The sequence below is a fragment of the Nocardia sp. NPDC004278 genome (genome assembly GCF_053602975.1).
The window spans coordinates 210985-267987 of sequence record NZ_JBSGEQ010000004.1; the positions used below are offsets into that span (position 1 = coordinate 210985).

A 57003-nucleotide genomic window follows, 5' to 3' on the forward strand; every position below is an offset into this window, starting at 1 on the left:
GGGTCCGACGATCACCACGCAGCCGAGGCATCGGGTCCGACGATCACCACGCAGCCGAGGCATCGGGTCCGACGATCACCACGCAGTCGAGGCGGCGCGCGTAGTCGGTTCACCAGCCCCGATGCAAGGGCGCGACCGCCGCAGTGAAGAACTGCCGCACCGAGGCCCCGGGGCGTTACGGCTCGAGCAAAGGGCAGCACCAGCCGCGCCATCGGGGAATCGAAAGGCGGCCAGGTTCATGCTGCGTGGGAAGGGCCGAAGGCGGCGACCCGTTGACCTGGGTATGGAACTTTCCTCCGCGCTCGACTTCGCTCGCGCCCACCGCCGGTCGGTACTGACCACGATTCGGCGCAATGGCCGGCCGCAACTGTCCAACGTGCTGCACGTCATCGGCGATGACGGGATCATTCGCATCTCCATCACCGCCGATCGGGCGAAATATCACAACCTGGTGCGTGACCCGTGGGCCGCGATCCATGTGACCCAGGATGACTTCTGGGCGTACGCCGTCCTCGAAGGGAACGTCGAGGTGACTCCCGTCGCCGCCGCTCCCGACGATGCCACCGTCGACGAATTGGTCGACTACTACCGCGCGGCCTCCGGCGAACACCCCGATTGGACCGAATACCGCGAGGCGATGGTCAAGGATCGCCGCGCGCTGGTCCGCATCACTCCCACCCACGCGTACGGAATGCTCTGATCGGCGACGATACGGATCGGAATCGGCCGCGATGCCCCTGCGCGGAATCCGCAGAGATGGCGGAGCAGTTCGTCGTGGGCTACCTTCCTCCACTCGACATCCATGCCCCGATCGGGCGAAATATCACATTCTGATGCGTGACCCCGTGGGCCGCGATCCACGTGACCCGCGATGATTTCCGGCCGTATGCCGTCCTAGAGCTGAATCCACGGGATCCCGCAGAATTGCGACAGGCCGATCCCCGGCACTGATTCCCTGATCGCGCAATTGGCGTGGATCGCCGAGAAATTCCAGGTCTGGACCGATCCGGCGCGTGCAACCGGTGCAGGGGTGGACCGTGATCGGCTGCTGACCCCGCGCGCACCTAGTGGCCGATCAGATTCGAAACAGTGACGAAACTGTACCCCCTGGAACGCAATTCGCTGACGATCCGCGGTATCGCCGCCCGCGAAGCCGCCCCTTGATCGCTCCAGACATGCAGCAGCACAATGGAACCCGGCCGCACCTGGGCCACCGTTTCCGCGACGATCCCATCGGTGCTGGCCACCTTGCCGGAGTCGGGCTCCACATCCCAGGTCACCGTGGTCCGATCGTGATCCGACAGATACTTCGGCAATGCCCACAGCTTCTTGCCGAACGGCGGGCGGAAGGTGATCGGCCCCTGATAGCCGGTTGCGCGGATCTCGGCATCCGTGCGTTCCAGCTCGTCCCGAACGGTATCGGCCGAGACGAACACCATCCGCTGGTGGGTAAAGCTGTGGTTGCCGAGTTCGTGCCCGGCCTGCGCGATCGCACGCCCGGCCTCCGGCCGCGCGGCCAGATTCTCGCCGATCAGATAGAACGTCGCCGGAATCTGCGCGTCCGCAAGGACTTTCAACACTTCGGGGTATTGCGGGGACGGCCCGTCATCGATGGTCAGCGCAACCAGCTTGTCGTCCGTGTCGACGTGGTGCACGATGCGTCCCGCGAGTTGGTAGGTCCGCGAATTCATCAGGTAATAGGTGCCGGCCCCGAGCAGCACCACGACGGCAACGAACAGCGCACCGGCGATCAGCAACCTACGCAGCATCAATCCGTGTATACCAGACCGCCTTCGACGACCGCGCCCACGAAAAACGGTGGCGCCCGGCCCTTCCGGACCGGACGCCACCGTCTCGTCGAATGATCAGAAGTTGATCATGTGGCCCGCGAGGCCGTGGAACGCTTCCTGCAGCGCTTCGCTCAACGTCGGGTGGGTGTGGACGTTGCGGATCAGCTCGTTGACGGTCAGGTCCCACTTCTGGGCCAGGGTCATCTCCGGCAGCAGTTCGGAGACGTCGGGACCGATGAGGTGGCCGCCGAGCAGTTCGCCGTACTTGGCGTCGGCGACCAGCTTGACGAAACCGGTCGGATCGCCGAGGCCGTGCGCCTTGCCGTTGGCGGTGAACGGGAAGGTGGCGACCTTCACGTCGTAGCCTTCGTCGCGGGCCTGCTGCTCGGTGAGGCCGAAGCTGGCGACCTGCGGCTGGCAGAAGGTGGCGCGCGGCATCATCCGGTAGTCGCCGAGGGTCACCGTCGGCGCACCGGCGATGGTCTCCGCGGCCACCACGCCCTGAGCCTCCGCGACGTGGGCGAGCTGCAGCTTCGCGGTCACGTCGCCGATGGCGTAGATGTGCGGCACATTGGTGCGCATGTTGTCGTCGATGACGATGGCGCCGCGCTCGAGCGCGACACCGGTGTTCTCCAGGCCGTAGCCCTCGACCCGGGGCGCGAAGCCGACGGCCTGCAGCACCTTGTCGACGGTGACCGTCTCCAGGGTGCCGGTCTTGTTGTCCTTGATCGACACGGTGACCTTGGAACCGTCATCGTCGATCGTCTGCACGGCCGCACTGGTGGTGATGGTGATGCCGAGCTTCTTGTACTGCTTGGTGATCTCCTTGGAGACGTCGACGTCCTCGTTCGGCAGCGCGCGATCCAGGAACTCCACGATGCGCACGTCGACGCCGTAGTTCTTCAGGACGTAGCCGAACTCCATGCCGATTGCGCCAGCGCCGACGATGAGGATCGAGCCGGGCAGGTCGCGGGTGAGGATCTGCTCCTCGTAGGTCACCACATTCGCGCTGAGCGAGGTGCCCGGCAGCAGCTTGGTGACGGTGCCGGTGGCGATGATGACATTCGAGAAGGTGATCGTCTCGGTGCCGCCGCTGGACAGCGCGACCGAGAGGGTGTTCGCATCGGTGAACGTGCCCGTGCCGTCGAACTCGTCGATCTTGTTCTTCTTCATCAGGAAGTGGACGCCCTTGACCCGGCCGTCGGCGACCTTGCGGCTGCGGTCGAATGCGGCGCCGAAGTCGAAGCTCACATCGCCCGAGATGCCGAAGGTCTTGGCTTCCTTGGTGAAGATGTGCGCCAGTTCCGCATTGCGCAGCAGCGCCTTGGAAGGGATGCAGCCCACATTGAGGCAGACACCACCCCAATACTTCTGCTCGACGATCGCGGTACGGAGGCCAAGTTGTGCCGCGCGGATGGCGGCGACATAACCGCCAGGACCGGCACCGAGAACGACAACGTCGTAATGGGAAGTCACGTGGTCGAGCCTAACTCCGTCGCGCACACATCACCCACCTTCCCCCTGCAACTATGAGACGTGCGCCACATAGTGCAGCCGCTTTCCGGTGCGCAGGCCGACATGGAGGCGCAATGACACCCTGGCTGTCTGCTGCGCCACACTGCGGCGGTGAACTAAATCCACTCGCACCGCCAACAGGTTCGATAGCTGATAACTATTAGCTATCGAGTACGGCGATCGGTGTTGGCGGCGCATTACAAGCGGACTTTCGTGAACATTATTTACTCGACGCCGCGCACCGCCGGACATCCACGATCGGCCCTTTCGCCGGTGCCGAATCGACCGGGACGAACCGAGGTTGGAGATAGATCGGTTCCGCTCACCTTCGATCTCGTTCAACAACCCGCATCACCCCGCCTATCCGCCCAATGCTCGGCGCGGTGGACGGCCGGACGTCGGGCGCAGACCACACCCACACACCCCGACAACACGGCGAATACCCCTCAGCACGCTGGACAGACGAGCGTCGGCGCAGACCAGACCCACCACCCCACCCCGGGCAACACGGCACTGTCCAGCAAGCTCGATCGAATAAGCCGACTCCCGATCCGACCGTGGCGGACCGGTCGAGGGGCCGCTATCAGTCCCGCCAGACCTCCCGTGCGATCCGGGCGAAGTTGCCACCGAATACCGCCGCCCGGTCGGCCGCACTGAATCCACGCTCGGCGAGTGCCGCATCCAACCCGGGCAACCCGTTCAGCCCCAATAGATCCTCCGGCGGAACCCATTGCAGCGGACCCCATTTCGTATACGCGTCGGAAAACGCGCCCGGATCCTGCATCAGCATGTCATTGAAGTCCTCGGCATCGAAGGAGTAATCGGAGCCGACGCCGATATGTTCGATGCCGACGAGTTCGGCACCGTATTCGATATGCGCGGCCATGGCCCGCACCCGCGCCGCACGGCCATCGATCGCATTCTGCCCAAGGAAGATTCCCACCCCATTGATACCGATGACCCCACCGGTCGCCGCACAGGCCAGTGCCTGCGCATCGGTGATATTGCGCGGATGTTCCCACAATGCCGCGAAATTGGAATGGCTGTAGATCATCGGGACCACGGTGCACTCGGCCAGATCCAGTCCGGTCCGTGGCGAACAGTGCGAACCGTCGACGAATACGCCGACCTCGTTCTGCTCGCGCACCAGATCGCGGCCGTAGGCGGTCAGCCCGGTGTCGTCGGTGTCCAGGCAACCGCAACCGGCCGCATTGGCATGGTTATAGGTCGGCAGCATTGAGCGAACACCCAACTCGTAGAACATCTCGACGTTATCCAGATCACCACCGAGCGGCCCCGAATCCTCCAGATCGAAGGCCAGCGCAATCGAATCGGACGTACCGATATCGGCGAATCGCTCGACCAGCCGGAACCGACCGTCGCCCAGCGCATCCCGACGGAACTTGTGCAGCAAGGCCAGCGAATCCTCGGTCGACTGCCGCGAATATCCCACGTTCACCGATAAATACGATCCGAGCGGATACCGCGCAAGGTCCGCGATCCGCGCCGAATGCAGTAGCGGCAGGCAGCAGTGCTGCTCCCAGAGAAACTGTGGCAAACCGGCCACCTCCCGGTCGGATCGGTCTCGGAGCAGCGATCCTACTGAGCCGACCGGTAGGTACGACAGCCCTGGACCCGATGTCGAGCAATCCGTAACAGCGTGCCCGATATGCCCGATTTAGCGAGTGATATCTCACCTTCCGAGGACCCTCGGCAACAATCTGGACATGACGGGCGTTGAGCTGACTGTGACCGATCCCTACCTGTGGCTCGAAGAAGTAACCGATGAACGGGCCCTCGACTTCGCCCGCGCGCACAACGACGTGGTCGTCGAGCGTTTTGCCAGTTCCGATCGGTTCACCGAACTCGAGCACCGCATCCTCGACATGCTCGATACCGATACCAAGATCGCCTACCCGGGCCGCCGCGGCCGGTGGCTCTACAACTTCTGGCGCGATGCCGACCATCCGCGCGGATTGTGGCGGCGCACCACCTTCGCCGAATACGCCAAGGAGTCGCCGGACTGGGATGTGCTGATCGACCTGGACGCGCTCGGCACCGCGGAGCACGAGAACTGGGTATGGGGCGGCGCCGCGGTGCTGCGGCCGGAACAGTCACGCGCGCTGATCAGCCTGTCCCGCGGCGGCGCCGATGCCAAGGTCGTGCGCGAATTCGATATCGAAACAAGGGAATTCATCGATCCGGCCGACGGCGGTTACTTCCTGCCCGAGGCGAAGTCCGAGATCCGCTGGATCGATATCGACTCGGTCTATGTCGGCACCGATTTCGGTCCCGGCTCGCTCACCGATTCCGGATATCCGCGCATTGCCAAGCGCTGGCGGCGCGGCACCCCGCTCACCGAGGCGGAGACGGTGTTCGAGGGTGCGCCCGGCGATGTCGCGGTCTCCGCGGGCTACGACCGGACACCCGGCTACGAACGGCATTTCGTCGGCCGGGCCACCGACTTCTTCAATGAAGAGGTGTACCTGCTCGAAGGCGACGGCAGCCTACGGCATCTCGAGGTGCCGACCGATGCCAGCGAATCCTGGTACAAGGACTGGTTCCTGGTGCGCCTGAAGTCGCCGTGGACGATCGCCGACACCACCTACCCCGCCGGTGCGCTACTGGCCATCGACTTCGAGAAATTCCTCTCCGGTGCAAGGGAATTCGAGGTGGTCTTCACCCCGGACGCGCACACCTCGCTGCACGGCTACGGCTGGACCGAGAACCATCTGCTGCTCATCACCCTGGAGGATGTGCAGACCAAGCTCTACGTCCTCACCCCTGGCCCGGATGGCTGGCACCGGGAACCGCTGGCCGACACCCCGCCGATGGCGACCACCAGTGTGATGAATCTGGACCCGCTCGAGGGCGGCGACGAATTCATGCTGACCACAAGCGGATTCACCACTCCGGCCACCCTGCTCGCAAGCGCGGTCGGCGGCCGGACCGAACAACTCAAACAGGAACCGGGCTTCTTCGACGCCGACGGCGTCGAGACCGAGCAGTTCTTCGCCCGGTCCGATGACGGAACCATGGTGCCGTACTTCGTGATCCGGCATCGCGATCACAAGGGCACCGCCGGGCCGACGGTGATGTCGGGCTACGGCGGCTTCGAGGTTTCGCGCACCCCTGCCTACAGCGGCGCGTCCGGGATGGGCTGGCTGGAACGCGGCGGCACCTGGGTGATGACCAATATCCGCGGCGGTGGCGAATACGGCCCGCAGTGGCACACCTCGGTACAGAAGGCCAACCGGCACAAGGTCTATGAGGACTTCTCCTCGATCGCCAAGGATCTGGTGGCCCGCGGTATCACCACGGCGGATCAACTCGGTGCCGTGGGCGGCAGCAATGGCGGCCTGCTCATGGGCGTCATGCTGACCCGCTACCCGGAGCTGTTCGGGGCCATCGTCTGCCAGGTCCCGCTGCTCGATATGCAGCGCTACCACCTGCTGCTGGCCGGTGCGTCGTGGACGGCCGAATACGGCGATCCGGATAAGCCCGAGGAGTGGGAGTACATCAGCAAGTACTCGCCGTACCAGAATGTCCGCGCCGATGGGGCCTACCCGCCGATCCTGCTCACCACCTCCACCCGCGACGACCGAGTACACCCCGGTCACGCCCGCAAAATGGCCGCACTGCTCGAGGAACAGGGCCACACCGTCTGGTACCACGAGAATATCGAGGGCGGCCACGGCGGCGCGGCCGACAACAAACAGTCCGCATTCCAGGCCGGACTCATCTACGAATTCTTCACCCAGATGCTGATGGAACGGTCCGCCTGAGCCGATCCCCCGGCCCGGTGCAGCAACGTGCACCGGGCCGACTTTTGCGCCATTGTCTACAACGTAGACCTGGTCTACGTTGTAGACATGACGAACGAGAGCGCCGTACGAATCGTCGAGACCACCGGCGCGCAACTGCATACCGAATCGGCCGGAACCGGACCGGACCTGGTACTCATCCCCGGCGGCGGCGGTGACGCCGGAATGTACGAGGCGGTCGTGCCACTACTGGCCGACCGCTACCGCGTCATCACCTTCGACCGGCGCGGCAACTCGCGCAGCCCGTTCACCGACCCGCACGCCGCGATCGATATCGCGACGCAGGCGGCCGATGTCATCGCGATCCTCGACGCGTACGCCATCGACCGCGCCCATATCTTCGGCAGCAGTGGCGCGGCGATCATCACGCTGGAACTGCTCGCGGCGCACGCCGGCCGACTCAACGACGCGGTCGTGCACGAAGCACCGCTCGTCCAGTTGCTGCCCGAGGCGAGTCCGGCGCGTTCGGAGCTCGTCGAGATCGGCAGGCTCGCGATCGAGAAGAGCCCGCTGCGCGCCTTCGCCGCATTCGGCGTGCTGACGATGCCGAATGTGCCGCGGGTATTGCGGTCGAGGTTCGGACAGGACTTCATGGCGGGCGGAACTCGGGTTTCATTGACGATCGGCGCCGCGCTGCGGCGGATTACCCGAGCTCGGCCCTCGACCATGACCCGCCAGCTGAACAATGCCGACCTGCTGCTCGTCCGCGAACTGCCCGCCTTCTGCTTCGACTATCACCCGGATCTGGCCGCCCTCCGGAAGGTCGAGGTGCCATGGCGGCTCGGCACCGGACGCGAGAGTGTCGGCAAGCCGTACTACCTCGCCACCCACGCACTGGCTGGCGAACTCGGCCGGGACTGTGTGGAATTCCCGGGTGGGCATGTGCCCTACCAGTTGCGGCCGAAGGAATTCGTCGATCGGCTGCTCGAACTGTTCGACGAGATGGGCGAAGGGACCTTGCGATGAGCCGAACAGGTGGGCGCAGGCAGCCGAGCACCCGGACCGCATTGAACCGTGATCACATCGCCGCGGTGGCATTGACCGTCATCGATAGCGCGGGGCTCGACGGCTTCACCATGCGAAAATTGGGTGCGGCGCTCGGCGCGGACCCGATGGCGGCCTATCGGCACTTCACCGATCAGCAGGAGCTGTTCGACGGCATCGCCGAGGCAATGTTCGACGAGTTGGAGATGGAAACGCTACCGTGGCAGGCGGATTGGCCGGAGCTGATGAGCGCCTATGCACATCGACTGCGTTCCACCCTGCGGCGGCATCCGAATGCGGTGCCGATCTTCGCCACCCGACCGGTCCGCAGCGCCGCCGCGATCGAGACCGGAAATTGGATGCTGGAACGCCTGCAGGGCGTCGGCTTTACGCCCGCCGTGGCCCTGCAGTTCGCCCGCTGCCTACGCGAATACGTGGTCGGGCACATCCTGAGCCATACGGTGGCCGCCGTCGCGGCACAGCGCAGCCGCAAGCCCGCGCCGGACGCACCGAACTACAACACCCTCGCCGCGGCCGCCGATGCCGCCGCGGACAGCGATCACTTCGCGATCGGCCTCACCGCGATGCTCGACGGATTCGGCAGGCATCTGGGCGAAAAGCCGAGCCGCGCTTAGGAAGTGCCGTTCGGCCGGGTGAGCATCACGACCGGGATCTCCCAGGACACCTTGGCCTGAAAGTCGGCAAGGAACGGCGCGACCACCAACTGGCGTTCCCAAAGCTGTTGCCGCTCGGCTCCTTCGGCAACCGAAGCGATCACGGGCCACGACTCGTTCCCGAACTCGACGATGGCCTCGGGATGTGCGACCAGATTGTGATACCACCCCGGACGGTTCTCCCGACCGCCATTGGCGGCGAACACCACCACTCGGTCACCGTCGCGCTGATAGGCCAGCGGCCAGGTGAATGCCGCCCCGGTGCGCGCACCGGTCGTGGTCAGGAGCAGTAGGGGTATGTTCGCGAACTGCCCGCCGACCACCCCCGCATTGGCGCGGAACTCCGCGACGATCTCCTGATTCAATTGCCGCCGTTGCTCATTCGACACGACACCAGCCTATGACGACTTGCCCGATTGTGCCTCGTCGTAGCGCAGGCGCGCGCTCGCCACATATTCGCGATGCCCCTGCGCCCAATCGATGAGCGCGTTGACCTGCGTCGACAGCGTCGCGCCGACGGAGGTCAGCTGGTAATCCACCCGCGGCGGTGAGGTCGGCGTCACCGTGCGCGCGACCAGGCCGTCACGTTCGAGGCTGCGCAACGTGAGGGTGAGCATGCGCTGCGAGATCCCCTCGATCGAGCGCTGCAACTGCGAATACCGGTGCGGCCCATCGGTCAGCAAGGCCATGACCAGCACACTCCACTTGTCGCCGACCCGATCCAACACATCGCGGAGCTGACACAGCGCCGCCCCCTCGCCGATCGGTTCATCGCCGGTCACCGCACGCACATCGGTGTTCGGTACGCAGGTCAAAGTGCCTTCTTCCGTCACCAGCCCATTGTCGACAGGATTTCACTTGCACACAAGAAGTAACCAACGAACAGAAAGTGTGGTGAAACATGAATGTCGATCTAGCGGCCCCGTCGCGCCGGTCCGGCCCCCGGCCGACCACGACCGGCCGAGAGATACCGCACGACCAGCTCGACGGCTTCGCTCCGGCTGAGATTCGGGCCGCCCTGGTCGAATACGCCCAGGCGCTACCGGATGTATTCACCGGGCCGAGCCAGGTCTCGGAACCGAGTTCGCTCGCCCTCCGGTTGCGCGATCCACGCGGACCGTGGGAAGCCTTCCTGCACCCGAGCCGCGACGAATTCGGCCACATCCACCGGAGCGGATTTCTCCACCTCACCCTGCCCCGCGAGGTCATACCGCCACTGACCGAGGCGGGCTGGATCGAACCGCATCCGATCAGCAGGCGGCCGGAATGGCCGGACACGATCGTGATGCTCTACGCGCCCCGCGATGAATCCGAACTCGACCTGGCCATCGCCGCACTGCACGCCTCATGGCTACAGGCCGCCAACCGCACCCCCACGAAATAGGAAGCGAGACATAGCAATGCGCGCAATCGCGTTTACCGGCTTCGACCAGCCCGCGACCATCACCGAATTGCCCGTGCCCGTGCCCGAACCCGACGAAGTACTGATCCGGGTGCGGCACACCTCGATCAACGGCTTCGACCTCGGCGTGCTCGGCGGCTATATGCGCGGGGTATTCGAGCACGAGTTCCCGGTCGTGCTCGGCAAGGATTTCGCGGGCACCATCGCCGCCGTCGGCGCGCAGGTCACCGACCTGGCCGTGGACGAAAAGGTTTTCGGTGTCGTCATGCGGACAACGCTGGGGCAGGGCAGCCTCGCCGAATATGTGGCGGTGCCAGCGGGTTACGGCATTGCGCGGATCCCCTCCGGCCTCGACGACGCCGCAGCGGGCGCACTCGGCCTCGCCGGTACGGCCGCGCTGACCGCACTCGACGCGCTCGAACCGAAACCCGATGCACCCCTGTTGATTTCGGGTGCGACCGGCGGTGTCGGTGGCTATGCCATCCAACTGGCGACGGCGCGCGGCGCCGTCGTCATCGCCACGGCACGGCCCGGCGCGGAAACCGAGTTCGTCTCGGCACTCGGCGCCCACCATGCCGTCGACCCCGCGGACCTGGTGGACCGAGTTCGCGAGCTGGCCCCCGATGGCGTGCCAGCCGCACTACATCTGGCCGGTGACGGCGCGACCGTCGCCGGATTGGTCACGCGCGGTGGCCGATTCGCCTCCACGGTGCATTTCGTGCCGGTCGATGCCGCCGATCGCGATCTGGCCACCGTCGATGTCATGGCCGATCCGAGCCGAACGAATCTGGATCGCCTGGCCGCGGATGCCGCGGCGGGCAGACTGCGAATCCCGATCACCAGACGCTACGAACTGGCCGACGCCGCAACCGCGATCGCCGATTTCACCGGTGGCACCCTCGGCAAGCTGGCGGTCACCCTCTAGCTGTGTCAGCGGTCCCGCAGCCACTTCTCGATCCGGTCGACGGTACTGCTGTACTTGCGGATCCAGCCGTTGTGTCCCAGGGGTTCCGGCTGTACCCAGGTCGTCACGTCGGCCTTGGGCATCTTCGCCAGCAGATGCGCCGCCGAACTGCCGGGCACGAGATCGTCGTCGGTCATGGTGATGGACAGCACCGGCAGCTTCAGCCTGCCGAGCCGCTCCTCATAGTCGATATCCGCGCCGACCGGCTGGAAGCGACCGGTGCGGGCCAGCCGGGCCCAGTCGGAGATCAGCACTTTCGACTGGCGCCCGAACCCGCCCACCGAGATCCGGTCACCGGGCCAGAAGCCCGCCAGGTTGGCCGTCATCGAGATGGCCGCCGTGCCGACCAGCATGCCGGGGCCCGAAATCCCGCGGAAGCCACGGTGATACGGAGTACCGGAGGCGATCAGGATCAGTCCGCCGAGTCGGCCGCGGATGCGCGAGGCGTACAGCACGGCGAGCTGGCCGCCCATGCTGTGGCCGAGCAGGTACGGGGTGCTGTCCGGGAACCGGTCGCGCACCACCGAGAAGATCGCTGGGAAGTCGACCGAAACCAATTCGTGGTAACCGTAGGTGCTCGCGGCGCTCGGGCGCGGCCTGCTGTCACCGGCACCGCGCAGTTCTCCGATGGCCGCGTCGAAACCACGGGCGGCCAATGCGGTGGCGAACAGTTCGTAGTACCCGGCCGGAACGCCGAGACCGGGCACCAGCACCACCACCGGGCGGGGCGCGTCCGGCGTCACCGGGTGACGGTGCGTTCCGCTCGCCGGGAACAGCCGCACCGGCACGGTGCTGCCATCCGGCATCTGGATCGGAACCTTCTCCATGATGCGCACCGTACCGCGCGATGACCACCGGTCGTCCGGAGCGACCCGTGCTACGCGCCGACCGCACCCATGATCACTCGGCTCAGCACCCGGATCACATCGTCCAGTGGCGGCCGCGGATCCGAACCACTCCAGGAGTCGACCACATAGTTGACCGCGCCGATGATGGCGAGTACCCGCATCTCGTAGTCGCCCGTGGGGATTTCGCCGTGCATCGCCGCATCCTCGGCGGCGCTGGCTAGTAGCGAACCCCACACCCGGCGCAGTTCCAGCCGGAACTTCTCCACCTTCGGCCCGGCGCCGACGACCTCTACCAGCGCCACGCGCGCCTTGCGCGGATCGGCGCCGATGGATTCGACGTAAGCGCGCACGGACGCGTCGATGATCTCCAGGGCGGTCGCATCCGACTTCTTGTCGAGGGCGGCGGTTACCGCTTCGCGCGATTCCCTATCGATCTGCGCGTAGAGCTCGAGTAGGAGAGACTCGCGGCCGGTGAACTCCTCATAGAACTGCCGTGAGGAGAGTCCGGCGTCCTTACAGATCGCGCCGACCGAACTATTAGCGTAGCCATCGCGCGCAAAGACCGTAAGGCCCGATTCCAGAAAACGCGCACGCCGTTGTCGTTGCCGGTCCTCTACGGGTTGCCCGGCATACATTCGTCCCGTATTCGCATCCTGTGACATTGGGGCAGACAATACCTAAGCGCCCGATGCCGTCGTCATGGATCGGCATGTTCGTCTCAACCTTCGGCCGAGTTCGCGTTAGCCGAAAGTTGGCCGCGCGGTTGCTATTGCGCCGAAATCTCGCTTCTATCCGATCTAGCTACGGCCACACACCTCGTCACTGACAGTTTGCCGATGCGGACGATACCGAGAGGTTTGGACGCCGAAAGTGTTTTATAGGAGTTTTTTAGAATTATTTTCCGCGGTTCCGGAGACCTTTCAACAACGCGGGCAGATCCGCCACGGAATCAATGACGTGATCCGGCGCCGATGCCGCCCCAGCTAACACTGCGGACCGGAATTTCCCGGTGCGCACCAGAACTCCGGTCATGCCGACCCGCTGGGCAGCGAGCACATCGGAGTGCAGGTCGTCGCCGATCATCAACACCTCGGTCGGATCCAGGCCCATCAGGTCCGCACAAGTCCGAAATCCCGCCGGCTCGGGCTTGCCGATCACCGCGATCTCGGCATTGCCCGCGGCCGCCAAGCCCGGCAGATAGGCGCCGGCATCGATGCGAAGTCCGTCATCGGTGGCCCAGGTCAGGCCGCTGTGCATGGCGACGACCGGCACACCGTCCAGCATCAGCTCGGCCACCCGGCTCAGCGCGCGATGGGTGAATTCCGCACCGGCACCGCCGATTACGACGACATCGGGATGTTCGTCATCGAGGGTGAGAGCGGCGAGGTCGGGCCGGATATCGCCGTGGTTGAGCACCCAGACCCGCGCATCCGGATAGCGACGGCTCACATACTCGCCGGTGAGCCGGGCGGCGGTGACGATCTCGTCGGCGTCGACATCGAATCCGGCGCTCCGCAGCCGCTCGGCGATCTCGTCACAGGTGCGCGAGGTCGTATTGGTGAGAAACGCTCGGCACAAACCACTTTCGCGTATCCGGCGCACGGCGTCGGCGGCGCCTTCCAGCTCGCGCCATGAGGTCACCAGCACGCCGTCGATGTCGTAGAGCACACCGCCGATCCGAGTGTCGCCGGACATGGATTCAGCCTACGGCCGTTGGCCCGGGGTCGGCGCGGCAACCGCTCGGCATGGCGTGTCAGCGGCCGCCGCGGGCGAATTCACGGGCGGCGCGTGCCAGCATCCACGGCACGAGCCGACGGTGGAATGGGCGAACAACGGCGAAATACCGTCGGCCCCAATCATTTCGGTATTCGACCAAAGAGGTGATGGTGACCGTGTCGTCGTCGATGAGAACCGAGACAACAAAATCGAGGACCGACATCGCATCGGCGGTGACATGCTCGCGCTCGTCGCTTTCGCGATCAGGAAAAGGCTTGCCGAAGAATATCTTTCGGGTCCATTCGCGCGGATCGGTGGGAGCGCCCGGCGGCAATGCGATTTCGTAGGAATCGATGTAGTCCCAATTCGACCCTGATGCGCGAGCCAGGGCCGCCCGTTCGGGAATCTCGACTCGTCCACGAGTAGGCATCACATTCCTCCAGTAGCCATACGGGAGCGTATGGAATGACCATACGGTAACGTACGGGCATGGCACAAGAGGGCAGGAGTGTGACCGCCAAAACATCGGCGCCGCGGCGGCTCAGCGCCGACGACTGGGCCCAGGCCGCACTGGACGCACTGGCCGCGGGCGGCCTCGCGGCGGTCGCGGTGGAACCCATCGCCAAGCGGCTCGGCACCACCAAGGGCAGCTTCTATTGGCACTTCAAGGATCGCGCGGCTCTCATCGATGCGGCACTGGCGCGTTGGGAACAGCGCAGCACCGACGATGTGATCACCGAGATCGGTGTCGAGACCGATCCGGCCGAGCGGTTGCATCGACTGTTCGCCCATGTCATCGATTACGCGGCCACCGGACGCATCGAATTGGCGCTCTTGGCCTCCGCGGACCAGGCCGCGGTCGCCGCGACATTGCGCCGAGTCGCGGACCGGCGCATCGAATACATTGCCGAACTGCTACGGGAATTGGGTCTGACCGCCGCGCAGGCGCGGACCAGGGCGGTTGTCGCCGTGAGCATCTACCACGGCTTCAACCAACTGGCCCGCGTCTCCCCCGACGCACTCCCGAGCACCGATGCCCAGCGAAGGACATTGGTGGATACGGCATTTCAGAGCCTGCTGCCACCGAAACGGCGCTGACGCAGCGGATCAGCTGCCGCCACCACCACCACAACCACCGCCGCCACCTCCGCAGCCGGACCCGCCACCGCAACTCGAGCCACCGCCACAGCCGGACCCACCACCGCAACTCGAGCCACCGCCACAGCTGGACCCGCCGCCACCGCCACAGCCGTAGCTGGACCTACTGCCAATGTCGCCACCGCTGCCGCCCGCGCTCCATCGGCTGCTCCTGCGGCGATTTCGACTCCGCCGACCCGCAAGACTGATGAACGCGATCGTGCCGTACAGCAGCAGCCCAGCGATGACCTGCACCCAGATTGTGTCCATCGTCGCCACCCCCCGAGTGACTTGCGAGGCTTACCCTCGTAACAAGTGCACCCGCTGCGGCCTCGGCGGTCAAGCCACTACTTTTGGGGCGTTTGAACAGGTCAACAGCATGCGTTCAGGTCGAGGCAGTTCCGATCGCTGGAACCGCCACTGTTGGAACCCGATTCGAGACCGAGTCAGCGTTGCGAGGCATTGATGATCGCGTCGAGCAGACCGGGAAAGCGTTCCTCCAGATCGTCACGGCGCAGCTCGACCAGCCGGTTGCGGCCGGAGGCGTAGGTGGTCGTGACGCCCGCATCACGCAACACCTTCCAATGATGCGATGCCGTCGCGGCGGTGATCTCCACATCGAACCCATCGATGCCGCAGCTGAGCGGCTCGCGCACCCCGGCGAGCGCGCGGATCAGTTCCAGCCGAATGGGATCGGCGATGGCGCTGAGCACCCGGATCAGGTCCAGGTCACCGGTGCTCGGCTGCGGTAGCTGACGCACGTTCATCCTCCGATCGTTTGACAACCATCGAATTATATCGCAGCATCGTAAGATGCTTCGACAACCATCGAACAATCTCTATCGATCCTTGATTCCACTCGCCATCGGCACTTTCGTGCTGGGCACCGACGGTTTCGTACTGAACGGCATGCTCCCGCTCATCGCCCGCGATCTGAATGTTTCGGTAGCCACCGCGGGCCAGCTCACCACCACGTTCGCCTGGACCTACGCCATCGCCTCACCGGTCATCGCCGCTGCGACCGGATCGTGGGACCGGCGCTGGGTATTGGGCGGCGGTGCAGTATTTTTCGTCCTCGGCATGATCGGACAGGCTGCGGCTGAGGACTTTTCGGTCATGGCCGGAGCACGCATCGTGGCCGCGATCGGCGCGGCGGCATTCCAGGCCAATGCCTTTGCCGTGGCCGGGGTCGTCGCCGATGATGCGCACCGGGGGCGGGCACTGTCGGTTGTCACCGCCGGGATCACGCTGTCCGCGGTCGCTGGCGTGCCGATCGGCATCTTCGTCGAGCGTTGGATCGGCTGGCGCGGAGTGCTCTGGGCGATCGCCGCGGGCGGTGCCATCGCGGCGGCGCTGGTGCTGCTGCTGCCGCGGGTCACCCTGCCGAGCACCGGATTACGTGATCGCGTCGGCGTACTCGCGCGGCCCGCGGTGCTGCGGGTACTGCTGGTGACCACGCTGCAGATGACCGCGGCCTACACCACCATCGTCTACCTGCCGGTCGTCGTCGCCCCATCGGTGCCGCAGGGACAGCTCGCCTGGCTGCTGCTGGCCATGGGCATCGGTCAGGTCATCGGCAATGCACAGGCGGGCCGGGCCGTCGACCGCCTCGGCCCGGCGCGCACGCTGACCGTCGGGCTCGTCGGCAGCCTCATCGGACTGCTCCTGCTCGGCCCGGCCACCCACACCACCTGGGCCGTCTTCGCGGTACTCGGCCTGACCGGCCTCTTCGGGTCCGCGATTCTGATCCCGCAGCAATTCCGGCTCTTCGCCATTGCCCACGACGCGCCGACCGTCGCACTCGGCCTCAACGGCTCGGCGATCTACCTCGGCAGCGGCATCGGCTCGCTGCTCGGCGGCACGGTGCTGGATTCCTCGGGTGCGGGCTGGCTCCCCTGGACCTCGGCCGCGGTCGGCTTCGTCGCCCTCACCCTCGGCGTCGCCACCCTGCGCCGACCGGTACGCACCGAAACGGCGGCAGTCGCTCCGGCGTGAAAATCCACCCGCCCCAATGGCTCCCGGTCCGATCGGACCGGGAGCTACTTCTTTGGTGCGGATTCGGGGCGGATCGAGTCGAGTAGGTCGGCGCAGCGGGTGAGCAGTCCGCACAGGGCGGCGTGCTCGGCTTCGGTGAATTCGGCGGCCAATGCGCGCTCCACGCGCACGGCGGCCGCATCCGCCTCCTTCGCGAGCGCCGCGCCCGCTTCGGTGAGCCGGGTCTCCAAGACGTTCTTATGCCAGGCGTGGGGCGTCCGCTCGATGAGGCCGCGGTCCTGGAGATTCGTCAGGATCGTATTCATGGTCGGCGGGGTCACCCCGCACAAGCGGGCCAGCGCCGCGGCGTTGATGCCCGGGTTTTCGATGAGGAACAGCAGGGCCCCGTACTGGGGAACGGTGAGGCCCGCCGGTTTGAGCGCCGCACTCTTCGCCGAGTTGAGAGCCTGTTCGGCGCGCTTGATGTAGGAGCCGAGGCGCTCGGAGGAGTGCATGGACGTCATGTCCGCATGGTATCTGCCCAACTTCTCATTAGCCCCTTGACGTTAATTAGAGTTCTAATATAGCTTCGTGCTCATTTGAGAATGTGAATGCATTCGGATGTTCGACCCCACCCAGGAGCCATGAGCATGTTCCGCACCATCTCGACCATCGCCACCGCCGTTGCCTGCACCGCCGTCGCGGCCTGCGCAGCGACGACGGAGGCACCGAAGGCCACGAACGTCAGCCAACCGACCACGCGCATCAGCACCGCATACGAACTGCCCGGCGATCGCGTCTACCCCGAAGGCATAGCCGCCGACCCCCGCACCGGCGACATCTACGTCGGCTCCTACGCCAACGGCGCCATCTACCGAGCCGCCCCCGGCGCGAAGCGCGCCGAGACCTTCCTGCCCGAGGGGGCCGACGGCCGCAAGACCGCCAATGGGCTGAAAGTCGATGCGGCGGGGCGACTGTGGGTGATCGACTCGACGACTGGGGTCGCGGTCTACGACACCACCAGCCGTGCACTGATCGCCCGCTTCGATGTCACCGGCACCGGACCGCACCTGGTGAACGATCTGGCCATCACGCCGGACGGCACCGCCTACCTCACCGACAGCCTGCGCCCGCTGGTCTACCGGATCACGCCGAACCAGGTCACCGACGCGGCGGCACATGGCGGACGGGCCGATCTGACAACACAATTCGACCTGAGCAGCACCATCAGCGCGCACGCACCGGATGCATTCACCTTGAACGGCATAGTCTCCGATGATTCCGGTCGCTATCTACTGATCGTCGATATGAATTCCGGCGAGCTGTATCGCGTTGCGACCGCGCCGAATTCGCCCGATCCGATCCGCAAGGTCACCATGCGCGGCGCCGACCTGAAACATGGCGACGGACTGGAATTGCACGGTAATACGCTGTGGGCGGCCCAGAATGCCAGCAATACGATTACCCGCTGGAAGATCAGTGACGATGGGGCGAGCGCCGAACTGGAGCGCACGGTCACCGATGAATCCCTGCGCATCCCCACCACCCTGATCCGCAGCAATGATCGGACCCTGGTCGTGTCCTCCCAATTCGACAAGGGCGGGCCGATGGGACCCGGCACCCCGGTCACTCCGTTCGCCGTACTGAGCGTCGACGGCATCTGATCCGGCCGCACGGCCGGTTCGCCGAACGGACCGGCCGTCGGGTTTCCCGACGAAACGCCCGTGCGGTCCGCGGCTGCGTCACCGCCATGACGTAAGCTCGATCAACCGTACGCGAGCGGACTGGGGTGGCGGCCTCCGGTCGAGTGACATACGCTTCGCCGCGGAGAAAAACCGCCTCATGGAGGGACAATTGACCACTCCGAGCCATGGCGATGTCGGAACCGGCGGGCCACAAAAGGTTCCACTGTCGCAGCTGATCCACTTGATGTCCGAATATCAGAAACTCGGCCCACACCGGCAGACGTTTCTACCGGCGCCTGCGAGCGACACGTTTGTGCGCGGCTGTGGGATCGTCGCGGGCGGATTCGCGGCAGTTGGTGTCATCTGCGCAACAGTCGGCGCATATTCCGGTGCACTCGCGGTCGGTCTGCTCGCCCTGATCCCCGCCTCGATGGCCTTCTTCCGCGGACGCCGCAATCGTCGGCATCGCGACGCGCGGCTCGACCTGTTCGACTACGGCATGACCGTGTACCGCTCCGGTGAACAGATCGCCGGATTCCGATGGGACAGTGCCGAAGTGCGCCAGCAGGTCATCCCGTTCCAGAATTCCGCGCCCACCGAATATTCATTCCACATGACCGGCCCCGACGGCGCCGAGGCCGCATTCGACGACACCCTGTTCGCCGATGGTCGCGATTGGGGCAAGGCCATCCAGTCGGCCATTACCCTGGCCCAGCTCCCCCGCGCCGTCAGCGCCATCGACGACTGCGCGACCGTCTATTTCGGCGAGATCGCCCTCGATCTGACCGCACTCTATTTCCGCAGCAAGGCCTTCGCCTGGGAACAGATCCAATTGATCGACGCCCGAAGCGGATTGGTCCGTATGAAGGTGGACGGCATCTGGGTTTCCCTCACCCCCGTCGGCCAGATCCCGAATTTCTACATCTTCAACGAACTCGCCGAACGGCTGCGCGTCGCCGCTGCCGCGGAACTCGAACCGAACACCGACGCGCCGTTCGCCGAACTCGAACCCGACTCGGCTTCGGTCGAAACGCCGGTTGCCGAGACCGAAATCGAACTGCCCACAATCACCCCAACGGTTGTCGACGCCGAACCCGAGACCCCCGCAGCCACCTCGACGGGCGTCAGCGCCGCACCCGAAGCGCACACAGCCACACCGGCGGTTGTCGATGCCGAACCCGAAACACCTACAGCCACACCAACAGTCGTCAACACCCAACCCGAAACACCGACCATCACGCCCTCAGCAGAAGACGCCGAAGTCGAAGCGCCCATTGCGAAGGTCGGCCAGAACGGCCAACCCACCGACCGCACAACAGACAACCTGACCATCGCATCGAATTAGAACACGCCCCAACACCTTCCGACGGATCAATTGCTACCGAGCTCGATCCAACTCGCTCAGCGCACGAGCTCGGCGAACGGAATCTCCACGCGAAAGGCCGAAGGCCGGTCCACTTAGTGCTGGACCGGCCCATGGGTCTCGAGCTCCACATCGGTCGCGGCCCCGGCCTTGATCACCGCAACACCACCGGCCAGTTCGGCCAGACGCTCCTCCCGAATCTGAGCCCAGCTGCCATACTCCTAGCAGTCCCCAAAATGACCTCTGCACACGACTACGAAGAGCTACACCACCTGGCGGATCGGCTGACTCCGGCCCAGGCACGGCATCTTCGCTTGCTCGTATCGAAGGATCCCATGTCGTCCACCGCCGCGCCGCCCCAGGACGAGTCACAAGCTCGAGCCGTGTCCGAGGGGTTGCGGTCCATGACCGGCATCTGGGAATCGGGCAGGACCGACACTGCGGAGCGCCATGATGACTATATTCGTGGGCGTCTGCGTCAGCGGCGAAGCCCGGCCTGACTGCCGATAGCACGACATGATCCGAGCAGTTCACGGCAAACACTAGAGCTCGATCGGGAACCGCGCCTGATCAGAAGCACGCCAAATCATCGACAGACGAATTCGACTCGGTTTCGGCCAGAATGACAAGCCAGGTGGGGGGCGAGTTCACTCTTTCGGTGCCAACGATCGAATATGGCAACTCCGACATCCTTGTATGCTCGCTACCAAATCCGCACCCGGGTCAGCTGCTGGATTTGACATGGGAGACATTCGGGACCGGCATCGAACGGCTGTCACAGCAAATCAAGAATGTCGGCAAACGCTTGGATGTCGACGCGTGCTTCGGCGTGAACGAAGCCGGTCTTGTTATGGCGACTTTCCTTGCATCATCACGCTTCTCCCGCTGCAAGATCGGCTACCTCCGTTGCACCAAGATCCGGGATGGGATCGATCTGGACGATGCATCATATTTCCCGGAAACCAGACCGGCGCCCACCATCTTCATCTGCGACTTCGAGGTCAAACACGCCGACGTGGTCGGTTATCTCGCCAATCGGGTGAGAGCACGGTATCCGAAAGCCGAACTATATTTTGCTGTATTCGGCGCGATGACCAAAGGTCGTGACCTGAAAGTAGATAACTTCGATGATCTGACCGGGGCCAAAATCATGCGCGCGGCAGGCTTCGAAGCTATCTTTATCGCAGCCACGATGAGCCCACCCGGAATCGAACCTCCACTGGAGTTGCGATGACACCCACAAGAGGCGATAGCTCGATGAACAGCTCGAGCATGGCCCCCGACCTCGCGCGACGCATCGCCGCGGCAGTGCGCCAGATGATCGAAGAGATCCGTCCACAATTAATCGATGCTGCACTCACCGGCCGCCGCACAGAAAATGAGAACCTCCGTCACAGAGACAACTTCCTGTCCGACTATGACCTGTGGATGCATGAACGGTACAAAGAGGTGCTGGTCGAACATATCCCCTCGTTCGTTTACGCATCAGAGGAAGCCGATCCGGAAGTCATCGGAGACGAAGCCGATCCAGATCTATGCGTGTTGGTCGATCCTCTGGATACCAGCGAACTGGCAGTACGTGGACTGTGCGGTTATACGCATATCATGGTTTACTCGCGCACCCTGGCTCGCCCGATTATTGCGGTGGTGGGAGATATTTTCCATCATATCCAGGTATATTTGGCGGCCCGACAGGGCAAAGGCGATGATCGAGCGCTCATGATAACCGCCGACGGCCGCGAACACATTCTTGACAGCCCCTCGGGCACGAGCCTTTCCGAGGCACTGGTCACAAATTATATGATGCGCCCCGAACAGCGATTCCAACCGCTCGCTAGAGAACATCGACTTATAGAGGCACTCAGCGAACCATCTCGCGATGGAAAAGCGAGAGGTCGCATTGGTGTCGATTTCGGCTCGATTGGACTGTGCCACGTTGCCGCCGGATTCTCTGACGCAATGGTGGAATTTGCCAAGGGATTCGCAATCTGGGACCTGTCCCCTGGCCACTATATTCTGCACGCCGCAGGAGGCAGCGTGGTAGATCTGCACGGAGCACCAATCCCGCTGAACTACGATCTGGATTCATTATCCGACATCAAGAGCGCAATGAACCGGCGTCAAAAGTTCATTGCCGCCGGAAATCTCGACCTAGCAAACGAAATCCGCGCGACTCTCCGCATCGAGGACCGCCGGTAGCCGCAAAGCCGGTGAGTCACTGTGTGTCTCGACCGACTGCCGGTCATCGCAGGAAAGGCCGAAGGCCGGTCCACCAGGTGGTGGACCGGCCTTCAGGTCTAAAGGTGTTGCTGGGGAGCGGGACTCAGAAGTCCATGCCGCCCATGCCACCGGTCGGGTCGCCCGCGGGAGCGGCGGCCTTCTCCGGCTTGTCGGCGACAACGGCCTCGGTGGTCAGGAACAGGGCCGCGATGGAGGCCGCGTTCTGCAGGGCCGAACGGGTGACCTTGACCGGGTCGGCGACACCGGCGGCCAGCAGGTCCTGGTACTCGCCCGAGTCGGCGTTCAGGCCGTGGCCCGCCGGAAGGTTGGAGACCTTCTCGGCGACAACGCCGGGCTCGAGGCCCGCGTTGAACGCGATCTGCTTCAGCGGCGCCGACAGCGCGACACGCACGATGTTCGCACCGGTCGCCTCGTCACCGGTCAGCTTCAGGTCGTCCAGAGCCGGAGCCGACTGCAGCAGGGCCACGCCACCACCGGCGACGATGCCCTCCTCGACGGCGGCCTTGGCGTTGCGCACGGCATCCTCGATGCGGTGCTTGCGCTCCTTGAGCTCGACCTCGGTCGCGGCACCGGCCTTGATCACCGCAACACCACCGGCCAGCTTGGCCAGGCGCTCCTGCAGCTTCTCGCGGTCGTAGTCGGAGTCCGAGTTCTCGATCTCGGTGCGGATCTGCGCAACGCGGCCCTTGATGGCCTCCGCGTCGCCCGCGCCCTCGACGATGGTGGTCTCGTCCTTGGTGATGACGACCTTGCGGGCCTGGCCGAGCAGCTCGATGCCAGCGGTCTCCAGGGAGAGGCCGACCTCTTCGCTGATGACCTCGCCACCGGTCAGGATGGCGATATCGGCGAGCTGCGCCTTGCGACGGTCACCGAAGCCCGGCGCCTTGACGGCAACGGACTTGAAGGTGCCACGGATCTTGTTCACGACCAGGGTCGACAGGGCCTCGCCCTCGACGTCCTCGGCGATGATCAGCAGCGGCTTACCGGCCTGGATGACCTTCTCCAGCAGCGGCAGCAGGTCCTTGACGGTGGAGACCTTGGAACCGACGAGCAGGATGTACGGATCCTCGAGGACCGCTTCCTGACGCTCCGGATCGGTCACGAAGTAGCCGGAGATGTAGCCCTTGTCGAAGCGCATACCCTCGGTGAGCTCCAGCTGGAGCCCGAAGGTGTTGCTCTCCTCGACGGTGATGACGCCTTCCTTGCCGACCTTGTCCATGGCCTCGGCGATCAGCTCACCGATGGACGAGTCGCCAGCCGAGATACCGGCGGTGGCAGCGATCTGCTCCTTGGTCTCGACCTCCTTGGCGGTGTCGAGCAGCTTGGTGGTGACGGCCTCGACGGCCTTCTCGATACCGCGCTTCAGGCCGAGGGGGTTGGCGCCAGCGGCGACATTGCGAAGGCCCTCACGTACGAGCGCCTGGGCCAGCACGGTGGCGGTGGTGGTGCCGTCACCAGCGACGTCGTCGGTCTTCTTGGCGACTTCCTTGACCAGCTCGGCGCCGATCTTCTCGTACGGGTCCTCCAGGTCGATCTCCTTGGCGATGGAAACACCATCGTTGGTGATCGTGGGGGCGCCCCACTTCTTCTCCAGGACAACGTTGCGACCCTTCGGGCCCAGCGTCACCTTGACCGCGTCGGCGAGGGCGTTCAAGCCCCGCTCGAGGCCGCGACGGGCCTCTTCGTCGTACGCAATTGTCTTGGCCATTGCGTTGAGATCCTCCACATGTATATGGCTGACACACAGGACGACCGCAGGTTGGATCGCCCCATTTACGCTGGCCAGGTTCGGTGCCCGCGACGGACGACCGAGGGTGTCGATGGAACCCGGTCTCACCGTCCCGACCTGGCACTCACACGTCGAGAGTGCCAAAGCCCTTTTTAGCACTCAGGGGTATCGAGTGCAAGGTCCGCCCCTCAGGCGGAGCGGCGGTCGTCCACCCGGAGTATCAACGCGACGAACGCGTCGGCCCGGCGCTGCTCGGGCGTGCGTGGTTCTCCCTCATCGACCGTTACGAGTTCCGCATCGTTGAGCAGCAGCTCAGCCTCCACCCGCATGATCGCCCGAATGAACGGCGGCGCGACATCCGGTGGCAGGTCGCCGTTGATGATGTAGCTGCCATCGGGCTGCGATTCGGTGGACACATAGGTCAGCGCGCGCTCGAGATCAGCGCGTCGTTCCCCCGCAACTAGGTCGGAATCCGCGACGTCCGCCATTGCTATAGCTTACCGGTGCGCCGGATCAGGCCTTTTTCGACAGGCCGAGCAGTATCGGATCGACACCGGCACCGCCGCCGAGCCACCAGCAAACCACTGTCCGCCAACCACTTCCGATGCACCCACACCGGCGCGGGTCCGCGGACGCCCGGAATCGGGTGGCGCGCCGGGCGGCTCTTGCCGACCTAAAGTAGCCGAGTGAGTGAAAGTCCCGGCTGGAGCGCTATCGACGCCGCGTTGGCACAGCTGTACCACGACATCGAACCCAGTCATTGGGGGACGCAGCTGCCCTGGTCACTGGGCGGTCCCGATCCGCTGGACGGCATCAGCGCCTATCCGCGCACCGAACCGGTTCCGCACTGGCATTACGTCAGCTATGGCATGACCGAGCTGCACGAAAAGGAATGGGACAATCCGGACGAATCGGGCTGGGGATTCGAGTTCACCTTCCGGCTGGTCCGACAGCCGCACGACCGGCAACCGCCGGTCTGGCCCGCCGACTTCCTGCAGAATCTGGCCCGCTACGTATTCCAGTCCGGGAATGGGTTCGCGCCCGGCCACACCATCAAGGCCAATGGTCCGATCGCCGCCGAGCGCGCGGATTCGGATATCCACGCCGTCGCCTTCACCGTTGATCCGGAGCTGGGCGTCATCGACACGCCGCACGGGCGCGTCCAGTTCCTGCAGATCGTCGGGCTGACCATGTCGGAGTACCGGGCCGCACAGGGCGGGCACACCCTCGCGGTGCTCGACGAACTGGCGGCGCAGCTACCGCTGCTCGTCACCGATATCGACCGCGGACCGCTGATCGAGGAGCCGAAGGCCAAGGCGATATGGCCGCGCTGGGGTGGGGGTCTGCGCGGGCGGGCGTAGATTTCGCAGCGGAAGATCAACGATCCCGAAGGGGGACGACCGTGCCCGAATTGCCGTTCGACTCGCTCTACCGGCACGGGTTCGCGCGGGTTGCGGTCGCGGTGCCGCGGGTCCGGGTCGCGGATCCCGCGTACAACGGCGAGCAGACGCTGGAGCTGGCGCGGCGGGCGGCCGCCGACGGTGCGGTGCTGACCGTGTTCCCCGAACTCGGCCTGTCCAGCTATACCGCCGACGATCTGTTCCACCAGGACGCGCTGGACGATGCGGTGGACGCGGCGCTCGAACGCGTCGTGGCCGCGAGCACGGAGATCGATACGGTGCTGGTGGTCGGCGCTCCGGTGCGGGCGCAGGGGCGGCTGTTCAACTGCGCGATCGCGATCTGCCGCGGCACCGTGCTCGGCGCGGCACCGAAGAGCTATCTGCCGAACTATCGCGAGTTCTACGAGAAGCGTCAGTTCGCGGCGGCCCGGGAGACCCTGGACGACCTCATCACGATCGCGGGGCAGCGGGTGCCGTTCGGCGCCGACCTGCTGTTCACCGCGACCAATGTCGACGGGTTCGTATTCCATCTGGAGATCTGTGAGGACGGCTGGGTTCCACTGCCGCCCAGTGGATATGCGGCGCTGGCCGGTGCGACGGTGCTGGTCAATCTGTCGGCCAGCAATATCGTCATCGGCAAGGCCGACTACCGGCGCGCGCTGTGCACATCGCACTCCGCGCGCTATCTGGCCGCCTATCTGTATTCGGCTGCCGGACATGGTGAATCGACCACCGATATGGCCTGGGACGGACAGGCGCTGGTGTGTGAGAACGGCGAATTGCTCGCCGAAGGCGAGCGCTTCTGCGACCATCCCCAGCTGGTCACCGCGGATCTCGATCTACAGCGCCTGGCCGCGGACCGCATCCGTACCACCAGCTTCGCCGATAATGTGCACGATCACCGCGACCGGCTGATCCGGCTGCGGCGGATCGTGGTGGAGCTGCCGGTCCCGACCAGCACGCTGCCGCTGCGGCGCGAAATCCCGCGCTTCCCTTACGTTCCCAGCGATCCGAGGGCGCGCAATGAACGCTGCGCCGAGGTGCACCACATCCAAGTCGAGGGGCTGAGCACCCGGCTGCGCGCCACCGGCAGCCAGCGCGTTGTCATCGGCGTCTCCGGCGGACTCGACTCCACCCAGGCACTGATCGTCGCGGCCAAGACCATGGACCGGCTCGGACTGCCGCGGACGAATGTGCTCGCCTACACCATGCCCGGCTTCGCGACCAGCACCCGGACCCGCACCGACGCACACGCGCTGATGGCCGCGCTCGGGGTCACCGCCCAGGAAATCGATATCCGCCCGTCCGCCACCCAGATGTTGCGCGACCTGAATCACCCGGCCGCCGAGGGTGTTCCGCAGTACGACATCACCTACGAGAATGTGCAGGCAGGCGAGCGCACCGCACACCTGTTCCGACTTGCCAACCAGCACCACGGACTCGTTGTCGGCACCGGCGACCTCAGTGAACTCGCCTTGGGCTGGTGCACTTTCGGCGTCGGCGACCAGATGGCGCACTACAGCGTGAACGCCTCGGTGCCGAAGACGCTGATCAAATACCTGATCGCGTGGGCCGTCGACACCGACCAGTTCGGCGATGAGGCGGGCAAGGTGCTGTCATCGATTCTGCAGACCGAGATCTCGCCGGAATTGGTGCCCAGCGACGACGCTACCGCGCCGGGCCAGAGCTCCGAGGCCACCGTCGGGCCCTACGAGCTGCAGGACTTCCACCTCTACTACCTGCTGCGCTTCGGCTACCGCCCGAGCCGCGTCGCGTACCTGGCCCGCCATGCCTGGTCCGAGCGCGAGCGTGGCGGCTGGCCGGACCTCATCCCGGCCGACCAGCGCAATACCTACGACCTGCCGACGATCAAATACTGGCTGGCCGAATTCCTGCGCCGCTTCGTCCAGACCAGCCAGTTCAAGCGGTCCACTCTGCCCAATGCCCCGAAAGTCGGTTCGGGCGGCTCGCTCTCACCGCGCGGCGACTGGCGCGCCCCCAGCGACGCCTCCGCCGCGGCCTGGTTGGACGAACTCGCCCGCAACGTGCCCGAGCACTGAGTTCAGGCAGCGACGGGCGGGCGGTATCGCACCGAAACCGACATCCGGGAGCCGCGCCGCACCGATACCCCGCGCGAGCGAACGGCGCGCCGCTGCCGCACCCTGGCCGCGTGCGCGCACCGAATGCCGATGACTACCCAGCCAATTCGACGTCGTCCGGCGGCGAATGCGGCCCTGCCGTTCATGACTTCTCGGCGGCGATCACCGAAAGCAATTCGGCCAGATCGGCTTCGGCCTTCGCCTTATCGATGCCGAGATCGGACAGAATTCCAGAACCGTTCTCCTGTTCGAGCAGTGCGAGCAGGACATGTTCGGTGCCGATGTAGTTGTGCCCCAACCGAAGTGCCTCACGGAAGGTCAGCTCCAGCACCTTCTTGGCCTCGGCTCCGAACGGAATGAGCGCGGGCACCTTCGCCGGATCGGCGGGCTGTTGGGCGATGGCCGCCGTCGCCGCATCCCGGACGACGTCGAGTTCTACCCCTTGCGCCGTGATCTCCCGAGCGCCGAGGCCTTCCGGTTGCGACAGCAGGGCCAGCACCAGATGTCCGACGCCGATCTCGAGATTACTGGAGGCGCGAGCCGTCTCCTGGGAGGCCACCACCATCTTCCGCGCCCGCGGAGTGAACTTCGCGAAGCCCGCATTGGGATCCATGGTCGCGGCCTCGGCCGGATCACCCGGCCCCTTCGGCACGAACCGCTTCTGCGCTGCCTGTTTGGTGACACCCATGCTGGCGCCGATATCGGTCCACGAGGCGCCGGAGCGGCGGGCCTGATCCACGAAGTGGCCGATCAGATGATCGGCCACTTCGCCGAGATGTCCGGCCGCGACCACCGCATCGGAGAGTTGGTCGAGCACATTGTCCGGGCGTGCCTTTTTGATGCCGTCGATCAGATCGTCGAGTCGTACGTTGATTGTCATGCGTCAACCATAGGTTGACGATTCGGCTTCGTCAACCACTAGTTGACGATCGGCCCGAAAGGTCGGGCGCGCATCGGAACACAGCTGGGCACAATGCGATTCAACGGCGTGTCGAGCACCGTCAGGGACGCGCCGCTCGCCCCGCGCCTTGGACGATCTGCTCCTTGAACCAGGCCGCCGTCCGGCCGGTCAGCACAGTCCGCGCCGGGGCGTCATCGCGGTGCAGGAACTGGACGACCCCATCACGACGGCCCAGGCTGATGCACTGGAAGTAATACCGGAACCGCAGTTCACGGGGGTCGCGACCGGCCAGGCGCGCAACCACGGCATCGGCCGCGTATTTACCGGTCGGCAGCGCGGTCGCGCAGGCCATCCGCAGCTCCCGGCCGCCGGGACCGGCGACCACCGCGGCGTCACCGGCCGCGTACACGTCGGGATGGGATACCGAGCGCAATGTCTCATCGGTCAGCACCCGGCCATGTCCGTCCACCGCGAGCCCCGCTCGCTGTGCCAGATCCGGCACGCCGAACCCCGCGGTCCACACCGTCGCCGCGGCCGTGCGCACGGAGCCGTCGGCCAATCGCACACCGTCCGGCGTCACCTCGATAACCTTTGCCTCCGAACGGATCTCGACACCGAGCCGCTCGAGCACCCGTCGCACATGCTGCTGCGCCCGCGGCGAAAGCCAGGATGCCGGTGCATCCGAGCCGAGCAGCACCACCTGCGAATCCGGTTGGCACTCGGCCAGTTCGGCGGCCAATTCGATGCCCGTGGCACCGCAGCCGACCACCGCGATCCGCCCGGTCGGGATGCCGGTCCGCAGCCACTGCGAATCCTCGTGCGTCGCAACCGAATACGCGTGCTCGGCCACTCCCGGCACAGCAGTGTCGTTCGTGCTGCCCAACGTGTAGATGAGCGAGTCGTAGTCGAGGGCCCGCGCGTCGTCGAGGGTCACCTGCTTGCTCACGGTATCGATACCGTTCGCCCGGGCGCGTACGAATTGGATCCGCTCGGGCTCGAGCAACTCTCGAAGATCCCACTCATGGATCGACTGTCCGACAGCGTATTGGTGCAGTCGCACCCGTTCGATGAAGCTCGCGCGGGCGTCGACGACGGTGATGTGGGCCGCGCGCGCGGTGCGCGCCAGCCTGCGGGCCGCCGCCAATCCCGCGTATCCGGCGCCGAGGATGACGATTCGATGCTGTCCGGTCATGATGTGGCTCCCTTTCGATCGGCCGACACCCCTCAGACTGGGCAGCCCTCCGATCCCTGACAGCTACCGAACATGACCCGCATCACTGCGCGGCCACCCCGTCGACGCGGCCGATGTAGGACAGCTTCTCCGGATTGACGATCAAACGCAGCGCGGTCACCACCTCATCGAGGATGTCGACGGCGACGACCAACACCGGCTCCCCCGCCAACCGGACGACCACCGCGAGCGCACCGTTGATCTCCTCCAGCGTGATCACCATGCCCGGCACTTCCCAGCGGAACAGACCGGCCAGGTAGCGCGCGACCGCGGCCGCGCCAACGACCGGCCGACGGGCCGCATTGACCAGCCCACCGCCGTCCGCGGTCGAGGTGGCATCGGCGGCGAGCAGGCGCTCGAGCCCCTGCACATCGCCGATGCGCGCCGCCTTCAGGAAGCGCGCGATCAGCTCACGGGCCTGATCGGCCGGAACATCGAAGCGCGGCCGCCCCTCGCGCACCCGCACACTCGCCCGACGGAAGATCTGCTGGGAATTGGCCTCGGATACCGCGAGCATGTCCGCGATCTCCCGATGGGCATAGCCGAATGCCTCGCGCAATACGAAGACGGCCCGTTCGATCGGGTTCAACCGCTCCAGCGCCGTCAGCAGCGCCAGCGATACCAGCTCGCGCTCCTCCACCGACTCCAATGGCCCGAGCTCACCGCGCGCGGTCGGCACCGGCTCCGGCAGCCACGGCCCGACATAGGTCTCCCGGCGGGCCCGCGCCGAAACCAGCCAGGTCCGGCACAGATTCACGATCGCCGTGCTCAGCCAGGCCTCGGCCGAGCGAATCGTGGCGCGATCGGTGCCGTCCCAGCGCAGGTAGGTCTCCTGCACCGCGTCCTCGGCTTCGGTCGCGGATCCGAGCATCCGATAGGCGAGCGCGAACAGGCGCGGGCGATGCGCCTGGAATTCGCGCAATCCGTCCGGTTCCACCGCCACCTTCTTCCGTGCTGAGCCACCGAAGATGACCGTACCGGTCGGGGTCGCCGCGGCCCCGCGGAGTTCGGCGGGCGACCCGATGGTCCAGTACCGACCGGAAGCCCGACCAAGATCGAACCCCCAGGACCCGAAACCCCCGAGCACCACAAGAGTGCTCATGACTGCGCCTCGCTCATAGCCGTAGCATTCCCGCCCGGTCTTGATGATTCCTCAAGAAATGCCAGACGAGCTCAGTCGGCCAGATCGTCCTGGCGCTCCTTACCAGGGCTGCGCAGCCGCAGCCGACTCGCCCCGCGGATCGCCGCCCCGCGGATCGCCGGACGCGGAATCGCGGGCCGCCGCCGCTGCGCCCGGCGCTGGGCCCGACGCTCGGACGGCTTGTGCTGCCAGGTCTCCGGACGCGCGGCGACCCAGCGCTGCGAATGCCAGGCGAACGGGATATGCCCGAGATACACCGCGACCAGCACCAACAGCAAGACGATCGGATAGGTGACCAGCGCGGCCGCCGCGAGCGCGGTCAGCACCAGCAGTCCGGCCGCGGCCTGTGGTGCCACCGATACCGACTTCATCGCCAGCGTCGGAATCGTGCTGACCGCCAACGCCGCCGCGAAGACCGTCCAGGCCGCGACCTCATAGAAGCCGACCCACCAACCGTCACCGAACTGCACATACAGTCCGATCGGCACCAGCGCGATCAGCGCCGCCGCCGGAGCGGGCACGCCGACGAAATACTCCCGCGACCACTCCGGTCGAGTGTCATCGTCGAGCAGCGTATTGAACCTGGCCAGCCGCAACACAATGCTCACGGTGAACACCAGCGCGATGATCCAGCCCGCGCTGTTGCTGTCGAGCAATGCGATATAGAGCACCAGACCGGGCGCGACACCGAAGGAAATGGCGTCGGAGAGCGAATCGAGCTCCGCGCCCATCTTGGTGGTGGCGGCCAGCATCCGGGCCAGCCGACCGTCGAGCGTGTCCAGCACCGCGGCCGCGCCGACCATCGCCAGGGCGATATCGAGTTTGTCGTCCAGGGCGAACTTCACCGCGGACAGTCCGGCGCACAGCGCCAGGATTGTCACAATGCTCGGCAACAGCCGGATGGTCCGGCGCCTTCGCTGCGGTGTTGTTGGCAGGGCCTGCTCCATCATGAGTCGGTGGCAAGTACGGCCAGCACGGTCTCGCCCCCGATCGTGCGCTGTCCGGGTTCGACGAGCAGTTCGGTGCCCGCCGGGAAGTAGGTGTCGACACGGGAGCCGAAACGGATCAGGCCGTAGGTATCGCCAATGGTCAGTTTGTCACCGACCTGGGCGTCGCACACGATGCGCCGCGCCAGCAGACCCGCGATCTGGACGACCACGATCTGCGCGCCGCCCGCGGTGTCGATGACCATGCTGTTGCGCTCGTTCACCGCACTGGCCTCGGGCAGATCGGCGGAACGGAAGTGACCGGACTGGTGCAGCACCGTGCGCACGATGCCGGAGATCGGCGTGCGCTGCACATGCACATCCAGTACCGAAAGGAAGATGCTAACCCGCGGCAGCGGCGCATCGCCGAGGCCGAGTTCCGCGGGCGGTGCCGCGGTATCGACGAGGGCGATCTCACCGTCGGCCGGAGCGACGACCACGCCGGCCCGGTTCGGCGGCACCCGGTTCGGATGCCGGAAGAAGGTCGCACAGGCCGCGGCGGCCAGCAGACCCGTGCGCCGCACCCACTTGCGCTTACCGCCGAGCACCGCCACCGCGAGCGGCGCCGCGACAAATGGCAGCCCGGCGGGGTGTAGCGGGGGGATCGCGGTCCGGACCAGATCGACGACATGGCCGACTCCGGTCGTTTCGGGCGTGCCGGGCGGGGTGGGACGGCGTGCCACAGGCTCCTCTTTCGTACTCGATGCAGACGTATTGCGCCCTCAACGATAGGTCCGGCGCAAGCGTTCACACCTTACGGGAACCGAGCCTGCGGCACCCGCGCTCAGCGCAGGGCTTTACGGCCGGTGAACAGCTTGACCAGGAACAGCAGAATCACCGCGCCACCGAGGCAGGTGAAGAAGCTGAACCAGAGTCCGCCGCCTTCGACATCGACACCGAGCAGCTTCAGTAGAAATCCGCCGAGCAGGCCTCCGACGACACCGACCACGACATTGAGGAGGATGCCCTGTTGCGCATCCGTCTTCATGATCTTGCTGGCGATCCAGCCCGCGAGACCGCCGATTATGATCCACCCGATAATCCCGAGTCCGAGCATGGTGTCCTCGAATCACTAGTTGGGCGCAGCGCCGCAGCACAGGGCGTGCTTCGAGGGTATACCCGCCGAATGTGAGAATACGCACGCCCATTCCGCGCACCTCGGGCTAATATGAGGGGGCCTCATGTCTATGCGGACGTAGGCAGTGGGCCGATGAGGGACTCATTTCGATGCTTCGGGGTACAACCCGGCGGCGCCGCCGCAGGTACATAGGAGACGCACAATGGCCGCTCGAATCGCCCAGACAACGGGGTCAGAGCACACGGCGATCCTCGGGCTCGGCGTATACCGCCCCGCCCGAATCGTCACGAACGACGAAGTGGCCGGGCCGATCAACTCGAGTGACGAGTGGATCCGCACCAGGTCCGGCATCAAGACCCGGCGGTTCGCCTCGGCGGAGGAGACCATCCAGTCCATGAGTGTCGCCGCCGCGCGCGGTGCGCTCGAATCCGCAGGCGTCGAGGTCGACCAGGTCGATTGCGTCATTGTGGCCACCTCCACCCACCTGCTGCTCACCCCGGCCGCCGGACCGCGGATCGCGACCGAGCTCGGGATGAACGGGGCGGCGGCCTTCGACGTCTCGGCGGGCTGCGCCGGCTTCTGCCACGCACTCGCGATGGCCTCGGATCTGGTGCGCTGCGGGACCGCCCAGCATGTGCTGGTGATCGGGGTCGAGAAGTTGACCGACACCGTGAATCCGACCGATCGCTCCACCGCATTCCTGTTCGCCGACGGCGCGGGGGCGGTAGTGGTCGGCCCATCGGAGGAGCAGGGCATCGGCCCGACGGTATGGGGTTCGGACGGCACCCAGCACCACGCGATCCGCCAGGACAAGGACTGGATGGAGTACTTCCGGGAAATCGACGAGAAGGGCCTGGACGCGGTGCGGCCCTATCTCGCGATGGAAGGAACGGCGGTATTCCGCTGGGCCGCACATTCACTGGAGAAGGTGTGCCGCGACGCCATCGATCGCGCGGGCCTGTCCACCGATGACCTGGACGCGATGATCCCGCACCAGGCCAATGGCCGGATCATCGAGATCATGGCCCGGGTGCTGAAACTGCCCGAGCACTGCGCGCTGGCCAACGATATCGAGGAGACCGGAAATACCTCGGCCGCCTCGATTCCGCTGGCCATGGAGGCGCTGCTGCGCAATGGCGAGTCCAAGCCAGGCGATACCGCGCTGCTGATCGCCTTCGGCGCGGGCCTGTCCTATGCCGCACAGGTTGTCACGCTGCCGAACTGGCAGTAGCAATCTCGCGGTAGGAACTCAGCCCAGGCCCCAGGTGACCTTCACGGTGAAGGTCACCGTCTGGGTGCCGGGCTCCAACTGAAACGACTCGGCGGTACCGGCCTTCGGATTGGTGTCTTCGCGGCTGCTGGCCTCGTTGATGGTGATGACATCGGTCAGCTTCATCCCGGCCAGCACCGCGTACTGATCGGCCCTGGACTTGGCGTCGGCGAAGGCGCGCGAGCGCGCGTCGGCGACCAGCTTCGAATTGTCCTCGATCGCGAAAGATACCCCGCGCATGCGGGTTTCATTGCCGCCCGCCTTGGTTCCGGCGTCCAGGATCGCCGAACCCTTGGACAGATCGCGGATCACGATATGCACCGAGTTGGTGGCGCGGTAGCCGGAGATGACGTGCCCGTCCGGACCGTACTGCGGCTGGATGGAGACGTCCTTGGTCTGCACATCCTCGCGGGCGAGTCCGGCGGCGACCATGGCATCGGTCATCGCCTTGGACTTTTCATTGGCGCCGGCGATGGCCGCGGACACATTGTCGGCGTTCACCTCGACACCGAGATCGGCGTTCAGGGTGTCCGGGGCACCGCGGACCTGACCGGTGCCGACCACCGTAACCTCGCGCGCGGGCGCCGAATCGGATTTACCGCATCCGGTGAGCAGCAGGACCGAACCGACTACGGCGACAATGACTACCGGATAACACGTATTGGGTCGCATAATCGCAACCTACGCATTCGGCGCAGCCGAGCGCAGGAAAACACACTCCGCTGACTAGACCGACGCCTCGACGACTGTCTTGATCTTGTCGAGCGTTTCCCGCATTCCGCGCTCGAGCAGTTCCTCGAACGGCGCCTCGCCGCCGAGCGCGGCATCGATGGCCCGGCGGGAGAACCAGCTGGTGCCATTGGGCACATCGCGGCGTTCGATCAGCCGGGTGCCGGTGGCGGTCGGCTCCAGCGTGTAGCTCCAGATGCTGTAGTTCTCGTTGATGCGAAATGCGAAGGCCTGGTTGGGCTCATAGCGCACGATGCGCGCGGTGGTCGGCCAGTACTTCTTGCCGTCGGTGTTGAGGTTGATCGTCCAAGTGCCCGCCTTCGGCGTGCCGAGCGCGACCATCCGCACACACTGCGGGCTGAACTCCGGCATCCGCTTCAGATCGGACACAACGGCCCACACCCGTTCCGGCGGAGCCGCGATGTCGATGGCGGCTTCGATATTTTTCGGCAACGCTGCCTCCGGGAACCTCTAGCACGACTTGACGATTAGGCAACATCGTAGATGGCGGCTGTTGGAAGACAAATGGGTCACTTTTTCGCGATATGTTTACCGACCCTTGTAATAGCGCGCGCACAATATCTGATAGACGAAGCAACAGACACTGCCACAGGCTTTTCCGTCCAGCGTGAGGTGATCGGCCGTGAAACTGCGCTCGCTCTTACATCGTCGACATGCGGACCAGGTCCCGCTGCTTCCCGCTAACGAACCCGAACGCACAACCGCCAAGGGCATCGCCGCGCCGCGCGGCAGGCGCAAGATCGTGCAGGAAGAACGACTGGAGCGCCTGCTCACCCCCACCGAACTCGACTTGGTGCGCGAACATCGCGTTTGACGAACGTTCCATACTCAGTAGGTGACTTCACCCGCTGCTACGAAGCCGGCCATCCTCAGTGTCGACGACGATCCGGGGGTCTCCCGCGCGGTCGTGCGCGACCTGCGCCGCCGTTATGGGGCCGATTACCGGATTCTGCGCGCGGAATCGGGCGCGGAAGCGCTCGACGCCCTGCGTGAGATGAAACTGCGCGGCCAGCCGGTCGCGGTACTCATCGCCGATTTCCGGATGCCGGGCATGGACGGCATCGAATTCCTCGAGCAGGCCATGGATCTGCACCCGTTCGCACGTCGGGTGCTGCTGACCGCGTATGCCGATACCAGCGCCGCGATCGATGCGATCAATGTCGTCGACCTGGACCACTACCTGCTCAAGCCGTGGGATCCGCCGGAGGAGAAGCTGTATCCGGTGCTGGACGGTCTGCTGGAGGCCTGGCGCAGCAATGACCACAAACCCGTCACCGAGACCAAGGTGGTCGGCAATCGATGGTCGCCGCGGTCATCGGAGGTGCGCGAGTTCCTGGCCCGCAATCAGCTGCCCTACCGCTGGTATCTGGCCGAGGAGCCGGAGGGCGCGCGGCTGCTGGAGGCGGCGGGCGCCGACCCCAATATCTGTCCGGTGGTGATCACTCCGGCCGGGCAGGCACTGGTGCAGCCGAGCGACGGCGAACTCGCCGAAAGTGTCGGTCTCAACACCAATCCGACCGGCGACTTCTATGACTTGATCGTGGTCGGCGGCGGACCGGCCGGACTCGGCGCCGCGGTGTACGGCGCGTCCGAGGGACTGCGCACCGTGCTGGTGGAGCGCACCGCGACCGGCGGACAGGCCGGACAGAGTTCGCGCATCGAGAACTACCTCGGCTTCCCGGACGGTCTGTCCGGTGCGCAGCTGGCCGACCGGGCGCGGCGTCAAGCCGCCAAATTCGGTGCCGAGGTGATCACCACGCGCGAGGTGGTCGGGCTCGAGGTGAACGGATCCGCGCGCACCGTGCGCTTCGCCGACGGCGGGCGGCTCTGCGCGCATACGGTCATCATCGCCACGGGTGTGGACTACCGGCGCCATCCCGCGCCGGGTGTGGACGACTTCACCGGGCGCGGGGTCTACTACGGATCGGCCATGACGGAGGCCTCCGAATGCGCCGACCACGATGTCTACATCGTCGGCGGGGCGAATTCGGCGGGTCAGGCGGCGGTGTTCCTGTCCCGCAACGCGCGCGCGGTGCATCTGGTGGTCCGCGCGGATTCGCTGGACAAGTCCATGTCGCACTATCTGATCCAGCAGATCGCCGCGATACCGAATATTCGCGTGCACACCAATACCGAGGTGACCGCCGCCGACGGCGAGGATCACCTGCAGTGGATCGTGCTGCGCAATAACGCGACCGGTGCGGAAGAAAAAGCCGAGGCCGAACGGTTGTTCCTGTTCATCGGCGCCGCACCGCAGACCGACTGGCTCGACGGAGTGATCAAGCGGGACGAGGCGGGCTATGTGCTCGCCGGTCCCGATCTGCTCATCGACGGAGCCAGACCGACGGGCTGGGAGCTACCCAGACCGCCCCACCATCTGGAGACCAACGTGCCAGGGGTTTTCGTGGCGGGTGACGTACATGCCGACTCGGCAAAGCGAGTGGCATCGGCGGTCGGTGAGGGCGCGATGGCGGTCATGCTCGTGCACCGGTACCTGGCGTGATAGGAGGCTGGACCATGAATTCGAGGGAGACGGCGGATCGCAGCACCCATTTGGTTTGCGATCCCGACGAACTGCGCAGTCTCTTTCTGTTCGAGAAGCTCACCGACGCACAGCTGGAGCTGCTGTGTGCCGACGGACGCATCGAGATCGTCGAGCCGGGCCTGGTCTTCCGCGAGGGCGATCCGGCCACCTGCTTCTACGTCATGATCGACGGCGAGGTGCAGCTGACCAAGCTCTCCGGCGGTGCAGAGATCGAGATGTCGCGCACCGACTATCGCGGTGCGTACGCGGGTGCGTGGACCGCCTACCTCGGTGACAAGGCCGACCAGAACTACACCGCCTCGATGTATGTGACCCGGCGGTCGCGGTTCTTCGTACTCGACGCTGGCTCCTTCTCGCGGATGATGCACGAGTGGTTCCCGATGGCGGTGCATCTGCTCGAGGGCGCGTTCTTCGGTAACCGCAACAATCTCGAGCGGATCAACCAGCGCGAGCGGCTGCTCGCCTTGGGCTCGCTGTCGGCGGGCCTGACCCATGAGTTGAACAATCCGGCGGCCGCCGCGGTGCGCGCCACCTCCGGACTGCGCGATCGGATCGCTGGCATGCGGCACAAGTTGGCGATGATGGCTCAGGGCAAATTCGACACCGTATCCCTGGAGGCGCTGGTGCGCCTGCAGGAGGAGGCCGCGGCCCAGGTCGCGAAGGCACCGGAGCTGACGACCTTGGAGGCCTCCGAGCGCGAGGACATCCTCAGCGAATGGCTGGAGGACCACGGGATCGACGACGGCTGGAATCTGGCGCCGAATTTCGTGCAGGCGGGCTTCGATGTGGATTGGCTGGAACGGGTTTCGGCCACCTTGGAGGGCTCCCCGGACCGGGTGTTCCAGGGTGCGATCCGGTGGCTGAACTACACCATCGAGACCGAACTGCTGATGAACGAGATCGCCGACTCGACCACCCGCATCTCCACCTTGATCGGTGCGGCCAAACAGTATTCGCAGATGGACCGGGCGCCGTTCCAGGTGGTCGACATCCATGACCTACTCGACAGCACGCTGGTGATGCTCAGCCGCAAGATCGGCGACGGTGTCAAGGTGGTCAAGGAGTACGACCGCACGCTGCCGGAAGTGCCCTGCTACGCAGCGGAATTGAATCAGGTGTGGACCAACCTGATCGATAACGCGGTATACGCGATGGACGGTAACGGTAAGCTGACCATCCGCACCCGGCACGAAAACGATTGCGCCGTCATAGAAATCGGCGATACCGGGCCCGGTGTGCCCCCGGAGGCGCGCAGCCGTATCTTCGAACCGTTCTTCACCACGAAGCCGGTGGGCGAGGGCACCGGTCTCGGCCTGGATATTTCGTTCCGGATCGTGGTGAACAAACACCACGGCGATATTCAGCTCGATTCCGAACCGGGCAACACCAGATTCACCGTGTGGCTCCCGCTGCACCGCCCGGAGGAAACCGACGACATCGAGGCGCAGTCCGTAGCCGATACAGGAGGTCAGCGATGACGCAGGAACTGGATGGCATCGACCCGACGATCGCGCCAAGCGGTCCCGGCTGTATGGAATGTGAAGCGGCCAATGGCTGGTGGGTGCACCTGCGCCGGTGCGCGCAGTGCGGGCACATCGGCTGCTGTGACACTTCACCGGAGCAGCACGCCTCCAAGCATGCCAAGGACACCGGGCATCCGTTCATCCAGAGCTATGAGCCGGGCGAGGATTGGTTCTTCGACTTCCGCTCCGACGAGATGTACAGCGGCGGACCGGAGCTCGCGCCGCCGACGCATCATCCGGTGAACCAGCCGGTACCGGGCCCGCGCGGCCGGGTGCCCGCCGACTGGCAGGAGCATATCCACTGACATCAGGGATCGTTCGGAAGACCGCAAGGGGCACACCGCACTGTGGGCTCCATGACACCGAACCGATCCAACCCGGTACCCTGCACCGGACGCGCCGGAGACTCCGGTGCCGCGAGTTACCGGGGAACGCACGTGATCAAGCGAGTTACCGCCATCGCCCTGGCCACCGGGGCGGTGGTCTTCGCGCTGGCCGGATGTGGCAGTTCGGACGATTCCAGCACCGACGCGAACGGTCTGCGCAAGGGCACGACGGGCACGAGTACGCCCGCGAGCACCACGGCCGGGCACCCGACCGGTACCGCACCGACCGCGAACGCCGACGCACCGACCACCACCAAGACCACGGCGAGCAATTCCTCGCTCGGCCCGGCGTCCAGCACCAGCTGCGGTGAGTTCAAGAAGTTGGACAGCACCGAGGAGAAGACGCTGATCGAGAAGGTGCTCGCGGAGAATCCGGGCAGTGCGTTCGAGGGCAGCCCGAATGTCGCCCTCGGCACCGCCAAACTCGTCTGCCTGGCCCCCACCTACGCCGACACCCCGGTCGCGGTGGCCGCCGGGATCGTCGAAAAGGACAAGTAGGCGCAGCAGCGCCATCGGCATCAACGCAGAATTGCAGGGCGAAATCAGCGGACCGAGGCACTCGGCCGCCGACTTTCCGCACGTCCAGCCATCGATCCGACGGTCCGGCGGCCAACCGCACGCATGCGCGGGCAGAATGGCACGGTGGCAGAACTGGCGCTCACCGCGCGACTGAACCCCTCCGCCGCCGATGCCAGGCGCGGGGTGGTCCGACTGCATCCGGAGGCGCTGACCGCGCTCGGGCTGCGGGAGTGGGACGGGATCGCGCTGGTCGGGTCGCGGCGCACCGCGGCGGTGGTCGGGGTGGCCCCGGCTGGCACACCGGCCGGGGTGGCGCTGCTGGATGACGTCACGCTGTCCAATGCCGGACTGCGCGAGGACGCGAATGTGGTGGTGTCGCCCGCGACGGTCTACGGCGCCAGACAGATCTCGGTGAGCGGTTCGGTCCATGCCACCAGGACCATTCCGGCGGCGACGCTGCGCCAGGCACTGCTCGGCAAGGTGGTGACCGTCGGCGACGCGGTATCGCTGCTCCCCCGCGATCTCGGCCCCGATATCAGCTCTTCGGCTGCCACCCAGGCACTTTCGCGCACCTTCGGCATTGCGTGGACCACCGAACTGCTGACCGTCACCGCGACCGATCCCGGACGCGCTCCGGTGAGCGTACAGCCGAATACCGCGGTCGTATGGGGTGCGGGGGCGGTGGCGGCCCGGGATTCCGCCGATCGGGCAGCGGCCGGGATACCGAGCCCGACCGGTGAGACCGCGCGCGGCGTCACCGAGGCCGCGGCCATGCAGACCATGGCCGCGACCGACGGCGCGGGCGCGGGCTGGGGTACGACGATCGGTGCATCCGCCATCCCGGTCGAGGATCTGGCGGGCGCGCACGGGCAGGCCGCGAAACTGCAGGAATGGCTCAGCCTCGCACTCGATGAACCGGAGCTGCTGAAAGCCCTCGGCGCCACCCCCCATCTCGGGGTATTGATCACCGGTCCGGCCGGGGTCGGCAAGGCCACCGTGGCACGCGCGGTGGCCGCGCCACGGCGCATCGTCGAACTGGACGGCCCAACGGTCGGCGCGGCCGAGAGCGGCGCGCGGTTGCGCGAGGTCGCCGCGGCGGTGGCCGAAATCTGTTCCGGACGTGGCGGAATCCTGCTCATCACCGATATCGACGCCCTATTGCCCGCACCGGCCGAACCGGTCGCCACCCTCATTCTGGATCAGCTGCGCGCGGCCATCGCCGCACCCGTCGTCGCCTTCCTCGCCACCACGGCGCATCCGGCCGGTATCGATCCGCGACTGCGGGCGCCGGATCTCTGCGATCGCGAGCTCGCACTCGCGCTGCCGACCGCGGCGGTGCGCAGGGTGCTGCTGGAGCAGTTGCTGCGCAAGGTGCCGACCAAGGATCTGAAGCTCGACGAAATATCAGCGCGCACACCGGGATTCGTGGTCTCGGACCTGGCTGCGCTGTGCCGGGAGGCGGCGCTGCGAGCGGCATCGCGAGCCAGTAAACAGCATTCGGAGCCGGAGCTGACGCAGGCGGATCTGCTCGGCGCCACCGAGGTGATCCGGCCGCTATCGCGTTCCGGCACAGAGGAACTCGCGATCGGCAGCCTCGGTCTCGATGACGTCGGCGATATGGTCGAGACCAAAGCGGCACTGACCGAAACCGTGCTGTGGCCGCTGCGTCACCCGGATTCGTTCGCCCGCCTCGGCATCCATCCACCGCGCGGCGTACTGCTCTACGGCCCGCCCGGCTGCGGCAAAACGTTCCTGGTGCGCGCGCTGGCGGGTACCGGCCAGCTCAGCGTGCACGCGGTCAAGGGTGCGGAGTTGATGGACAAATGGGTCGGCGCATCCGAACGCGCGGTGCGCGAATTGTTCCAGCGCGCACGCGATTCCGCACCATCGCTGATCTTCTTGGACGAGGTGGACGCGCTCGCGCCGCGCCGCGGTCAGAGCAGTGATTCCGGTGTCGGCGATCGCGTGGTCGCGGCACTGCTCACCGAACTCGACGGCGTGGAACCGCTGCGTGATGTGGTGGTCCTCGGCGCGACGAACCGCCCGGAACTGATCGATCCGGCACTGCTGCGGCCCGGTCGCCTGGAACGCCTGATCTTCGTGCCGCCGCCGGATGCCGACGCCCGACTGGAAATCCTGCGAGCCGCGGGAAAGTCGGTGCCGCTGGCCGCCGATGTCGACCTCGCCGCGCTCGCCGCCGACCTGGACGGCTATTCCGCGGCCGATTGCAGTGCCCTGCTGCGCGAGGCCGCACTGGCCGCCATGCGCCGCGATGTGGCGGCCGCCGATGTCACCGCCGCGGATATCGCCGCGGCCATGGCGGTGGTGCGGCCGTCACTCGATGCCGATCAGGTCGAGTCGCTGCGCCGGTACGCCGACAGCCGGCGATAGCCGTTGCCGATGGAGGCAAACCCCCGGTAACCGGCGCCTTCCTGGCGTTTCCGCAGATCCGACATGTTCGGGCGATGTGGGTGCAATCACAGTATCGCGGGTTGCGCGGGGGTAAGTTCGACGAGGTGCACAAGATCGGCAATGCGGTCGACACGATCACGGCCTGCGTCGGGGCCGCGGTCGCGGGCGTCGCAATGTTCCTGCCGATCAACTTCAGCTGGACCGCGGAGACCTCGCCGTATCGGCTGGCCAGCCTCAACAACAGCGTTCCGCGCGGGGCCGCGATCGGGGTGATCGTCGCGGTCGCGGTCGCGGTGCTGGTGACCACCTACAGCAAGCCGATGGTGGCGTGGGCGGTGGCGCTCGGCGCCGCGTTCAGCATGGATATCAACCACTTTGTCGGACGCCATGTTTCCTCGGCCGACACACTGACCACGCAGAACTATCTGGATTCGATCCTGGCCGGAGTGCTGCTCGGCGCACTGGGCGCCGCGGTACTCCGACGACCGGGTCCGGCAGCCGGATTCGCGATCGGCGGCGCGGGATTCTTCGTCTACGGTGATCTGGCCGAATTATTGGAAGCCACCGACGGCGATCCGTATTCGGTGCTGGAGACACCGCCGCGCTGGCTGCTCGGGGTGGCGGTGGTGTTGCTCATCTTCAGTACGCTGCGCAACCGATCCCAGCCCAGGCATGAGAGTTCACCGACAACGGTCATCGAACTTCCGGTGACGCCGATCCTGGCCTCGATGGTGCTGGCACTGGTGATCCTGGCGGTCACCGAATGGCTGGCGCGGCAGTATCAGCACGCACCCGCTGTCGGTCACGCGGTCGAGATCGGGATGGCGGTGGCCGCGACCCTCATCGCCGCCACCGCCGCGGCCATGCTGCTGCCCGGCCGGGACGGGTCCGGGGTGTATCTCGCGGTGAGTCTGGTCGCCGCCGCCGACGCGGTCGGCGGCGACACGAGGCCCGGTTGGAGTATCGCCGCGCTACTGGTTCTCACCGCGCTCGGGCTGCTGGTCGGGCGCCGTCTGCCCTCGATGTTCGTCGCCATCTCGCTGATTGCCGGGCTCGCGGTATTCGCGCTGGTGAAGTCAGCCAGCAACCAGGGCTTTGTGATCGCGGCCAGCAGCGCCGTCGTCGCCATTGCGGCCGGTTACTGTTGCGGCGCCGCCTGGCCCCGCTACGCGCCGAGCGGCGTACTCGCGATCGCGGCGCTGTATCTGCCCTCGATAATCACCGCACTGCCGCACGACTCCGCCGAATGGCCACCGGCCGGGAGCGCCAACCACCAAACGCTGGCGGGCCGGACTGCGCTCGCCATCGTCTGTGGCTCGGCCCTCGGTCTGGTGGTACTGCGCCGAATCCGGCCGCGCAGCCGACCGAAACCGGACCACCCCGTCGCAGGCGAATCGGTAGCGGATATATAGCCCAATCGCGCGGAGATGGCATACGCCATACCCGCTCGGCCGATGAAAGTCCCAGGCCCTGGGTAACATCATTCGCATCACGCCGCCGCAACTACCCGCCGGAGTGCAGTTTGCTCGCAATCCTGCTCGCGCTCGCGATGGCCGCACTGGCCGCTCCCCTGTGCGTGCGGATGTTGGGACGCAACGGTTTCTATGTACTCGCATTGGTGCCGTTCGGCTGCCTCGGCTGGGTGATCGCGAATTGGGGTAGTACGCAGCGGGTTCGGGTCGGCTGGGCGCCGAGTATCGAGATGAACATCGAGCTGCGCTTCGACACGCTGGCCGCGATCATGTCCGCGCTGGTACTCGGCATCGGAGCGCTGATTCTGGTCTATTGCGCCCGGTATTTCGAGGACGACGAACCCCGGCTCGGGGTATTCGCCGCACAGCTGGTCGCCTTCGCCGCGGCCATGTTCGGGCTGGTCACCAGCGATAATATGTTGCTGCTCTTCGTCTTCTGGGAAATGACGACGGTGCTGTCGTTCCTATTGGTCGGCCACAATGCCGAACAGGCCGTCAGTCGACGGGCGGCGATTCAGGCGCTGTTGGTGACCGGCGCGGGTGGGCTGGCGATGCTGGTCGGGATCGTCATCCTGGGGCAGGTCGGCGGCAGTTATCTGCTGTCGGATCTGCTGGCCGGGCCGCCGACGGGCGGCGCGGCGACGGTCGCGGTGGTGCTACTGCTGGTCGGGGCGTTGAGCAAATCGGCCATCGTGCCGCTGCACTTCTGGCTGCCGGGCGCGATGGCGGCACCGACACCGGTCAGTGCGTATCTGCATGCGGCGGCCATGGTAAAGGCGGGTGTGTATCTGGTTGCCAGGCTCGCACCGGCGTTCGCCGGTAGCCCGGCCTGGCATCCGTTGATCCTCACCCTCGGCGTGGCGTCGATGGTGCTCGCGGGGTTGCGGTCGCTGCAGGTGACCGATCTGAAGTTGGTGCTCGCCTTCGGGACGGTGAGCCAGTTGGGGTTGCTGATCCTGTTGGTCGGGATCGGCACACCCGATGCGGCCTTGGCCGGAGCGGCATTGATCGTGGCGCACGCGCTTTTCAAGGCGTGTTTGTTCATGGTGGTCGGGATCATCGACCACGGGGCCGGGACGCGCGATCTGCGGGATTTGTCGGGGCTGGGTCGTCGGGCTCCGGTGCTGCGCGCTGTCGCGGTGCTCGCCGCGCTCAGCATGGCCGGAATACCGCCACTGCTCGGATTCGTCGGCAAGGAGAGCGCGCTCGGCGCGCTCCTGGACGCGGATATCCTCGCCGAACCCGCCAGGTTGGTGCTGACCGCCGGTGTGGTGCTCGGATCCATATTGACGGTCGGCTACAGCATCCGATTCATCTGGGGCGCCTTCGCGGACAAGGAGCTACCGCCCCTGGCGCCGGATGCCGATCGCGGTTTGCACGGGCGCGGTCACTGGCATGCGCCGGGTGTGACATTGCTGGGCGCGCCCGCGCTGCTCGCGGTCGGCAGCCTGGTCGCCGGCCTTGTCGCACCATGGCTGGATCGGCTGCTGAACCCCTATGCGAAAACCCTTCCCGGCGTGCTCGACTCGCATCCAGCACTCTGGCACGGGTTCAATACCCCACTGGCACTGACGATTCTGGTCATCTGCGCGGGCATCGTGTTGTTCCGCATGCGCGGTCGCATCGGCGAATCCGCGACTCTGCTCGGCAATGCCGACCGCGCCTACGACGCCACCCTGCGGGGCATGGACCGGCTGTCACTGCGGATGACCGGTGCCGTGCAGCGCGGTTCGCTGCCGCTGAGTCAGGCGGCGATCCTGGTGACGCTGATCCTGCTGCCTGCGGTGCTGCTCGCGGTCGGCACCCGCACCGGTATTCGCCTGCGCCTGTGGGATTCGCCGTTCCAGGCGGCAATCGCCGCGATCATGGTCGCCATGGCGTTGTGCGCGACCGTGCTGCGCAACCGGTTGGCCAGCGTGCTGGTCGTCGGTGTCACCGGCTACGGCTGCGGTGTGATCTTCGCGCTGCACGGTGCGCCCGATCTGGCGCTCACCCAATTCCTGGTCGAAACACTGACTCTGGTGTTCTTCGTGCTGGTACTGCGCGCCTTTCCAGCCGAGATCGAGGCAAGCCGCACGGCCGCATTCAAAGTGCGCAGGGCCATCCTGTCCGTGCTGGTCGGTACGACGGTGGTGGTGCTGGCCGCCTTCGCCATCGCCGCGCGCTCGACCGAACCCATCTGGCACCTGATCCCCGATGCCGCATACACATTCGGGGGCGGCAAGAACGCGGTCAATGTCCTGCTGGTCGATATCCGGGCCTGGGACACCCTGGGCGAGATCTCGGTGCTCGTCGTGGCGGCGACCGGTGTCGCGTCGCTGGTATTCCGCCATCGTCGCTTCGGCAGCGCCCCGCGCGCGGTGGATGCCCCGAACTACGATCCGGACCTGGTGAGCTGGCTACCCGCGGGCCGGTTGGTGGATCGGCGCTACCGATCGATGGTCCTGCAGATCACCACCCGGTTGGTCTTCCCGACCATCATGGTGCTGTCGGTGTACTTCTTCTTCTCCGGCCACAATGCCCCCGGCGGCGGTTTCGCGGGCGGACTCACCGCCGGACTCGCGCTGACGCTGCGCTATCTCGCGGGTGGCCGCTATGAACTCGGCGAGGCACTACCCGTCGACGCGGGACATCTGCTCGGCGCCGGACTTGCGCTGGCCGCCGGAACCGCGGCCGCCTCGCTGCTGGTCGGCGCGCCGCCGCTGTCCTCGGCGCTGCTGGAGGTGACGCTGCCGGTGATCGGGCACGTCAAGGTGGTGACCGCACTGCTGTTCGATCTCGGTGTCTATTTGATCGTGGTCGGCCTGGTACTGGACGTGCTGCGCAGCCTCGGCGCCCGTCTGGACAGCGAACTTGCCAGCGCCGAGGACGAATCCGCCTCGCCGCGAGGAGGTTTCCAGTGAGTGTGAATCTGACCCTGCTGATCCTGATCGGGATTCTCGTCGCGTGCGGGGTCTATCTGATCCTCGAACGTGCGGTGTCGAAAATGCTGCTGGGCATGATCCTGTTCGGCAATGCGGTGAATCTGCTGATCCTCGCCGTCGGCGGGCCGCACGGGCGACCACCCATCCGCGGCGAGGCCGACCAGGCTGGCCAGGAGATGGCCGATCCGCTGGCGCAAGCGATGATGCTCACCGCCATCGTGATCACCATGGGCCTGGCGGCCTTCGTGCTCGCGCTCGCCTATCGCTCCTACATCCTCACCACCACCGAGAACGTGCAGAACGAACCGGCGGACGTCGAGGTCGCCGCCCGGCGCGAGGGCGAGGATCCGGAGCATTGAGCGATCCGCTGACCACGCTCGCACCGCTGCCGGTCCTGGTGCCATTGCTCGGGGCCGCGGGCACATTGGTGTTCGGACGACGGCCCCACATCCAGCGCACGCTGATGTTGGGCGTGCTCGCCGCCGTGGTCGTCATCTGCGCGATGCTGTTGTATCTGGTCGACCGCGATGGCACAACCGCCCTACAGGTCGGCGGCTGGGCCACGCCGATCGGCATTACGCTGGTGGTCGACCGGCTCTCCGCGGCAATGTTGCTCGTCTCCGCGATCGTCTTGCTCGCGGTCTCGGTCTACGCTGCGGGCCAGAATATTCGCGACGGTGACGAGCGGCAGCCGACCTCGATCTATCGGCCCACCTATCTCGTACTCACCGCGGGTGTTTCGGCCGCCTTCCTGGCCGGCGATCTGTTCAACCTGTTCGTCGGCTTCGAAGTCTTGCTCGCCGCATCCTTTGTGCTGCTCACCGTCGGTGCGACCGCGGACCGGATCCGGGCCGGTATCGCATACGTGATGGTCTCGATGATGTCGTCGCTGATCTTCCTGACCGGTATCGCGCTGGCCTACGCGACCACCGGAACACTGAATCTGGCCCAGCTGGCCGTGCGAATGGGCGAGGCGCCCAATGGCATTCGGATGGCCGTCTACGCGGTGCTGCTGGTCACCTTCGGCATCAAGGCGGCGGTCTTCCCGCTGTCGAACTGGCTGCCCGACTCCTATCCCGCCGCCCCCGCCCCGGTAACCGCCGTATTCGCGGGCCTGCTGACGAAAGTCGGCGTGTACGCGATCATCCGGACCCACACGCTGTTGTTCCCCGACGGCGGCTTCGACGACATACTGCTCGTCTGCGGCCTGCTCACCATGCTGATCGGCATATTGGGCGCGATCGCGCAGAGCGATATCCGACGGCTGCTGTCGTTCACGCTGGTGAGCCATATCGGGTACATGGTGTTCGGCATCGGACTTTCCACCGCCGCCGGACTGTCCGGCGCGGTGTTCTATGTGGCGCACCACATTCTGGTGCAGACCGCACTGTTCCTGGTGGTCGGCCTGATCGAGCGGCAGGCGGGCTCGGTATCGCTGCGCCGACTCGGTGGTTTGGCGACGGCGAGTCCACTGCTGGCCATCCTGTTCCTGGTGCCCGCCTTGAATCTCGGTGGCATACCGCCGTTTTCGGGCTTCATCGGCAAGGTCGCCCTACTGCAGGCGGGCGCGGCGGATGGCAGCGTACTGGCCTGGGTGCTGGTCGGGGGTTCGGTGGTGACCAGTCTGCTCACGCTGTATGCCGTCGCGCGGGTGTGGAGCAAGGCGTTCTGGCGGCCGCGCGCCGAGGCACCCGAGGGGCATCTCACCGCGGCGAAACCGCCTACCCTGGTGGAGGATTCGACCGATGTGCGCTATGACGAGCGCACCGATCCCGGACGGATGCCGCTGCTGATGGTGCTGTCGACGACAGCACTCGTGGCGGCCGGTCTCTGTCTGACCGTCTTCGCCGGTCCGGTCCTGCGCATTGCCGATCGAGCGGCAACGGACCTGAGCGATCCCACGGTGTATGTCGGTGCGGTGCTGGGCAGTTCGTCCGCCGAACACGGCAAAGTGAGCAAGGGGCCGATCCGATGAGCGAGCGAAGCATATGCGTGGTGCGGTTATGAGTACCGGCGCGGCACGCTTGCTGCCCAGCCGGGCGACGGCGGTGCGGATCGGCGTGCTGTTGTGGCTGACGATCGTCTGGTTGATGCTCTGGGGCGATCTCAGTGTCGGCAACCTCTTGGCCGGACTCGGCGTCGGCGCATTGATCATGCTGACCTTGCCGCTGCCCCGGGTCCCGGTATCCGGGCGGTTGCATCCGGTGTCGCTGGCCGAATTGATCATTGTCAGTGCGTATTACGCGCTGGAATCCAGTCTGCAGGTGGCCTGGTTCGCGGTGCGTCCGGCGCCACCGCCGGTCTCCGGCGTGCTCCGGGTGAATTTGAGTATGCGATCGGATCTGGTGCTGGTGTTGTGCGCCGATGTGCTCAATCTGATCCCCGGCACGATGGTGCTGGAGATCGACCGTCAGCGCTGTCTCATCTACGTGCATGTGCTGGATGTGAGCAGCGAGGCGGCGGTCGATAGGTTCTACCGGACCACCCGGCGGCTGGAGCGGCTGCTCATCTCGTCGTTCGAGCGCCCCGCCGAATGGCGTTCGGCCAGTAGAACTTCCGATCCGGAGGTGCAATCGTGATCGTTGTCGCCATGGTGTCGGGCATCATGCTGACGGTCGCCGCCGTACTCGTCAGCTACCGCATTCTCGCCGGACCGGACACCCTGGACCGGGTCGTCGGCATCGACGCGCTGATGGCCATCGCCGCCTCCGGACTCGCGGTCTGGGCCGCATACACCGACGACGCCACGGTCGTGCCGGCGATCGTGGCGCTGGCCCTGGTCGGCTTCCTCGGCTCGGCCGCGGTCTCCCGATTCCGAGTCAGGGATGACGTATGAACCTATGGCACTTGGCCGCCGGAGCCCTCATCCTGACCGGCGCGACACTCGCACTGACCGCATCCATTGCCATCGTGCGCTTCCCCGACACCCTCTCGCGCATGCACGCCGCCACCAAACCTCAGGTGGTCGGTCTAGTCCTGGTGCTGGCGGGCACGGCGATCCAATTGCGCGGCCACGGCAATATCGGGATGCTGGTGCTGGTCGGCCTGTTCACCCTGCTCACCGCCCCGGTGATCGCCCACTTGATCGGCCGCACCGCCTACCGGGAACAGCGCTACCGTGACGGGCTGCGGCGCGTCAATGAACTGCCCGACGACACCCGCTGAGCCGCATCAGGATCGGACCGGAATCGGCTCCTCGGCTGCGCTCACCGGCACCACGGCGAACCAGGTCGCGTGGAATGCGGCGGCCATGGCGGCCAGCAGCGCGAGTACGACAGTCCCGGCCAGCACTGGATATTCGGCCATCGAGACCGCGAGATAGCGGAAGGCCAGCAGCAGTGTGCCGAGGATCGCCGCGCCGAACAGGACCAGTCGCACGCGGAACCAGCCCCAACCGCGTTCGGGATCGCGCAGCACGGAGTCGACGGTCAGGCACAGCACCGCGCCCGCGACCAGGTCGACGCCGTAGTGGTAGCCGAAGCCGAGGGTCGCGGTCAATGTCGCGAGCAGCCAGAACGTGCCGAGGCAGCGCAACCACAGCGGAGCGCGGGAACCGTCGGTGTCGCGGCGGGTGTGCAGAAAAACCGACAGCGCCCATGCGGTGTGCATGGAGGGCATGCAGTTGCGCGGTGTGAAGGCGTCGAAGGGCATCGGCGCCGGATTGCGGTCGACCGGTGGGATGACACCGGGCCAGAAGTTGCCCACCTGCAGGCCGTGGCCGTCCGCGCCGAAGGCGAACATCGGACCGACCACCGGGAAGATCACATAGATGACCGGGCCGAGCAGTCCGAGCACCAGGAAGGTGCGCACCAGATAGTGACTCGGCCAAATACCGGTCGAAACCACCCGGCGCAGCTGCCACACCGCGACAACGATCGCTGCCACCGGAAGTTCGATATAGACCCAGTGCAGTACCGCGTAGACGGCCGGTCCGAGTGCGTCCACCACCCGACCCATCACCCAGGACGGATCACCGAGCGCGTGGTCGGCGAGCGCCACATAGACGTCGTAGACCTGTGGGCGGCTGACCACCGTAACGTGCAGCCACACATCACCGACCTTGGTGGCCAGGACCAGCAGTGCGCCGAGGGCGGCGGCGTGCAGCGCATTGCGCCGCTCGACCCCGCGCCAGCGCAATCCCGCGACCAGCGCCAGACCGGTCAGCACAATGGTCGGACCATTGCCGATGGCGAACGATGCACCGCCGAGCAGTCGAATACCCGCCCACACCGCATCGATACCCGCCGCGATGCCGACCGCGATCATCCTGCGGCGCTGCGAGATTCCGACCAGGGCCAGGATCAGTCCGGCCCACGGCACCGACATGGACTTGGGCGTGCCGACGTAGTCGTGCCACAGACTGCCGAGCGGACCCTCGAAATCGTGCCCGATCGAACCCAGCTGCAGGGCGATGAGCAGCACCGGCACCGCCGCGATGGCGGCCACCACCCAGATCCGCGAGCGTAGCGCGCGCACCCGCTCGATGCGGCTGCCACGGCTGTCCTTTTCGAGCGCTTTGCGAGCTATCGCTACGCGTTGACCCGGATCTTCGACAAGCACATCGACCATAGTAAACGGGGGATGAACGCCATCCCCCTGGCCAACTGAACGTCAGCCGACCGTTCACCCCGGCCGAACTACTGGTCCAGCTCCTTGACCAGGGCATCGACGACCGCGACCAGATCGCCCTGTGTGCTCGCGGCCACTTTGCGCTGGCGCTGATAGGACGCACCGCGCTGCGGGATCTCCGCCACGAGCGCGAGTTCGTCCGCACATCCCAGCCGCTTGGCGGTCGGCTCCAGCCGGTGCAGCAGATCCGTCAGATCGTCGGTGACCAATCGCTCATTGCTGTCGTCATCGACAATGACGATCGCGTCCAGGCCGTAGCGGGCGGCCCGCCACTTGTTCTCCTGGACATGCCACGGCGGAATGGACGGCAGCACTTCACCGTTCTCGAGACGCTGATCGAGGTCGACGATCAGGCAGTGGATCAGCGCAGCCATGGCCGCCAGCTCCGCGCGGGTCGAAATCCCATCGCAGACCCGCACCTCGATGGTGCCCCATTTCGGCGCCGGCCGGATATCCCAGTGCATGCCGCCGAGCTGCTCGAAGACCCCGGTCTTCATCTGGTCGTGCACGAAATGCTCGAACTGCGTCCAGTTTTCGAATTGGAACGGCAGACCGGCGGTCGGCAGCTGCTGGAACATCAGCGTCCGGTTGCTCGCATAACCGGTATCCGCACCGGCCCACATCGGCGAGGACGCGGACAGCGACAGCAGATGTGGATACGACAGCAGCAGCGAGTTCAGAATCGGAAAGACCTTCTCGCGGTGCGAGACTCCGACGTGCACGTGCACGCCCCAGATCATCATCTGGCGGCCCCACCACTGGGTGCGATCGATCAGCTCGTCGTAATGCGCTGAGCGCGTGAGCTGTTGGGCCGACCACTGGGCAAACGGATGGGTGCCCGCACAGAACAGATCGACGCCGAGCGGATCGGCGGCACGGCGCACGGTATCCATGGTGCCGCGCAGATCATCGACCGCCTCGCCGACCGAGTTGTGCACACCGGTGACGAGTTCGACCGTATTGCGCAGCAATTCCTTGGTGACCTGCGGTGTGCCATCGTAGGCGCGCAGCTCGCCGAGCGAATCGAATACGGCCGCAGCGGTATTCGACAGATCGCGGGTCACCTTGTCGACGAGTGCGATCTCCCATTCGATACCGATAGTGGGCCGGGGCGAGCCTGGGAAGGGAACCCGCGCGATTGCTGTCCCGGCCATATCGGTGAACCTTGCTACTGGATGACGCCGCAAGCGACGCGGCCACCCGCGTCGCCGGTCGCAAGAGTGGTCTCGTCCGGACCCGCGACACCGTCGGCGCGGACATAACGATTGGGGATATTGCCGAAGTTGTCGGCGTCGGCGTGGATCATCAGGGCCTTGCCCTTGATGTCGTCCAGGGTCACCGCATCGGTGGTGGTGACCAGTTTGGCCGAACCGTCCGCACGGACCTCGAGCGAGGTCAGATCGCCGCTGGCCGGATGCGCATTGGCGCTGCCGACCTGCAGGTGGCCACCGGCGGAGAGGAAGTCACCCGCGGGACCGCCGGTGGGCGCGACCGAATTCGGCTCGCACTTGCCGACCTGGTGGATGTGCAGGCCGTGGAAGCCCGGACGCAAACCATGCGCCTCGACGCTGACCTGCAGGTGGTTACCGTCCTTGGTGATATTCGCGACGGCGACCGAGGCGCCGGCGGGATCCTTCAGGTCGACCTTCACCCCCGGGTTCGCGTTCGGAGCGCCCGTCTCGGTGCCGAACTCGCCCGCGGGCGGGGCGGAAGCACCCGTCCACACCGGGGGCGTCGTTCCCTTGACTTCGCTCGATTCCTGACTGTTCGAACAGGCGGCAAGGCTGAAGACCGCGACAGCGAGCACCGGGGTCACAGTCCGCCAGGACGGGCGACGAGTTGTGTACGGGGCCATCGGGGGAACTCCTTTACGAGTACCGAGTTTACGAGTAAAGCTGGGTGGACACGTTCGTTACCGGACAAGATGATGCCACGCCCGCCGTGTCGTACCGTGACAGGGCCGTGTCGCGGCGAGGCGGTATTCATTTCGCGACGCTCCTGGGACCTCATGGTCACGCTCGGGCTACCGCCTCCCGGCCCATCACTCGGGCCGAGATACACCTCAGTTGCCCGTGACAACCACCGTGACACCCGAACCCGAACCGGCGGCTCGCGGCTCGGCGGTCACGCCCAGTTCGTCGGCAATGGCCAGTGCGGCCTCTTTCTCACCGGGGCTATTGCCGTAGTACACAGTCGTATTCGAGATATTCGGGCCGGGATAGTTGCCGACCTCGGCGACCGTCCAGCCGTTGGTGGTGAGCTCATTTGCCGTGCGCGCGGCCAATCCGGGGACCGTGCTGTTGTTCAGAACCCGTACCGGCACCGCGCGATTCGCCGTTGTGGTCGACGGGGTCGTCGTCGGCGTTGTGGTCGACGACGTAGCGGCCGGTTTTGTGGTCGACGCCACCGGAGTGGTCGTCGCGGCCGCCGTGGTTGCCGCGACCGTCGTGGTTGCCGCGGCCTGACCCGTGGTTGCGGTGGTCTGCCCCATTGCCGCGGTCGAGGATTCACCCGCCCCCGAGGTATCGGAGTCCGAACTCGATAACGACATCGCGCCGAGTCCGGCGAACACGATGGCCAGCGCGATCAACACCATCGCCAGCGCGCGCAATGGCGGCCCGCCGGGGGTGGGATTCGAGTTGCTCACGTAAAAGACCCTATCCGCAAACCAGGCCCTGTGGTCGTTGCGCGGGGCCCGCTTTTACGGCGGCGCGTCATACCTGGAAGCCGAGCCTTCGGGCGGCTCGGGCCTTCTGCCTGCTCGCCCGCAGTCGCCGCAGCCGCTTCACCAGCATGGGATCGGCGGCCAGTGCCTCCGGCCGGTCCACCACCGCGTTGAGCACCTGGTAGTACCTGGTCGGCGACATGCCGAACAGCTCACGAATGGCCTCTTCCTTGGCACCGGCGTACTTCCACCATTGCCGTTCGAAGGCCAGAATGTCGTGCTCGCGACGGCTGAGACCGTCACTGCCATCGCCGACCTGCACGGCCGTGACATCTTCGCTCGCAGAAGGGCCGTCCTGGATCGCGGACAGATTCCGAGCCGCTGCGCCGTCCATCTTGCTCCCTCGCCGAGTAAGAACCACCAGACGAAAAATGATGCTCATACGTCGCGGATCATTCAACCACGGGCTCCAGGGATTGCCCCACCTTCGGTGCGGCGTGTCCCTACCGGCCGGTAGCGAGTCGCAACGACGCGTTGTCGGGCGCGCGAACGCCATCGGCAATAATTGACGCCATGGCTATCCTCCCCATCGTGATCGTCGGTGATCCCGTACTGCACAATCCGACCGAACCGGTCACCCAGACGCCGGAGGAGCTGGCCGAGCTGATCGCGGATATGTACGACACGCTCGATGCCGCCAATGGCGTCGGGCTGGCCGCCAACCAGGTCGGCGTGCCGTTGCGGCTGTTCATCTACGACTGCCCCGATATCGATGAGAAGGGTGCGACCGTACGGCGCAAGGGTGCGGTGATCAACCCGGTGCTGGAGACCTCGGAGATTCCGGAGACCATGCCGGATCCCGACGATAACGACGAGGGCTGCCTGTCGGTGCCCGGCGAGCAGTTCCCCACCGGCCGCGCCGACTGGGCGCGCGTCACCGGAACCGATGAGCACGGCAATCCGGTCGATATCGAGGGCAAGGGTTTCTTCGCCCGCATGCTGCAGCACGAGGTCGGACATCTCGACGGCTATCTCTATGTGGATGTGCTGATCGGCCGCAACGCCCGCGCGGCGAAGAAGGCGATCAAGCGGAATGGTTGGGGCACACCGGGACTCAGCTGGATTCCCGGTACGGTGCCCGATCCGTTCGGGCACGATGACTGATCCTGCGGCAGCGGAGTCGGCGCAGCGACCAGATCGGGCGGGCCAACCAGGCGATTCGCCATTGCCCGATATCCAACTGGGTCGGCGCGTTGTACTGCGGTATCGGTTGCCGGCGGGTTATCCACAACCACTCACCGATGTGATCGGCGAATTGGTTTCACTGGATCCGCCGACGGTGCGCGGCGCGGACGGACAGGTCGTCGCGGTTGCCCCCGATCGCGTGGTGGCGATGAAAGCGTTGGGGCCCAGGCCGATTCGCACCAGGGAGATTCGCGCGCTGGAGGCCGCCGCGGCATACGGCTGGCCCGGAATCGAGCAGGCATGGATCGACGGGTGGCTGTTGCGTGCCGGGCACGGATACACCAACCGCGCCAATTCCGCTGTGCCGCTCGGCAGTTCGGATGGCCCGGCGGCGCTCGGCGCGGATACGCTGCAGCGGATCGGCGAGTGGTACACCGCGCACGGGCTACCGGTCCAACTCGCATTGCCCGATCGACTCGCCCCGCTGCCGCCGGGCTGGCGCAGTCTGCGGGAGACCCGGCTGCTCGCCATCGATATCGAGAATTTCGTACTGCCGCAAGGACCGCCGATGGTGCGCATCGCACCCGCGCCCGATGCCGCGTGGCTATCGATGCACCGGCACGGCGGCGAAGACCCTGCGGCACAGGCGGTTTCCACACCGCCGGTGGTCGAGGTATTGACGGCGGTGCACGACGGTGAGGTGGGATTCGCCTCGCTCGGCCTGCCCCGGCCCATCGCGATCGGCCGCGGCGCGCTCACCACCGCGCCGGATGGCCGCCGCTGGATCGGTCTGACCTGCGTCGCGGTGGCGGCCGAGCACCGCAGACACGGACTGGGGTCGCTGTTGTGCGCGGAGCTGATCCGCTGGGGGGCCGACCGCGGCGCCACCCACGCCTACCTCCAGGTCGAGGCCGAGAACACCGTGGCCATCGCGGTGTACCACGAATTGGGTTTCCTCGACCATCACAGCTACCGCTACGCCACGCCGGACGGGCCTCGCTGAACCAGTGGTCCTGCGGTAGAACAGAGCTATAACCCATTGTGAAGGAAGGCATCCGTGCGTCTCGCGACCTGGAACGTCAATTCGATCCGCTCCCGCCTCGACCGGGTCGCGGACTTCCTCGACCGCCAGGACATCGATGTGCTCGCGATGCAGGAAACCAAATGCCGTGATGACCAGTTCCCGTTCGAGCGCTTCGACGAACTCGGCTACGAGGTCGCCCATATCGGGCTGAACCAGTGGAACGGCGTGGCCATCGCCTCCCGCATCGGCCTGGACGATGTGGCCGACGCCTTCCCGAATCAGCCCGGCTTCGATAAGGACGCGGGCGAATCGCTGATCAGCGCGCCGATCGTGGAATCGCGCGCACTCGGGGCGACCTGCGGCGGGGTCCGAGTCTGGAGCCTCTACGTCCCCAATGGCCGCACCCTCGACGACCCGCACTACACCTACAAACTGGAATGGCTTGCCGCCCTGCGTGATAACGGCGCCCAATGGCTCGCCGACAATCCGCAGGCCCAGATAGCCCTGGTCGGTGACTGGAATATCGCGCCGACCGACGACGATGTCTGGTCCGTCGAATACTTCGCCGATAAAACCCACACCTCCCAGCCCGAACGCGACGCCTTCAACGCCATTGTCGAAACCGGCTTCGCCGACATCATGCGCCCCTTCGCCCCCGGCCCTGGCGTCTACACCTACTGGGACTACACCCAGCTGCGCTTCCCCCGAAAAGAAGGCATGCGCATCGACTTCATCCTCGGCTCCCCCGCCCTCACCGCCCGCGCCAAGGACGCCCTGGTCGACCGCGAGGAACGAAAAGGCAAGGGCGCCAGCGACCACGCCCCGGTAATCGCCGAATTCACCGACTGACGTTCAGCGAACCAGAGGAGGTCGTCATCACTCGAGCGGGACGTGAATCTGCCGTCGTGATCTCGCTGCGTGAGTACGAGTCGTTGACGGAAACCGCCTATCTGCTCGGATCCCCGGCCGATGCGCGTCATCTCGAGCGATCCATCGAACAGCTACGGTCCGTTGACG

Annotated in this window: 58 protein-coding genes (1 of these 58 only partly in view); 32 read left to right on the top strand and 26 right to left on the bottom strand. The window is 65.9% G+C overall.

The annotated features are described in order from the left end of the window. Window positions 1–283: 283 nt before the first annotated feature. Window positions 284–700, top strand: coding sequence for a PPOX class F420-dependent oxidoreductase (locus ACWEO2_RS08230; protein ID WP_452404686.1), 417 nt, complete (start codon window positions 284–286; stop codon window positions 698–700). 364 nt (window positions 701–1064) lie between these two features. Here the strand turns inward: ACWEO2_RS08230 and ACWEO2_RS08235 are convergent, their stop codons facing one another. The 3 genes from ACWEO2_RS08235 to ACWEO2_RS08245 form a co-directional block, all read right to left on the bottom strand. After that, window positions 1065–1769, bottom strand: a complete 705-nt coding sequence (locus ACWEO2_RS08235; RefSeq protein ID WP_452404687.1) for a polysaccharide deacetylase family protein — start codon at window positions 1767–1769, stop codon at window positions 1065–1067. Window positions 1770–1865: 96 nt separating this feature from the next. Beyond that, window positions 1866–3266, bottom strand: a complete 1401-nt coding sequence (gene lpdA, locus ACWEO2_RS08240) for a dihydrolipoyl dehydrogenase (protein ID WP_452404688.1) — start codon at window positions 3264–3266, stop codon at window positions 1866–1868. Between the two features lie 622 nt (window positions 3267–3888). Then, complete coding sequence (locus tag ACWEO2_RS08245; protein ID WP_452404689.1) at window positions 3889–4863, bottom strand: dipeptidase; 975 nt, start codon at window positions 4861–4863, stop codon at window positions 3889–3891. Between the two features lie 169 nt (window positions 4864–5032). Here ACWEO2_RS08245 and ACWEO2_RS08250 point away from each other — a divergent pair, with 169 nt between their 5' ends. The 3 genes from ACWEO2_RS08250 to ACWEO2_RS08260 all read left to right on the top strand — a co-directional run bounded on the left by ACWEO2_RS08250 (window position 5033) and on the right by ACWEO2_RS08260 (window position 8748). Next, window positions 5033–7090: a prolyl oligopeptidase family serine peptidase gene (locus ACWEO2_RS08250; protein ID WP_452404690.1), complete on the top strand. Its 2058-nt coding sequence runs from the start codon at window positions 5033–5035 to the stop codon at window positions 7088–7090. Window positions 7091–7177: 87 nt separating this feature from the next. After that, complete coding sequence (locus tag ACWEO2_RS08255; protein ID WP_452404691.1) at window positions 7178–8095, top strand: alpha/beta fold hydrolase; 918 nt, start codon at window positions 7178–7180, stop codon at window positions 8093–8095. After that, window positions 8092–8748: a TetR/AcrR family transcriptional regulator C-terminal domain-containing protein gene (locus ACWEO2_RS08260; protein ID WP_452404692.1), complete on the top strand. Its 657-nt coding sequence runs from the start codon at window positions 8092–8094 to the stop codon at window positions 8746–8748. Before ACWEO2_RS08255 ends, ACWEO2_RS08260 begins: the two co-directional genes overlap by 4 nt. On the opposite strand, the gene ACWEO2_RS08265 is transcribed toward ACWEO2_RS08260, so the two are convergent. Beyond that, window positions 8745–9176 carry a nitroreductase family deazaflavin-dependent oxidoreductase gene (locus ACWEO2_RS08265; RefSeq protein ID WP_452404693.1) on the bottom strand — a complete coding sequence of 144 codons (432 nt, stop codon included), beginning with the start codon at window positions 9174–9176 and terminating at the stop codon, window positions 8745–8747. The genes ACWEO2_RS08260 and ACWEO2_RS08265 overlap by 4 nt on opposite strands. Before the next feature lie 9 nt (window positions 9177–9185). Then, a complete protein-coding gene (locus tag ACWEO2_RS08270) occupies window positions 9186–9620 on the bottom strand; it encodes a winged helix-turn-helix transcriptional regulator (RefSeq protein WP_452404694.1) in 435 nt (144 codons plus the stop codon). Window positions 9621–9688: 68 nt separating this feature from the next. On the opposite strand from ACWEO2_RS08270, the gene ACWEO2_RS08275 reads away from it, so the two are divergent. Both ACWEO2_RS08275 and ACWEO2_RS08280 read left to right on the top strand, forming a co-directional pair. Next, window positions 9689–10171, top strand: coding sequence for a luciferase domain-containing protein (locus ACWEO2_RS08275; RefSeq protein ID WP_452404695.1), 483 nt, complete (start codon window positions 9689–9691; stop codon window positions 10169–10171). A gap of 16 nt (window positions 10172–10187) precedes the next feature. Continuing rightward, window positions 10188–11114 carry an alcohol dehydrogenase catalytic domain-containing protein gene (locus ACWEO2_RS08280; protein WP_452404696.1) on the top strand — a complete coding sequence of 309 codons (927 nt, stop codon included), beginning with the start codon at window positions 10188–10190 and terminating at the stop codon, window positions 11112–11114. 5 nt (window positions 11115–11119) lie between these two features. Here the strand turns inward: ACWEO2_RS08280 and ACWEO2_RS08285 are convergent, their stop codons facing one another. The 4 genes from ACWEO2_RS08285 to ACWEO2_RS08300 form a co-directional block, all read right to left on the bottom strand. Further along, on the bottom strand, window positions 11120–11980 hold the full coding sequence (locus tag ACWEO2_RS08285; RefSeq protein ID WP_452404697.1) for an alpha/beta fold hydrolase: 861 nt from the start codon (window positions 11978–11980) through the stop codon (window positions 11120–11122). 50 nt (window positions 11981–12030) lie between these two features. After that, a complete protein-coding gene (locus tag ACWEO2_RS08290; protein WP_452404698.1) occupies window positions 12031–12663 on the bottom strand; it encodes a TetR/AcrR family transcriptional regulator in 633 nt (210 codons plus the stop codon). Window positions 12664–12895: 232 nt separating this feature from the next. After that, on the bottom strand, window positions 12896–13696 hold the full coding sequence (locus ACWEO2_RS08295; RefSeq protein WP_452404699.1) for an HAD-IIA family hydrolase: 801 nt from the start codon (window positions 13694–13696) through the stop codon (window positions 12896–12898). 58 nt (window positions 13697–13754) lie between these two features. Next, complete coding sequence (locus ACWEO2_RS08300) at window positions 13755–14147, bottom strand: DUF2867 domain-containing protein (RefSeq protein ID WP_452404700.1); 393 nt, start codon at window positions 14145–14147, stop codon at window positions 13755–13757. A 59-nt stretch (window positions 14148–14206) separates the two neighbouring features. On the opposite strand from ACWEO2_RS08300, the gene ACWEO2_RS08305 reads away from it, so the two are divergent. Beyond that, window positions 14207–14815, top strand: coding sequence for a TetR/AcrR family transcriptional regulator (locus ACWEO2_RS08305; protein ID WP_452404701.1), 609 nt, complete (start codon window positions 14207–14209; stop codon window positions 14813–14815). A 485-nt stretch (window positions 14816–15300) separates the two neighbouring features. On the opposite strand, the gene ACWEO2_RS08310 is transcribed toward ACWEO2_RS08305, so the two are convergent. Then, on the bottom strand, window positions 15301–15621 hold the full coding sequence (locus ACWEO2_RS08310; protein ID WP_452404702.1) for an ArsR/SmtB family transcription factor: 321 nt from the start codon (window positions 15619–15621) through the stop codon (window positions 15301–15303). A 46-nt stretch (window positions 15622–15667) separates the two neighbouring features. On the opposite strand from ACWEO2_RS08310, the gene ACWEO2_RS08315 reads away from it, so the two are divergent. Further along, on the top strand, window positions 15668–16849 hold the full coding sequence (locus ACWEO2_RS08315) for an MFS transporter (protein ID WP_452404703.1): 1182 nt from the start codon (window positions 15668–15670) through the stop codon (window positions 16847–16849). A gap of 44 nt (window positions 16850–16893) precedes the next feature. On the opposite strand, the gene ACWEO2_RS08320 is transcribed toward ACWEO2_RS08315, so the two are convergent. Continuing rightward, the gene (locus ACWEO2_RS08320; RefSeq protein ID WP_355179266.1) at window positions 16894–17352 is read right to left on the bottom strand and encodes a MarR family winged helix-turn-helix transcriptional regulator; all 459 of its coding nucleotides are present in this window, start codon (window positions 17350–17352) and stop codon (window positions 16894–16896) included. 126 nt (window positions 17353–17478) lie between these two features. Here ACWEO2_RS08320 and ACWEO2_RS08325 point away from each other — a divergent pair, with 126 nt between their 5' ends. The 4 genes from ACWEO2_RS08325 (at window position 17479) to ACWEO2_RS08340 (ending at window position 22075) form a co-directional block, all read left to right on the top strand. After that, a complete protein-coding gene (locus tag ACWEO2_RS08325; protein ID WP_452404704.1) occupies window positions 17479–18492 on the top strand; it encodes an SMP-30/gluconolactonase/LRE family protein in 1014 nt (337 codons plus the stop codon). 190 nt (window positions 18493–18682) lie between these two features. Then, window positions 18683–19858 carry a DUF6585 family protein gene (locus tag ACWEO2_RS08330; RefSeq protein ID WP_452404705.1) on the top strand — a complete coding sequence of 392 codons (1176 nt, stop codon included), beginning with the start codon at window positions 18683–18685 and terminating at the stop codon, window positions 19856–19858. Window positions 19859–20534: 676 nt separating this feature from the next. Beyond that, a complete protein-coding gene (locus ACWEO2_RS08335) occupies window positions 20535–21110 on the top strand; it encodes a hypothetical protein (protein WP_452404706.1) in 576 nt (191 codons plus the stop codon). A 23-nt stretch (window positions 21111–21133) separates the two neighbouring features. Beyond that, complete coding sequence (locus ACWEO2_RS08340) at window positions 21134–22075, top strand: inositol monophosphatase family protein (protein WP_452404707.1); 942 nt, start codon at window positions 21134–21136, stop codon at window positions 22073–22075. A gap of 124 nt (window positions 22076–22199) precedes the next feature. Here ACWEO2_RS08340 and groL read toward each other — a convergent pair whose 3' ends face one another. After that, window positions 22200–23825, bottom strand: a complete 1626-nt coding sequence (groL, locus tag ACWEO2_RS08345) for a chaperonin GroEL (protein ID WP_354955562.1) — start codon at window positions 23823–23825, stop codon at window positions 22200–22202. 209 nt (window positions 23826–24034) lie between these two features. Next, window positions 24035–24334, bottom strand: a complete 300-nt coding sequence (locus ACWEO2_RS08350; RefSeq protein WP_354955560.1) for a DUF222 domain-containing protein — start codon at window positions 24332–24334, stop codon at window positions 24035–24037. A 198-nt stretch (window positions 24335–24532) separates the two neighbouring features. Here ACWEO2_RS08350 and ACWEO2_RS08355 point away from each other — a divergent pair, with 198 nt between their 5' ends. Both ACWEO2_RS08355 and ACWEO2_RS08360 read left to right on the top strand, forming a co-directional pair. Continuing rightward, window positions 24533–25207 (top strand): suppressor of fused domain protein, encoded by a 675-nt coding sequence (locus ACWEO2_RS08355; RefSeq protein WP_452404708.1) that lies wholly within the window; start codon window positions 24533–24535, stop codon window positions 25205–25207. Window positions 25208–25248: 41 nt separating this feature from the next. Beyond that, entirely contained in the window at window positions 25249–27306 is a 2058-nt protein-coding gene (locus tag ACWEO2_RS08360; RefSeq protein ID WP_452404709.1) for an NAD(+) synthase, read from the top strand. A gap of 181 nt (window positions 27307–27487) precedes the next feature. Here the strand turns inward: ACWEO2_RS08360 and ACWEO2_RS08365 are convergent, their stop codons facing one another. The 6 genes from ACWEO2_RS08365 to ACWEO2_RS08390 all read right to left on the bottom strand — a co-directional run bounded on the left by ACWEO2_RS08365 (window position 27488) and on the right by ACWEO2_RS08390 (window position 32661). Continuing rightward, window positions 27488–28225, bottom strand: coding sequence for a Clp protease N-terminal domain-containing protein (locus ACWEO2_RS08365; RefSeq protein ID WP_452404710.1), 738 nt, complete (start codon window positions 28223–28225; stop codon window positions 27488–27490). Window positions 28226–28346: 121 nt separating this feature from the next. Further along, entirely contained in the window at window positions 28347–29438 is a 1092-nt protein-coding gene (locus ACWEO2_RS08370; RefSeq protein ID WP_452404711.1) for an NAD(P)/FAD-dependent oxidoreductase, read from the bottom strand. An 82-nt stretch (window positions 29439–29520) separates the two neighbouring features. Further along, complete coding sequence (locus ACWEO2_RS08375; protein ID WP_452404712.1) at window positions 29521–30579, bottom strand: RNA polymerase sigma-70 factor; 1059 nt, start codon at window positions 30577–30579, stop codon at window positions 29521–29523. A 71-nt stretch (window positions 30580–30650) separates the two neighbouring features. After that, the gene (locus ACWEO2_RS08380; protein ID WP_452404713.1) at window positions 30651–31568 is read right to left on the bottom strand and encodes a CDP-alcohol phosphatidyltransferase family protein; all 918 of its coding nucleotides are present in this window, start codon (window positions 31566–31568) and stop codon (window positions 30651–30653) included. Then, window positions 31565–32287: a phosphatidylserine decarboxylase gene (locus tag ACWEO2_RS08385; RefSeq protein WP_452404714.1), complete on the bottom strand. Its 723-nt coding sequence runs from the start codon at window positions 32285–32287 to the stop codon at window positions 31565–31567. Before ACWEO2_RS08385 ends, ACWEO2_RS08380 begins: the two co-directional genes overlap by 4 nt. A gap of 101 nt (window positions 32288–32388) precedes the next feature. After that, on the bottom strand, window positions 32389–32661 hold the full coding sequence (locus ACWEO2_RS08390) for a GlsB/YeaQ/YmgE family stress response membrane protein (protein WP_354955546.1): 273 nt from the start codon (window positions 32659–32661) through the stop codon (window positions 32389–32391). Window positions 32662–32884: 223 nt separating this feature from the next. Here ACWEO2_RS08390 and ACWEO2_RS08395 point away from each other — a divergent pair, with 223 nt between their 5' ends. Next, window positions 32885–33913: a beta-ketoacyl-ACP synthase III gene (locus tag ACWEO2_RS08395; RefSeq protein WP_354955543.1), complete on the top strand. Its 1029-nt coding sequence runs from the start codon at window positions 32885–32887 to the stop codon at window positions 33911–33913. 18 nt (window positions 33914–33931) lie between these two features. On the opposite strand, the gene ACWEO2_RS08400 is transcribed toward ACWEO2_RS08395, so the two are convergent. Next, complete coding sequence (locus ACWEO2_RS08400; RefSeq protein WP_452404715.1) at window positions 33932–34624, bottom strand: SIMPL domain-containing protein; 693 nt, start codon at window positions 34622–34624, stop codon at window positions 33932–33934. A 54-nt stretch (window positions 34625–34678) separates the two neighbouring features. Beyond that, window positions 34679–35134, bottom strand: a complete 456-nt coding sequence (locus ACWEO2_RS08405; RefSeq protein ID WP_355179238.1) for an SRPBCC family protein — start codon at window positions 35132–35134, stop codon at window positions 34679–34681. Window positions 35135–35324: 190 nt separating this feature from the next. Between ACWEO2_RS08405 and ACWEO2_RS08410 the strand changes: the two genes are divergently transcribed. From ACWEO2_RS08410 to mnhG, 13 genes are all read left to right on the top strand, one after another. Then, window positions 35325–35516: a hypothetical protein gene (locus tag ACWEO2_RS08410; RefSeq protein WP_354955537.1), complete on the top strand. Its 192-nt coding sequence runs from the start codon at window positions 35325–35327 to the stop codon at window positions 35514–35516. 21 nt (window positions 35517–35537) lie between these two features. Continuing rightward, window positions 35538–37205, top strand: coding sequence for an FAD-dependent oxidoreductase (locus ACWEO2_RS08415; protein ID WP_452404716.1), 1668 nt, complete (start codon window positions 35538–35540; stop codon window positions 37203–37205). 14 nt (window positions 37206–37219) lie between these two features. Then, window positions 37220–38725, top strand: coding sequence for an ATP-binding protein (locus ACWEO2_RS08420; RefSeq protein WP_452404717.1), 1506 nt, complete (start codon window positions 37220–37222; stop codon window positions 38723–38725). Beyond that, entirely contained in the window at window positions 38722–39075 is a 354-nt protein-coding gene (locus ACWEO2_RS08425; RefSeq protein ID WP_452404718.1) for a UBP-type zinc finger domain-containing protein, read from the top strand. Before ACWEO2_RS08420 ends, ACWEO2_RS08425 begins: the two co-directional genes overlap by 4 nt. Window positions 39076–39207: 132 nt before the next feature. After that, window positions 39208–39654: a hypothetical protein gene (locus ACWEO2_RS08430; RefSeq protein WP_452404719.1), complete on the top strand. Its 447-nt coding sequence runs from the start codon at window positions 39208–39210 to the stop codon at window positions 39652–39654. A 123-nt stretch (window positions 39655–39777) separates the two neighbouring features. Beyond that, on the top strand, window positions 39778–42066 hold the full coding sequence (locus tag ACWEO2_RS08435) for an AAA family ATPase (RefSeq protein ID WP_452404720.1): 2289 nt from the start codon (window positions 39778–39780) through the stop codon (window positions 42064–42066). A gap of 74 nt (window positions 42067–42140) precedes the next feature. Then, the gene (locus ACWEO2_RS08440) at window positions 42141–43499 is read left to right on the top strand and encodes a hypothetical protein (protein WP_452404721.1); all 1359 of its coding nucleotides are present in this window, start codon (window positions 42141–42143) and stop codon (window positions 43497–43499) included. A 110-nt stretch (window positions 43500–43609) separates the two neighbouring features. Continuing rightward, on the top strand, window positions 43610–46462 hold the full coding sequence (locus tag ACWEO2_RS08445) for a Na+/H+ antiporter subunit A (RefSeq protein WP_452404722.1): 2853 nt from the start codon (window positions 43610–43612) through the stop codon (window positions 46460–46462). Continuing rightward, window positions 46459–46842: a Na(+)/H(+) antiporter subunit C gene (locus tag ACWEO2_RS08450; RefSeq protein ID WP_452404723.1), complete on the top strand. Its 384-nt coding sequence runs from the start codon at window positions 46459–46461 to the stop codon at window positions 46840–46842. The genes ACWEO2_RS08445 and ACWEO2_RS08450 overlap by 4 nt, the downstream gene beginning before the upstream one ends. Next, window positions 46839–48458, top strand: a complete 1620-nt coding sequence (locus ACWEO2_RS08455) for a Na+/H+ antiporter subunit D (protein ID WP_452404724.1) — start codon at window positions 46839–46841, stop codon at window positions 48456–48458. Before ACWEO2_RS08450 ends, ACWEO2_RS08455 begins: the two co-directional genes overlap by 4 nt. Window positions 48459–48486: 28 nt before the next feature. After that, the gene (locus ACWEO2_RS08460; protein WP_452404725.1) at window positions 48487–49062 is read left to right on the top strand and encodes a Na+/H+ antiporter subunit E; all 576 of its coding nucleotides are present in this window, start codon (window positions 48487–48489) and stop codon (window positions 49060–49062) included. Further along, complete coding sequence (locus ACWEO2_RS08465; RefSeq protein WP_452404726.1) at window positions 49059–49319, top strand: monovalent cation/H+ antiporter complex subunit F; 261 nt, start codon at window positions 49059–49061, stop codon at window positions 49317–49319. The genes ACWEO2_RS08460 and ACWEO2_RS08465 overlap by 4 nt, the downstream gene beginning before the upstream one ends. Continuing rightward, window positions 49316–49648, top strand: a complete 333-nt coding sequence (gene mnhG, locus ACWEO2_RS08470; protein WP_452404727.1) for a monovalent cation/H(+) antiporter subunit G — start codon at window positions 49316–49318, stop codon at window positions 49646–49648. The genes ACWEO2_RS08465 and mnhG overlap by 4 nt, the downstream gene beginning before the upstream one ends. Before the next feature lie 6 nt (window positions 49649–49654). On the opposite strand, the gene ACWEO2_RS08475 is transcribed toward mnhG, so the two are convergent. The 5 genes from ACWEO2_RS08475 to ACWEO2_RS08495 all read right to left on the bottom strand — a co-directional run bounded on the left by ACWEO2_RS08475 (window position 49655) and on the right by ACWEO2_RS08495 (window position 54171). After that, window positions 49655–50938 (bottom strand): DUF5933 domain-containing protein, encoded by a 1284-nt coding sequence (locus ACWEO2_RS08475; RefSeq protein WP_452404844.1) that lies wholly within the window; start codon window positions 50936–50938, stop codon window positions 49655–49657. Window positions 50939–51120: 182 nt separating this feature from the next. Next, window positions 51121–52266, bottom strand: coding sequence for a glutamate--cysteine ligase (locus ACWEO2_RS08480; RefSeq protein WP_355179214.1), 1146 nt, complete (start codon window positions 52264–52266; stop codon window positions 51121–51123). Between the two features lie 14 nt (window positions 52267–52280). Next, entirely contained in the window at window positions 52281–52967 is a 687-nt protein-coding gene (gene sodC / locus ACWEO2_RS08485; RefSeq protein ID WP_452404728.1) for a superoxide dismutase[Cu-Zn], read from the bottom strand. Between the two features lie 207 nt (window positions 52968–53174). Beyond that, entirely contained in the window at window positions 53175–53759 is a 585-nt protein-coding gene (locus ACWEO2_RS08490; RefSeq protein WP_452404729.1) for a LytR C-terminal domain-containing protein, read from the bottom strand. A 67-nt stretch (window positions 53760–53826) separates the two neighbouring features. Then, window positions 53827–54171, bottom strand: a complete 345-nt coding sequence (locus ACWEO2_RS08495; RefSeq protein ID WP_452404730.1) for a DUF3263 domain-containing protein — start codon at window positions 54169–54171, stop codon at window positions 53827–53829. A 179-nt stretch (window positions 54172–54350) separates the two neighbouring features. Here ACWEO2_RS08495 and ACWEO2_RS08500 point away from each other — a divergent pair, with 179 nt between their 5' ends. The 4 genes in view from ACWEO2_RS08500 to ACWEO2_RS08515 are tightly spaced (at most 54 nt apart) and all read left to right on the top strand, a layout consistent with a single transcriptional unit that may run on beyond the window. Further along, on the top strand, window positions 54351–54941 hold the full coding sequence (locus ACWEO2_RS08500) for a peptide deformylase (RefSeq protein WP_452404731.1): 591 nt from the start codon (window positions 54351–54353) through the stop codon (window positions 54939–54941). Further along, complete coding sequence (locus ACWEO2_RS08505) at window positions 54934–55965, top strand: N-acetylglutamate synthase, CG3035 family (RefSeq protein ID WP_452404732.1); 1032 nt, start codon at window positions 54934–54936, stop codon at window positions 55963–55965. Before ACWEO2_RS08500 ends, ACWEO2_RS08505 begins: the two co-directional genes overlap by 8 nt. Window positions 55966–56019: 54 nt before the next feature. After that, on the top strand, window positions 56020–56835 hold the full coding sequence (locus ACWEO2_RS08510) for an exodeoxyribonuclease III (protein ID WP_354955501.1): 816 nt from the start codon (window positions 56020–56022) through the stop codon (window positions 56833–56835). Further along, window positions 56832–57003: the 5' portion of a type II toxin-antitoxin system Phd/YefM family antitoxin gene (locus ACWEO2_RS08515; protein ID WP_452404845.1), read on the top strand. It continues 47 nt past the right edge of the window; 172 of the gene's 219 nt are visible here — the first part of the coding sequence; its start codon is at window positions 56832–56834; its stop codon lies beyond the right edge, outside the window. Before ACWEO2_RS08510 ends, ACWEO2_RS08515 begins: the two co-directional genes overlap by 4 nt.

What these genes read in the sequence shown, in the direction of transcription:
- ACWEO2_RS08230 (WP_452404686.1), top strand. Translation starts at nt 284, where the DNA reads ATGGAACTTTCCTCCGCGCTCGACTTCGCTCGCGCCCACCGCCGGTCG.
- ACWEO2_RS08235 (WP_452404687.1), bottom strand. Translation starts at nt 1,769, where the DNA reads ATGCTGCGTAGGTTGCTGATCGCCGGTGCGCTGTTCGTTGCCGTCGTG.
- ACWEO2_RS08250 (WP_452404690.1), top strand. Translation starts at nt 5,033, where the DNA reads ATGACGGGCGTTGAGCTGACTGTGACCGATCCCTACCTGTGGCTCGAA.
- ACWEO2_RS08255 (WP_452404691.1), top strand. Translation starts at nt 7,178, where the DNA reads ATGACGAACGAGAGCGCCGTACGAATCGTCGAGACCACCGGCGCGCAA.
- ACWEO2_RS08260 (WP_452404692.1), top strand. Translation starts at nt 8,092, where the DNA reads ATGAGCCGAACAGGTGGGCGCAGGCAGCCGAGCACCCGGACCGCATTG.
- ACWEO2_RS08275 (WP_452404695.1), top strand. Translation starts at nt 9,689, where the DNA reads ATGAATGTCGATCTAGCGGCCCCGTCGCGCCGGTCCGGCCCCCGGCCG.
- ACWEO2_RS08280 (WP_452404696.1), top strand. Translation starts at nt 10,188, where the DNA reads ATGCGCGCAATCGCGTTTACCGGCTTCGACCAGCCCGCGACCATCACC.
- ACWEO2_RS08285 (WP_452404697.1), bottom strand. Translation starts at nt 11,980, where the DNA reads ATGGAGAAGGTTCCGATCCAGATGCCGGATGGCAGCACCGTGCCGGTG.
- ACWEO2_RS08290 (WP_452404698.1), bottom strand. Translation starts at nt 12,663, where the DNA reads ATGTCACAGGATGCGAATACGGGACGAATGTATGCCGGGCAACCCGTA.
- ACWEO2_RS08295 (WP_452404699.1), bottom strand. Translation starts at nt 13,696, where the DNA reads ATGTCCGGCGACACTCGGATCGGCGGTGTGCTCTACGACATCGACGGC.
- ACWEO2_RS08300 (WP_452404700.1), bottom strand. Translation starts at nt 14,147, where the DNA reads ATGCCTACTCGTGGACGAGTCGAGATTCCCGAACGGGCGGCCCTGGCT.
- ACWEO2_RS08305 (WP_452404701.1), top strand. Translation starts at nt 14,207, where the DNA reads ATGGCACAAGAGGGCAGGAGTGTGACCGCCAAAACATCGGCGCCGCGG.
- ACWEO2_RS08310 (WP_452404702.1), bottom strand. Translation starts at nt 15,621, where the DNA reads ATGAACGTGCGTCAGCTACCGCAGCCGAGCACCGGTGACCTGGACCTG.
- ACWEO2_RS08315 (WP_452404703.1), top strand. Translation starts at nt 15,668, where the DNA reads ATGCTTCGACAACCATCGAACAATCTCTATCGATCCTTGATTCCACTC.
- ACWEO2_RS08320 (WP_355179266.1), bottom strand. Translation starts at nt 17,352, where the DNA reads ATGACGTCCATGCACTCCTCCGAGCGCCTCGGCTCCTACATCAAGCGC.
- ACWEO2_RS08325 (WP_452404704.1), top strand. Translation starts at nt 17,479, where the DNA reads ATGTTCCGCACCATCTCGACCATCGCCACCGCCGTTGCCTGCACCGCC.
- ACWEO2_RS08340 (WP_452404707.1), top strand. Translation starts at nt 21,134, where the DNA reads ATGAACAGCTCGAGCATGGCCCCCGACCTCGCGCGACGCATCGCCGCG.
- groL (WP_354955562.1), bottom strand. Translation starts at nt 23,825, where the DNA reads ATGGCCAAGACAATTGCGTACGACGAAGAGGCCCGTCGCGGCCTCGAG.
- ACWEO2_RS08350 (WP_354955560.1), bottom strand. Translation starts at nt 24,334, where the DNA reads ATGGCGGACGTCGCGGATTCCGACCTAGTTGCGGGGGAACGACGCGCT.
- ACWEO2_RS08365 (WP_452404710.1), bottom strand. Translation starts at nt 28,225, where the DNA reads ATGACAATCAACGTACGACTCGACGATCTGATCGACGGCATCAAAAAG.
- ACWEO2_RS08370 (WP_452404711.1), bottom strand. Translation starts at nt 29,438, where the DNA reads ATGACCGGACAGCATCGAATCGTCATCCTCGGCGCCGGATACGCGGGA.
- ACWEO2_RS08375 (WP_452404712.1), bottom strand. Translation starts at nt 30,579, where the DNA reads ATGAGCACTCTTGTGGTGCTCGGGGGTTTCGGGTCCTGGGGGTTCGAT.
- ACWEO2_RS08380 (WP_452404713.1), bottom strand. Translation starts at nt 31,568, where the DNA reads ATGATGGAGCAGGCCCTGCCAACAACACCGCAGCGAAGGCGCCGGACC.
- ACWEO2_RS08390 (WP_354955546.1), bottom strand. Translation starts at nt 32,661, where the DNA reads ATGCTCGGACTCGGGATTATCGGGTGGATCATAATCGGCGGTCTCGCG.
- ACWEO2_RS08395 (WP_354955543.1), top strand. Translation starts at nt 32,885, where the DNA reads ATGGCCGCTCGAATCGCCCAGACAACGGGGTCAGAGCACACGGCGATC.
- ACWEO2_RS08400 (WP_452404715.1), bottom strand. Translation starts at nt 34,624, where the DNA reads ATGCGACCCAATACGTGTTATCCGGTAGTCATTGTCGCCGTAGTCGGT.
- ACWEO2_RS08420 (WP_452404717.1), top strand. Translation starts at nt 37,220, where the DNA reads ATGAATTCGAGGGAGACGGCGGATCGCAGCACCCATTTGGTTTGCGAT.
- ACWEO2_RS08425 (WP_452404718.1), top strand. Translation starts at nt 38,722, where the DNA reads ATGACGCAGGAACTGGATGGCATCGACCCGACGATCGCGCCAAGCGGT.
- ACWEO2_RS08435 (WP_452404720.1), top strand. Translation starts at nt 39,778, where the DNA reads ATGCGCGGGCAGAATGGCACGGTGGCAGAACTGGCGCTCACCGCGCGA.
- ACWEO2_RS08440 (WP_452404721.1), top strand. Translation starts at nt 42,141, where the DNA reads ATGTGGGTGCAATCACAGTATCGCGGGTTGCGCGGGGGTAAGTTCGAC.
- ACWEO2_RS08460 (WP_452404725.1), top strand. Translation starts at nt 48,487, where the DNA reads ATGAGTACCGGCGCGGCACGCTTGCTGCCCAGCCGGGCGACGGCGGTG.
- mnhG (WP_452404727.1), top strand. Translation starts at nt 49,316, where the DNA reads ATGAACCTATGGCACTTGGCCGCCGGAGCCCTCATCCTGACCGGCGCG.
- ACWEO2_RS08480 (WP_355179214.1), bottom strand. Translation starts at nt 52,266, where the DNA reads ATGGCCGGGACAGCAATCGCGCGGGTTCCCTTCCCAGGCTCGCCCCGG.
- sodC (WP_452404728.1), bottom strand. Translation starts at nt 52,967, where the DNA reads ATGGCCCCGTACACAACTCGTCGCCCGTCCTGGCGGACTGTGACCCCG.
- ACWEO2_RS08495 (WP_452404730.1), bottom strand. Translation starts at nt 54,171, where the DNA reads ATGGACGGCGCAGCGGCTCGGAATCTGTCCGCGATCCAGGACGGCCCT.
- ACWEO2_RS08500 (WP_452404731.1), top strand. Translation starts at nt 54,351, where the DNA reads ATGGCTATCCTCCCCATCGTGATCGTCGGTGATCCCGTACTGCACAAT.
- ACWEO2_RS08505 (WP_452404732.1), top strand. Translation starts at nt 54,934, where the DNA reads ATGACTGATCCTGCGGCAGCGGAGTCGGCGCAGCGACCAGATCGGGCG.